This window comes from Providencia sp. PROV197 (assembly GCF_028479625.1).
In the GTDB taxonomy this organism is placed as follows: Bacteria; Pseudomonadota; Gammaproteobacteria; order Enterobacterales; family Enterobacteriaceae; genus Providencia; species Providencia vermicola.
On sequence record NZ_JAMPNZ010000004.1, the window covers coordinates 115344 to 173014 of the forward strand.

The following is a 57671-nucleotide window of genomic DNA, read 5'->3' on the forward strand; positions in this document are numbered from 1 at the left end:
ACTGAAGGCGCAATTTCACTGGCTTGTAAATCGCGAACATTACCAAATAACACAAACTGACTTTTCAGCGGGATAAATCGCAGTAAGTCCCTTAACCAACGTGGATTTTGAAAATCAGTATGCATGGCTTCCCCTCATTATTTCATTTTTTGCAGTTTACCTGAATAAAACAAGGAACGCGCTGGCATATCGCTTTAATAGACAAATATCTGAACATTCTCAATCTGTTCAAAAACAGCTATCTTTAAATTTGTGATAATTTATTTTAATGAATAAAATTCTTAAACGGTTATTTCGTGATAGGTGCTTCTTTTTAAATAATTATCACTGTTAATTCCCAAACTGCCGCTATAGTATTGTGTTAATGAAGACCAAAGCAGAGCGAGGTGAGTCATGTGGCAAGCAATGTGTCGTTTATTAAGTGAACACTTAGGTGAAGCGGAGCTGCGTAACAAAGTCATTCTCTCTGGTGGTGATATTCACCATACGCTAAGAATCGACTATGGCGAACACACAGTATTCGTTAAACAAAATCGACGTGAGTTTCTACCTTTGTTTAAGCAAGAAGCTGAACAGCTTGAAATGCTCGCCAAAAGCCAAACAATCACCGTTCCCAAGGTATATGGCGTGGGGAGTAATAAGCACCATAGTTTTCTTCTTCTTGAATACTTCCCTTTAAAACCGTTTGATACCACCAACGCTTGGCATTTTGGTCAACAGCTTGCCCGTTTACACCAATGGGAAGAACAGCCTAGTTATGGTTTTGATTTTGACACCATGTTAAGTACTATTATTCAACCAAATGGCTGGGAAAAACGCTGGAATTCGTTCTTTGCAGAAAAACGCATTGGCTTACAATTACAATTAGCCTCTGAAAAAGGCATGGTATTTGGTGATATTCAGCGAATTGTCGATATTGTTAAAAATAAATTAACAGGTCACCAACCACAACCCTCTTTATTACATGGTGATTTATGGCCAGCTAACTGTGCCATTACCCATCAAATCGATGGAGTTCTTTATGATCCTGCGTGTTATTGGGGTGATAGAGAATGCGACATTGCGATGTTGCCATTGTATAAAAATATTCCCATTCAAATTATTGATGGTTACCAAAGTGTTTGGCCGCTGCCAAATGGCTTTTTAGATAGGCAACCTATTTACCAATTATATTATTTACTTAATCAAGCCCATATTTTCGGTAATGAGCAAAGCTACCTGCACGCCCAAAAGATAGTTGATTTGTTATTAAAGGAATAAAAAGGAACAATAGGCAAGTGAAGCCAACATCGCTACAGGTCAAAGTATGACCAAAATGTATTTTCTAAATAATTCGGACTGCAGCTAGGCGTCAAACGAAGGCACCCTTAATCACATACATAAGTATGTGACTAAGGTAACTGAGTGCAGACAACAACGCTGCGGTTTGAATAACACGCGGGATCCATCCCCTAAATAGTTCAAGCTGCAGCTAGGCGACAAGTGAATGAGTCGTTAGGAGCATACACAAGTATGTGACTAGCGCGAATGAGCGTAGTCAACAACGCTGCGGTTTGAAATATGACGGGGATGAGGAGCATACACAAGTATGTGACTTAAGATACTGAGTGAGGCCAACACCGCTACAGGTCAAAGTATGACAAAAACGTATTTTCTAAATAATTCGGACTGTAGCTAGGCGGCAAACGAAGATAGCTTGGGGAGCATACACAAGTATGTGACCCAAGTAGCTGAGTGAGGCCAACACCGCTACAGTTCGAAGTATGACGAAAATTACCAGTTAAGTAATTTAAGGATAAAATACAGCCCTATTAAAAGTACAACTGGCCAGAAATAAAGAATAAAAAATTGGGTAAAAATGGTGTGCCTTGGAATGGTGACGTTTGCTTCCAGCTCTGCTTTGGACAGCTCGATACCTTTGGCTTTTTCCAAAATCACATGATCTTCAAGGCTTTCGCGAATAAATTTAATTTGTCGGTACATTCTTAGCCCTGATGCACTGAGAGCCAAACCAACAAAAATAAAGATAAAGATAAGAATAAAGCCAAGGTTGCTACCTGAAAAACCATTGGCAACTTGTGGTACAGGCGAATTATTCCAGAAAAAATTTAAAAATGGTGTGGTTTGCCGTGTCATTTCCGCCATTAGTTTAATAAAATCATTGGCAACAGCGTTGATCCCCTCACCTGTCAGCCCTTTCATCCCCGCGAGTTTAACTAAAGACGCCAACGTCGAAATTAAAGCTACCAGAAAAACAACCCAACCCAGAATACGTTTGCCGATTGCGACATAATTAGCATTGTGGTAATTCATTACTGCTCTTCCTCAGAGTTATTATTCTCGATAAATTTTCATGGTGACTTTTCAGGGATAATAATAGCCGAAATTATTAAATGCCTCCAAATTTACCTTGTAAAATGATGATTGTGTAATAACTTTCAGAACTTTAAACATTTTTAAAAACACATTAGATAAACAACTTTCACCATCTGTGCCTATTCGCTTTAGTGTTGAGTTGTTACAATCACCCATTCAATTAATACGAATATTTGTTCGTTTGCTGATATCATAGTCAGTTAGTAAATAAATACTATTATCGCTGGGTAAGTTCCCTTAATTCCTACTGCCACAAGGGTAAAGCTTATTGGCAATAGGGTTTACATGAATGGAGTTTTAACATGTACCATAACCTTCCCATCCAATCCGTTATTTTTGATATGGATGGTTTATTGATCGATTCGGAACCTTTTTGGGAGCAAGCTGAACTTGAGGTCTTTTCACAGTTAGGCGTTGACCTTGCGATTGCCAACACTCTGCCTGATACTTTGGGTTTACGTATTGACCATGTTGTTGAGCTTTGGTACCAAGCCTCACCTTGGCATGGATGCAGCCAACAAGAAGCCAAACAACGGATTATCGACCGCGTTGTGGGCTTAGTTGAAGAAACCCGCCCTATTTTACCTGGTGTGCAACATGCTATGGAACTGTGTCGTTCAATGGATTTAAAAATTGCACTGGCATCTGCATCACCATTGTATATGCTTGAAAAAGTGTTAAATCTGCTGGATATTCGCGACTATTTTTCTGCTGTCATTTCAGCGGCTGACTTACCATTGAGTAAACCACACCCTGAAGTTTATCTGAAAGCTGCTTCTGCACTATCAACCAAACCAATTCATTGTGCATCTTTAGAAGATTCATTTAATGGTATGATTTCAGCCAAAGCCGCGAGAATGCGCTCTATTGTCGTGCCAGATAGCAAACACTTTAATGATCCACGTTTTGGTTTAGCGGATATTAAATTAAGCTCTCTAAATGAATTAGAATCAAAACATTTACGCTAGTTATAGCCATGTGTGTAATTTATGTTCACCCCTATCTGACTTAGGTAGGGGAATAACCAAAAAATATTAAATCCTTTCCTTATTTGCTAATAAATAAGAGTTTTTTTACCTTGTCTCCTCTATCTTATTCTTTTCAAACACTTTATACTGCCAATTAACTGTATAGATAAACAGATGGTATTTTATCCACCATGACCGCTGAAGGGCATCTGCTTTTTTCCGTCGCCTCTTTGATAATGGCCCATAAACTCCAAGTCACCCCTGAGCTTGCTCAAGGTGATTGGCTGCACTTGGTTCCAGGCGCGTTATTAGGTGCATTATTACCCGATATTGATCATCCATCTTCTCTACCTGGACGGCTACTACGTATTTTTTCACTTCCCATTTCTAAGCTATGTGGTCACCGCGGTTTCACTCATAGCTTACTTGCATGGTTGTTATTAATGCTTTCATGTTATCAGTGGATCCCCCTGCAATGGCCTATTCCTAATGACCTCATTCACGCTTTTTTATTAGGCTATTTGAGCCATTTAGTTGCTGATATGCTAACACCGTCAGGGGTGCCATTTTTATGGCCATTACCTCAACGTTTCTGTTTTCCCATTATCCGTGGCAAAAATAGCAAACGTAGTGAACGTTTTATTGCAATCGTTTTGACGGTTTGTGCCTGCTTATTGCCTACAGGGTATCACTTTGATTTTTATTCTCAGGTAGAAAGTGTAATAAAATATATACAAAATCAGCTAGATATACGCTTCCCTACATAATTTTCAGTTTTGTAATATAATGTAAGCATGAATAATACTATCTTATTACTATTTAGTATAAGAAATGTGTTTTCTCTGTTGATATCATATAACCAGTTGTTAGAAGCAACTAAATCCTTATAACTAATAAGGATTAAAGGGCTAGTCACATACCTTATAAAAAACGATTTGGAGTTCGGAATGAATATTCCTCTAATTATTAATGTGCTCGGCTTTGTAGCACTGCTGATACTGTTGGCAAAACTGGGAGCAAAAGGCTGGAGTCTGTCTAAAAAAGTGTTAGTCGGTCTGGTCTTTGGTGTCGCTTATGGTGTCGTGCTGCATCTCGTTTACGGAAGCGGCCACCAGACAGTAAAAGACTCCATTCTTTGGTTTAATATTGTTGGTAATGGTTATGTGCAGCTATTACAAATGGTGATTATGCCATTGGTATTCGCATCTATCTTAAGTGCTGTTGCAAGACTGCACAAAGCGTCTTCCTTGGGCAAAATTAGTTTCTTAACGATTGGAACATTACTGTTAACGACCGCAATCGCAGCCCTAGTCGGTATTTTGATTGCCAACCTGTTTGGCCTGACTGCAGAAGGCTTAGTACAAGGTCAGTCAGAAACTGCACGTTTAAGCGCCATTGAAACTAACTATATTGGTAAAGTTTCTGATTTAACCGTACCGCAACTGATTTTATCGTTTATTCCAAAAAATCCATTTGCGGATTTAACTGGAGCAAACCCGACATCAATTATTAGTGTGGTTATTTTTGCAGCCTTCTTAGGGGTAGCTGCATTACAACTGTTTAAAGACGATAAAGAGCGCGGTGAAAAAGCGTTAGCGGCAATTGATGTTATGCAAGCTTGGGCAATGAAATTAGTTCGTTTGGTCATGCGTTTAACACCTTACGGTGTCATGGCCCTGATGATCAAAGTAGTCGCAAGCTCGAATCTTCACGATATCATTAACTTAGGCACCTTTGTTATTGCGTCTTACGTCGCTCTCGGCATTATGTTTGTTGTCCACGGTATTTTTGTCGCAACAACTGGCTTAAATCCAATTAAATTCTTTAAGAAAGCTGGCCCTGTTCTGACATTCGCCTTTACCAGCCGTTCAAGTGCTGCAAGTATCCCTTTGAATATTGAAACGCAAACACGCCGTTTCGGTATCCCTGAGTCTATTGCAAGCTTCTCGGCATCTTTTGGTGCAACAATTGGCCAAAACGGTTGTGCAGGTATTTACCCTGCAATGTTAGCGGTCATGGTCGCTCCAACCATGGGAATTAACCCGTTTGACCCACTTTGGATCGCAACGTTAGTCGGTATTGTCACTGTGAGCTCAGCAGGTGTTGCTGGTGTGGGTGGTGGTGCGACGTTTGCTGCATTAATCGTCCTGCCTGCTATGGGCCTACCAGTAACCTTAGTTGCGCTGTTGATTTCCGTTGAACCATTAATTGATATGGGCCGTACAGCCCTTAACGTCAGCGGCTCAATGACAGCAGGAACAGTGACTAGTCAATTAATGGGTGAAACAGATAAAGCGGTGTTTAATCAAGATGATGATGCTGAACTAAAACACGTTTAGTCTCTTAGCTTATTTTTACTGGAAAAACCTGCCGACACGGCAGGTTTGAGGTTGTTGACAAAGCAGGATAAAAGCGTCGTTTTTCCTGCTTTGTGTTATCAGTCGAAAACCAATAAATTGATTTTCCTAATTTATTTTCAAAACCTATCCAACCTGCAGTCAAACCTAATCGGTTTGTCTGCAGTCTGAAACCTGCCGACACGGCAGGTTTTTTTATGACTGTAAATTGCCGTTTAATTTTATTTAAATCAAAAATAACTATCTAACCTAGTCTTTTCCACTAAAAACCATTGCAATTCACTGGATTTACATAAGATAATAAAATTCGAGCAACGTTTTCTTGAGCTTCCTGCTTGTGTTGCGTCAACCCGTATTCTACGGGGATATTATCAACATCAATATCTGGTTTTGTTATGTCAAATATTCATATTCTAAAAACCGACCCTTCAGAGAACCCTTGTATAAGCTGCGGTGCTTGTTGTGCCTATTTTCGTGTCTCTTTTTATTGGGCTGAGGCAGAAAGTGGCGGTGGCGTTGTTCCACAACATTTAACCGAGCAAATCACCCCTTTCATGAGCTGCATGCATGGCACCAATCAAAAGCAAAATACACGCTGTAGCGCGCTACAAGGCACGGTAGGGGAATGTGTGTCTTGCTCCATTTATGCACAACGGCCTACGCCTTGTCGTGAATTTGAGCAATCTTGGCAAGATGGTATCTATAATGAGGCATGCGACCGTGCACGTGCAGCTCATGGGCTACCTCCCCTTGAACCACATCATCCACAAATCGCTTGCTAACCCGTCAATGACCCAGAGTTTTTCTGGGTTATCTCTTGATTCATTTTTAAATCAAACAATTGCTTCCCTGCAAATATCGTCCTTTCAAATAAATTAGATCAATTCATTCATAACTTGCATCGCCAGTTCAAACGAATATAGGCGCGATTGATGATCAAAAATTTGCCCATTCACCATGATTTCATCCGCTTGTGTTTGCCGTAAAATTGTTTCTAAGCCATGTCGAACTTTGGATTTATCCCCAACCAATGACATCCCAAGTGCTTGCTGAACACCATATTCTTCAGCTGGAGACCAAATATTAGCCATGTTTTCAACGGGTGGTGGTAATTGGGAGGTCTGCCCACGACGCAGCATAACAAAAGCTTGCTGCATCGAGGTAAATAAGAATTCGGCCTCACGCTGTGTATCTGCCGCAATGATATTAATACACACCATCGCATAAGGTTTTGCTAGCCTTGCCGATGGCTGGAAATTAGTGCGGTAAACCTCTAATGCTTGCAATAGCAAATCAGGGGCAAAATGGGAGGCAAATGCAAAAGGTAAGCCTAATTTTGCAGCAAGTGTCGCGCTATAAAGGCTTGATCCTAATAACCAAACAGGGATTTTTTCACCAAAACCAGGAACAGGGCGAACTCCTGGGTCAGGATTAGTCGCATCAAACCAATTGACTATCTGGGCAATATCTTGTGGGAAACTGTCAAGATCCGTGCTCATATGGCGGCGCAGAGCCTGCATCGTTTGCTGGTTACTCCCTGGTGCACGCCCTATCCCTAAATCAATACGTTCTGGGTAGAGTGTATTAAGCGTACCAAACTGCTCGGCAATCACTAAAGGTGAATGATTCGGTAGCATGATTCCTCCCGAACCTAACCGTAACAATTGCGTATTCGCAGCTAAATAGCCAATGAGTACCGATGTCGCTGCACTGGCAATCCCAGTCATATTATGGTGCTCAGCAAGCCAATAACGATGATACCCCAGTTTTTCTGCTAATTTAGCAAGGTCAAGAGAATGGGAAAAAGCCTCTTTTGCCGTTGATCCTTCAGTTATTGGAGCAAGATCGAGCAAAGAAAGAGGAATTTTTTTATCTGACATATACGCTCACTTTGTTAGGATTATGGTGATATTGAACCTAACTTACCATCCTAGTCTATTGCGTCCTTAGCCTCCACAATAGAAATCCTCATTAGCACAACTGGAATAAAAATGTAAACTTTAGTCTACTAACCCACTGTTTTTACTAAATTATGAATTAAGCATGCATAAAAAGTGCAGTAATTATGAAGCTTCAGTCAAGGGAGGTAAAAGCGATTGAGCTACGAAAAATTTTCGTGAATGATGGTTTCATCAACCAGATGAGGAAATTGAAATGAAAAAATTAAATGCAGGTTTATTCGCTTTAGCGTTAATGTCAGTGGGTTTTGCAGCAACCGCAGCGAATATGGGCAATGGTGGGAATAACAACATGCAACGCCCACATATGGGTAATCATCATAATATGGTGTACAGCGTAGCTGAACAAACCACGACGCCAAATGAAACAGTGAAAAAATTGGCGAATAATGCGCCTAAAATTGAAGATGGCAAACGCTATGTTGTAAAAGTTACTGTAATGGAAGCCCCTGAATTTACTACGAATAACACACCTGTGCCAAAACCTGCTAACGCCCCCACAGCGCAGTAAAGGGTAATATTGATTAACCTTGTTAATGGTATCGGTAAAACCTTTTTTATTGATAAGCATAACCAAATAGCATAATCAATAAGATACCGATATGCTGAAAGGACAATAAAGAGTTCTATATATCCTACGATTGCCTCTGTTTATCAGGGGCTTTTTTTATAGTTTCTCTTAAATACTGTCCCCTCACTAGTAATAATACCTAACAACAGCTAATCTTATTTTAAGTGGAACGTTTTTTCTGCTTATTTCCTTATTTAGATATTTAGTTTTCCATTTAAACGCAGGAGCTTATCATGGGCTATTATGAATTGAAAAAATCCACGAAAGATGTGGCTCAGCCTTATTACTTTGTATTAAAAGCGGCTAATCATGAAATTATTGCCACCAGTGAGATGTATGCTTCTAAACAATCTGCACTAAAAGGCATCGCCTCCGTGCAAAAAAATGGGTCCTCTGAAACCATTAAAGACCTCACCGTATAATTCGTTTGCCCCTATATACCAATAGGGGCAATTTTTTATTAGATTAAGCGTAATAATGCCGTAACAGCAGCAGCAGACAATACAATAAGAATAAAGGGCTTTTTATACCAAGTAAGTACCCCTGCCACCAAAACACCCAAAACCTTTGGCCAATCTGAAAATGTATCCCCAGCGAATAACGTCGAGGTCACTGCAACAGAAAATAAAATCACAATCGCAGCAGCAGAAAACAACACTTTACTATTTTCTGATAACACCACGCGCCCTTTAAGTAAGGCCCCTGAGGCTCGCATAAGGTATGTGCCAACAGCTAATATCATGATGCCTGTAAAAATTAACCACGGATTACCCATCATGATTATTTCCTTATATAAATAACTAAGCTCAATAGCGCCAATAAAACAGGGATACCAGCAGGTAAATAAGGAGTGGTTGCAACAGCAATCACCGCACCAATAATGGCGGTTAACCTCAATCGTTTATCTTTTAATGCGGGTAATGAAAGTGCTAAAATAATCGCAGGAAACATAGCATCCATACCGAATACGTGGGTATCATCCATAAAACTGCCTAAAACCTCTCCGATAATTACCCCAAGTGGCCAACAAAGTAAAATACCGATACCACACAGCCAAAAAGCAGCACGCTTCTCTTTTTCTGTTTCTTGAGCAAGACCAAAAACCACACTTTCATCGTTCATAATGTGGTAACCCAAAAGTGCCTTCTTTCCCTTCCCTGTTAAATCACCCACTGCAAAACTAAATGGAATATGACGTGAATTAACCAGCAAACCAGCTAAAGCAGCGGAAATAGGGCTTCCCCCCGTAAAGATTACCCCGATAAATAAAAACTCAGATGCTCCCGCAAGCACTAATATTGATAGTGTTAAAGGCACCCAAAAGTCAAACCCTTGAGAATGTGCCAATGCACCGTATGAAATTCCCACAATTAAGTCAGCAAAACACACAAGAGCGATGTTTTTCACTGTGCTATTATTCAGTGTGGAATTGAATGTTGAAGTTAGCATTTCCAATCCGTTCGATATAAAATACATTTGTTCATTATGATGATCATCACGGCGAAGTGCAATCTAAATAGGATATGAAAATTGAATTTACCCACACCACCCATTGACCTTATCGCAAAAGCCCTCGCTCGCGAACGGCAAAAAAGTGGGTTGTCGCTCTCTGAACTGTCACGCAAGGCAGGCATTGCCAAGTCCACCCTGTCACAACTGGAGTCGGGCAGCGGAAACCCAAGTATTGAAACATTGTGGGCACTTTGCGTTGCGTTAGATATCCCTTTTGCACGTTTAATTGAAGAAAAACAAGAGACTGTAACCGTAATACGCCACGGTGAAGCAATTCCTGTCAGCGCAGAACACGCCAATTATTTAGCCTTTTTATTATCATCAGCCCCAGATAACTCTCGTCGCGATATTTACACTGTGATTGCACAACCAGGACGTGACCGTGTGTCAGAACCGCATATGCGAGGTGTTAGTGAGCACATTATTATCACTGCTGGTAGGGCCTTAGTCGGCCCATTAGATAACCCTATTGAGTTAGCTGTTGGGGATTATATTCACTACCCTGGTGATGCCCCCCACATTATGCGCGCATTAGAACCTAATACCATGGCAGTTATGATCATCGATAAACAAAACTAATCGCATAACCATCAATGCTGTTTTGCATTATGATTACACCAAAACAAATACGTTGGAGTTGTAACTATGTCCCACTATGATGAAATTGTTAAAAAAGTGAATTTACTGCTTGATGAAAATTCCGTTCACAATATGAACGAAATGCTTATGCAGCTTTCCCATGATGCAGAACTCAACCAAGAGCAACGCTTTGAGCAGCAACAGCGCTTAAGAGAGGCTATTTTTGTGCATCATGATGTATAAGGATTTCACCCTATACTGAAACTTAATGGCTAATCAGTATAGGATGCCATGCTAATAGCAAAAAACACTATTTACGAGCTTATCGTATTTTTAAAAAGCCGTTTGTTGCAAGTACGCCCATGCATATTGTGCGTGCAACTCAGCACCAGTGACCATTGTGTCTTCATCAATATTAAAGCAACCATGGTGATGTGCCCATTGCGTGTCTTTTTCCGCATTTCCTGTGCCTAACAACGCGAAACAACCTGGAATATTTTCAATATAGAAACTGAAATCTTCCCCACCTGGCGTTGGTCTTTCCGTGATTAAGGATTGCTCACCAAAGGCTTCAGAAATAATAGATTGTGCCAATAACGCACTACGTTCTTCATTGATCACAGGCAACGTTCCATAGATATAATCAACCTGAGCTGTAGCTCCGTAGATGGCGGCTGTATGTTCTGCATAACGGCGAATAGCGGCTTCAATGCGATCGCGTGTCGCGATATCAAAACAGCGAACAGTACCATCCAGTACCGCATTTTCCGCAATCACGTTAAAACGCGTACCGACATCCATTTTGCCAATTGTCACAACCGCAGAATCTAATGAAGATGTTTCACGGGAAACAATAGCTTGCAAATTCATCACAAAGGCCGATGCAACAACCGCCGCGTCAATTGTAGCTTCTGGCATAGAACCATGACCGCCACGGCCTTTGAACGTGACCTTTAATAGATCCGCGGAGGCAAAACTCCCCCCTACATTACAAGAAACCTTACCTGATGGCGTTGTCGTCCAGATGTGCATCCCAAATACGTTATCGACATTTTCAATAGCACCTTGCTTGATCATCGCCAGTGCACCTTGTGCAATCTCTTCCGCAGGTTGAAAAATCAAACGCACATTACCCGCAAGCTCGTCTTTAACCTCAACCAATGCTTTCGCTGCAGTTAATAACATCGCCGTGTGGGCATCATGGCCGCACGCATGCATTTTGCCTTCAATCGTCGACTTATATTCTAAAGAATCATTAAGTTCCAACACTGGCAGTGCATCTATATCCGCACGTAATGCGACGGTTTTACCTGGTTTTCCACCTTTAATTTCAGCAATCAGACCCGTTGGCTCTGTGAGACGATATTCGATACCGATTTTGTCTAGTTCTTCAGCAATTCGCTGTGTTGTACGCACTTCTTCGAATGGCAATTCAGGGTGAGCGTGTAGATCACGACGAAAAGCAATCATCTCTGATGTGTGTTTTTTGATTGCAGCTGTAATAATTGGACTGATCATTTTTCTACCTTTACCCTTTTCAATACTGTACTTTGGTGTTTTTCTTAATTATTAACATTCAATAAGTGACTTCACAGTGGCAAACATCACGTCAACGCCACGTGCAATTTGCGCATAATCTGTCCATTCATCAGGGTGATGGCTTAACCCATTACGACTAGGCACAAAAATCAATCCTGTTTGAGTGATCCCTGCAAAAATCATCGTGTCATGCCCTGCACCACTGACCATAGTTCTAAATTTTAAATTTTGTTCACTTGCATGCTGCTGCATTAGGCCAATGATTTCATTATTTAACTCAGTTGGTTGTACATAAAGTGGTTGAATAATCTCGCTATCAATGCCTGCTGACTCACTGGTTTTTTCTGTCAGTTCAATGATTTTCTCAATGATTTTACGCAAAGCAGTATCATTTTTTGAACGAATATCGACGCTAAATACCACTTCACTTGGGATAACATTCGCGCCATTAGGGAGAACATTGAGCCGGCCAACTGTCGCAACCGTATTGTCCCCTGCGGCTTTTGCCAGTGCTGGGATTTCGCTGATAATCTGACTTGCGCACACTAAAGCATCCGCACGCATATTCATTGGGGTTGTTCCTGCATGGCCAGCTTTGCCAGTCAGCTTAATCTCTAACTGGCTAATACCCACTATGGTCTCTACAATCCCCACATCTTCACCCGCCTGCTCAAGCACAGGGCCTTGTTCAATATGCAGTTCAAGAAATGCTTTAACATTTTTTGGGTCTAATACCGCATCCGCCGCTTTGTCTGCATTAAACCCCGCTGCAGCCATGCGTTCTGCAGCGCTGACGCCTTGCCTATCTTTAAGTTGATAGAGCTCTTTAGTACCGATTAAACCCGTGATCACACTGGATGCCATCAAACCACGGCCGAAGCTGGTGCCTTCTTCTTCCACTAGTGCGATCACTTCGAGTGGGTATTTTGGCGTTAAATTTTGTTCCCGAATACGCGCAACCACATCCAGTCCAGTCACTATCCCCGCAGGGCCATCAAACGCGCCACCATGGGGAACAGAGTCAAAATGTGAGCCAATAATCACCGCAGGCAAATCCGCTTGCAGCCCTTCTAGACGACCATAAATGTTGCCAATTGCATCTTCACGAACTTGTAAACCAAGCGCCACCATTTGCTGTTTTAAATATTGGCGGGCCTGTTTATCTTGCTCACTATAGCTCATACGCGTTGTGCCTTGGCCTGGCGTCGCGGTGTATTCTGCCAATTGTTCTAAATGACGTTGAATTCGAGATGTACTTGTTTCCATAATTATTTACCCTGCAACTGGAACAATGTAAGCGACCATAATACCCGCTAAGACAACAGACACCATGGTGACGGAAATGAAACCACCGACTAACATTGGTCCTAACATATGGCTAGTGAGAATTTGACGCTCTTTTTCGTCTTTTGTTAGTGCGTTAATCGCTTCGTTAGTAATGATGTAATCCGCTGGAAAGCCATACAGGGCAGTTAATGCCACCGCAAAAGCCATCTCTTTAGTGACACCCAACATTTTGCCAACTATCCATGACGCGAGGTACATTCCAATAACGGCGGCACTAATTAACACCACCATTGGATAAACAAGGCGCAATAACATATCTGGTGTTGCATGGTTTAAAGTATCAAAGATAAATAACATCAATGCCATGATAGCAAAACCAAACCCATTGGCTTTTTGCAGAGGTTGCCTTTCTAAGAAACCTAATGAAGATGCAATAACTCCAAATAATAAGCACAGCACGAATGGGCTGATATTCACGTAAGGTGCAGCATAAGATGATGCTAAGTAGGCCAAATACCCTACCGCTGCCAAACGTAAGAATTTGAAATAACTCGTGTTATAGTGATTAGGGATTTTTTTAAACATGCGCGGCATTTCGTCTTCCGATACCACGGTTTTCACTTCGACCTCTTTGGCACCCTCTACAGAAAGTGTTTCTTCCCACTGCCCACTACGGTATTTTTCCAGTACGCGACGCCCTTCTTTTTTCAGCATCACTGCCGTCAGCGGATAACCCGCAAACCCTTGCATAACATAGATTAATATTGCAAAAACGGAGAGATCTACTAGCCCTGCTTCCGCAGCACCTTTTGACATAATCAATGAAGAAACAATACCACCTACCAATGGTGGAACAGCAACTAATACCGTATTCATATCAAACAAGGCAACACCGATAATAAAGGTGAGAAAAATAATGCCTAGAATACCCGCCAATGAAATAAGAATGGTTTTCCATTGGCGTAATAATTCTTTCAGGGACAATAAAGTGCCCATATTGGTAATTAATAAGTACATTAGGGAGACAGCAACAACCTGTGGAATACCCGCAATACTAACGATATCTTTCGGGAAGATTGTCCAATACCCTAATAGAAACAATACTGCGCACACGAAAACGGAAGGGATCCAGGCTTTGGTGCGTACCGCTATCGCATCCCCGATATATAATATTCCGACTATCAAAAACAGAGCTAACATCTGCGACATAACTTTTTCCCCGCGTATATCTTTTTATTTGTTTATTTTTTTAGTATTAGAAGCCATTAATATTAGTTAATTACTAATTTACAGCTTATTTATGAATGATAAACCATCAATATAAAGAGCATTTCGCTGCAAACATACAATTTCGCAACAAAATTCATCATAACATTGAAAATACAGATGTATAGATAACTGAACAAGATTAAATCAGGCAGGAATAATGGCAATAAACTTATTAGACAGTGAATTATTACACTGAAAAGCATTTAGACATAAATATTCTTTTATTACCGAGGCGATTCAGTAGCGTAAAATATCAACACAGACTTAATTGAGAATCAGATTCACTTTCGTTTATTTTTTAGCCTTTTAAATTATATTCTATTGCAAAAGGATCAAATTTCAATAATTCACACAATCCATGGCGGAAAAACAAAATAAACACGACCAATTTTTACATTTAAATAAAATATTATACTTAATTTTATCGTTAACTATTTTCTCTACAATTAGGACAAATAAAGGCAGATAACCCTTTATCAATGTATAGAATTATTGACAGCAAAAATAAAAAACCCATAAATCACAATTTATGGGCCATTATAAAAACAGATTTAGTTATTAGCTTGCTGCTCAGTCATCATTTTAACCGATTTAATTTTACGGTTATTCTCAAAGCCTGGCTGAGGAACTTTTATAAAGAACGTCAGAATTCCTGCAAAGATATACAACCCAGTATATGCCCAAACAACCCCGACAATATCGAAGAAAGGCAATACCAAGCTCGCAATCGCTGGGGCAGCAAAGTTACTTAAACCCGCAGATAAATTATAAATCGAAACGGCTGCGCCCTTATGGTGTGGTTCAATACTTGGGAATACCGCAGTCATTGGCACAAAGGCCGCAACAAAAATACCCAGTAAAATGGCTGGGATCAGGGCAATCGCAAAATTGTGCCCAAAGTAAACAGGTAAATAATAAAACAGCAAGCTTGAAACAGCCATACCTAAACAACCAAACCACCTGACTTGGCGGATCCAGCCGATATGTTCCCCAACAATGCCCCAAAAAATATTGGTAAAAATAGTCACAAAGAAGAACACAGCCCAAATTTGTAGCCACTCAGAAATAGTAAAGCCTAAGCGGTCAACAAATAGCAATGGCATGATAATCGCAAAGCCAAATAACGAAATCGTATTGATGATGCGGATCAAGCTCGCCATAAAAATATTTTTATTGGTAAATAAGATTGTCGCTGCCCGGGATAACTCCGCCATTTTATCTTTCATTGGCAAATCCACTTTCGAGCGGTCAACAGGGATATTACGCAAGCTAAAGTAAGCAATTATACCGCCGATTGCCACCCAACCTATCGCCATCCAAAGTGTACCTGTTTCCCCCATCATCGGGATTGAGAAACTGGGTAAATAGCTGCCGATGACGCCAATTCCCACTGAGTACATCGCCCAGAACCAGCCCGTTGCGGCCGCGAGGTGAGCACGAGGAATAACCTGCACCAACATCATCATAAAGGAATAAATAAACAGCGGGTAAGCCAACCCACGGATGCCATAAAACAGCAACATCATGCTGTAGCTTTTCATACCTAAGCCAAAAGCCATAAACAGTGCATGCATGACAATCCACAAAACAAAACCGATCATCATGGCTTTTAATGGTGTGATAATTTCAGCAACCACACCCGATGCCCATGCGGCTACTGCAGCCATCAAGCCATAAACGGTGAACACCATTGCTGATTGTGTCGGCGTAAAACCTAAGTCAGTAATATGTTTCGATAAAAAAGCCATTTCAAAACCATCACCACTCATAAAAATAGCGATGGCGATAAACCCCCAGAACAAATGCTTAGGTAGACCAAGCCAATACTGCTGTTGTTCCATTGCAGTTTCCTCATTTTATGTTGTTGTTTTAATTAATTGCGAAGCGCGAGCGATAAAAGCGGTAGGTAGGGAATACCGCCTTTTCGGCCTATTGCGGCATGAGTTCTCTTGCTTGTTTTTGTTGCTGATACAATAAACGGAATACCTCAAGCCGTTGATTAAGTACCTGTTGATTAAGAGATTGCGGCAAATAGGTGTTAAGAATGTCAGGTTTTTGACACACCTTATCCACATCGCCCCCGTCAGCTAACCATGCAAGGCGTGCAGCACCTAAAGCCCCTGAAGAACTTGCAGGGTGTGTAACGATAGGCACATTAATCACATCTGCAATGAGTTGTGCCCAAATTGGGCTGCGAGCCCCACCCCCTGTTAAGCTACAACGCGGCATTTTTGTCCCTGTTTGTTGTAATACATCCATGCCATCCGCTAAGGCAAAAGTTACCCCTTCAATCACGGCGTAACCCAACTCTGCTCGTGTTGTTTCATTGCGCAGAGCAAAAAAGGAACCTGTGGCATAAGGGTCATTGTGCGGTGTTCTTTCCCCTGAAAGATAAGGCAAAAATATCGGCGCGCGTTTTTTCTGCTCATCCGTTAATTGACCAACCTCGTCCATCAGTTGGTTTTCCGTCGTTGACAATAACTGGCAGGCCCAACGCAAGCAGTTTGCGGCACTTAACATCACACTCATTTGGTGCCAACGGTTTGGCAAGGCATGGGCAAAGGCGTGAACACCATGTTGAGGGTCGGCTTGTAGCTGGTTATTCACCACAAAAATCACCCCTGAAGTGCCAAGGGAAATCAGAGCATCTCCTTCATTAATCGCCCCGACACCTACCGCAGAAGCCGCATTATCACCACCGCCACCCGCGATAATTACATCTGCACTCAGCCCCCAATGTGAAGCTAAGTCAGCACGCAAGACACCACTTTTTTCAGCCCCTTCGACCAAAGATGGCATCTGTTCACGGGTTAAATTTGTGGCTGCTAACAATTCATCAGACCAATCACGTTTAGCGACATCAAGCCACAGTGTGCCTGACGCATCCGACATTTCACTGAGAAATTGTCCCGTCATCTTCCAGCGCAAGTAGTCCTTCGGTAACAACACTTTGCTAATTTTACTGAAAACCTGAGGCTCATGTCGCGCCACCCACAAGAGCTTCGGCGCAGTAAAACCAGGCATCACCAAGTTCGCCCCAACGGTCAGGAATTCTGGGTGCTGCTCCATCAACCACTCGCACTCTTTGGCACTACGAGTGTCATTCCATAAGATGCAATCACGTAGCACCTTGTTGTGCTTATCCAATAAAACGGCGCCATGCATTTGCCCCGATAAGCCAATCCCTTTGACTGCCGCCCACGCTTCTGGTGCTTTTTGTTTTAACGTTGCCACGACTGCATTTGTTGCCTCCCACCAGCTATCTGGGGATTGCTCCGCCCATTGAGGGTGAGGCCGTTGCACCGTCAGCGCCATATGGCTTGATGCAACAATTTCCCCTTGGCTGTTAATCAAAACCGCTTTGAGCTCAGAGGTGCCAAGGTCAATTCCAAGGTACATTGCCTTTCTCCTTACAGCGATTGCTGCGGTGATTTTAGCCAAGTGTTGATATTGGCGACCGTTTTACGTATGAGTTCATGGAATTCAGGTGAATGCGCAAGGGAACCAAAAAGCATTTCGCTCGAGACAAATTGCGTTAATGCATCTGGTGAGTTCATCATTTTTTGGTAATATTCCTCATCTAACACACCATCTTGGTATTCATAAGGCAACTCACCTTTTGCCCAGCGTTGCAAGTAAACAAAAAAGAGCGCGGGCAATACCGCCGTTGCCGCGGGCACTTGGTTACGTTGGTAACATTCTTGCAGTGTCGGTGTAATGAACCCAGGAATTTTCGATAAGCCATCAGCGGCAACACGTTGATTAGTGTCTTTAATATAAGGATTACTAAAGCGCTCGAGTACCACATCACGGTACTGTTCTAAATCCAGCGGGCTTGGCGTCAATGAAGGGATTACGTCTTGAGTGACGTAATTCCAGGCCATTTGTTTGATTGGCAATTCACGCGTGCTGTCGTCGATAAAATTCAAGCCGATTAGTGTCCCTGCCCAAGCAATACAGCTGTGACTTGCATTCAGGATTCGAATTTTAGCTTCTTCCCACGGCAGTACAGACTCCACCATTTCGACATCCACATTTTCCAATGCAGGCCGTCCGTTAATGAAATCATCTTCAATTACCCACTGAATAAAAGCCTCACCCATGACGGGTGCTTTATCGTCCCAGTTAGTGTGCTGTTTCACGCGTTCTGCCACATCAGGGGTTGGGCGAGGCGTTATTCTATCCACCATGGTATTTGGTGAACGAGTATGGTCTTTCACCCATTGGTAGAGGTCATTTTCGCCTTTTAATTGTAAGAACGATAAAAAACCATGGCGAAAACGTTCACCATTATGACGTAAGTTATCACAGTTTAATAAGGTGACTGGCTCGCCGTGGGCTGTAAGCCGTGCACGCAGGATCTCAGTTAATGCCCCATAAATTGTGATCATTCTTCCCGATAAATCTGCTTGGATATCGGGTTGCTGGACATCTAACACATGTTGAGGGGTTAAATAATAACCTGCTTCGGTTACCGTAAAAGCGATTACGCGAGTGGCTTTATCACGGCCTTGCTCAACAAGTTGGCTTAAATTTTCATCCCAGTGCAAGATTTTGCGCACTGACGTGATTTTTTCGTAGTGGCGCTCACCTTCTGGCGAAACAGTTTCAAGGGTGTATTCGCCATTTTGCTTCGCTAAGTTATCAAGCAATGCATTTGCGTCATTACGAATATTACCTAGCGCAATAGACCAGCTGTCATCGCCCTGTGCAATTAAGCGGTGTAAATACCAAGCTTGGTGAGCACGATGGAATGATCCAGCACCAATGTGCATCCATACGGATTTCTGCTTTAGCATTGTGACTCCTTAACTTAAAAGTAAATATTTGCCATTTTTATGGGCATCTGCCCGTTTGTTATATTTTAGTTTCAATCTACCAAGAATTACTGCGATAATGGTCACAGTAATAACTTTTGCCCTTTTAATAAGCAATTGCCCAGAATTACAATGATGAAAAAAGGCAGGAGAGCGTCCATGCAGAAAGAATTAAAAAAAATGGAACAAGCCGCGAGAGCCGCGTGGCTGTATTTTGTGGCAGGTAAAACGCAACAAGAAATTGCACAGGAATTGGGGCTATCACGCCAAGTCGCTCAGCGACTGATCTCTTTAGCTAAAGAGCAAGGTATGGTGCATGTGCAAATCACCCACCCTGTTACTGAATGCTTACGGCTGGCCAATGAGATACAGCAAAAATACCATCTCACCCATTGTTATGTAGTACCTTCAGGGCAACTTGATACCGATGCCACGTTGGATATGATCGCCGTTGCGGGCGCAGAATTAATGGAACAATTAATTGAGCAGGATAAACCCCAAGTTATCGGTATCGGTTCAGGTAGAACATTACGCAGCATTATAGATGCACTGCCTTACCTTGAGCTGCCTCAACACCAATGCGTCTCATTAATTGGCGCAATTGCCCGCGATAGCTCTGCAACACGTTACGATATTCCCTTACGTTTTGCAGAAAAACTGCAATGTCGCCACTATATTCTCCCCGCGCCGTTGTATGCGGACAGCCCAGAAGACAAGGCCATGTGGTGCCAACACCGCGTCTATAAAGAGGTCACTGAAAAAGGCTTAAATGCTGATATTACCTTTATTGGTATTGGAGAGGTGGGAAAGAATTGCCCACTAAATTCAGAAGGGTTTGTCACTGATGAGCAACTAGAAATGTTACTGGAAAAAGGTGTCGCGGGAGAACTCTTAGGCCACTTTATTAAAGCCAACGGTGAGCGTTTAGCCACCAGCTTAGATGACACACACACGAGTGTGCCACTATTTTCCCCTCCCATACACCCAGTGATTGCTTTTGCTGGAGGATCACATAAAACGCAAGCGATTCAAGCCGTCCTCAATGGCGGTTGGATAACGGGTTTAGTCACTGATGAAGCCACGGCTCAACATTTGTTAGCGAATGATTAGTCCAAATATTCAAGCGGCAATAATGTCGCTTGAATATTTTATTGCTCAAACTTATCCTTGAGCCAGCCAGTTATGGCATAGCATGCCAAGCAAAGTAAAGATCAACGCGCCAATCACATGAATAGCGATAGTGCTAATCGCAAAGTCCAATTTCCCTTCTTGGATGAGCACTAACACTTCTAATGAAAAGGTCGAAAAGGTGGTAAAGGCACCGCAAAAGCCTGTCACAATAAAGAGCTTATACGCGGGACTGATATTAGCACTGGCAAAATAGGAAATGGCAAAGCCGATGACGAAGCCACCAACAAGGTTAACCGCAACGGTACCAAGGGGAATATTCGGATAGAGGTGGTTCATTTTCAGGCTAACAAACCACCGAAGCCAGCCACCAAGAACAGAACCAATCGCAATTGCAAATAAAGAGGCGTACATAGAAACTTCCCATAAAGCGTTAGGAGGGATAAATGAAAGGAAAGTCTCCCTGTTATACTCTAAATAATTCGAGTGGCATGTAGGCGACAAGCAAAGATAGTTCGATGAGCATACACAAGTATGTGACTCGGCTATCGTAGTACAGTCAACACCCATGTAACTTGAAGTATTTCGAGTATCGTTCATTTATGCCCTAAATTCAGGGCACATAAACCTACGTACCCCGTCGAATTAACAGGTTAACGTAGGCATCATTAGCCCAACTGGGCGGTTTCTTAACAGCAGGAGGAATGCCATCTCCCTAAATACTTACCTTAAAATAATAAGGCAACTAATTAGGAGATGTAAACCTATTTTATAATAGATGCTATTAATAAGCCGTTAGGCACATACATCAATATGTGGCTAATGCGAATCTGCGGTTTGAATAACACGCGGGATCCATCCCCTAAATAGTTCAAATTGCAGCTAGGCGTCAAACGAAGATATCCTTAGGAGCATACACCAGTATGTGACTAAGGTACTGACCGCAGTCAACAACGCTGCGGTTTGAAGTATGACGAGCTATTGGGACATTTTTAAAATCGTCCGCACATTACTCGCACTGGTTGCGATAATATCAATCGCCCCTGTGCGCAGTGCGCCCATAATCGCCATAGATTTGGACGATTCAGAGGCAATCGCAATCACACAGGGAATTTTTCTCAGCTCATCAATACTCAAACCTATCACGCGGTCATTCATGACGGTATCCACATGCTGCCCTTGTGCATTGAAAAAATCATATCCTGCAATATCACCGATTACGCCTTGGTTTAAACTTGCATCCACGATTTCGCGGGGCGTAAACCAGCCCAGTTTGACCATATAACTATCTTCATTCATATCGCCTATACCGATTAAGGCAATATCCGCTTTACGAGCACGATCTAGGGTTTCTTTTATGGTGCCATTTTTCATAAAAGCTTGTTTAAGTTCATTATTTTCCACATACGCTGGGGCGTATAATGTTTCACTGGTTCCCCCAAATTTTTTAGCAAGGCGGCGGCTGATATGGTCGGCGTTTATCGAATCGCCAGGACGATGCGTACCGCCAATACCACAAATAAACCGGCAATCTTTTTCAGGTACGGCACCGCCACTATCGGCAACAACCGCCACATTACGCCCTTGTCCCACCGTGACAATCATATTATCTCGCAGTGTGGTTGATAAATAATTCGCAACCAATGTCCCCACCTGATTACGCTGTTGTTCTTCATCTGGGTGATCTAACGCAATCAACGCGCGGGAAATAGGAAAACGAGAGAGTAACTGTTGCTCAAGCTGGGTACTAAAAATTGGGTGATAGCGAACATTAATTTCAACAATCCCCTCTTCTTTTGCACGCTTTAATAAGCGCCCCACCTTAATTCGCGATATTCCAAACTTATTGGCGATCTCTTCCTGTGTAATTTCATCGCGATAATACGCAATCGCAATTTCAGTCAGTAGCTCGATATCGGAAGATGCTTGTGATCTATCCATAAGGTAGTGGTTTCCTCTCAATTGGTGTTAATCGCGACAAGGATAATACGATTTTAGTATAGCGTTTCTAGTGACAATTAATAAGTGAGTTGTCAAAGACAGTGGATATAAAGCAATGTTTTCGACTCTATATCCACTAAAAAAATAGAATAAACTGTTATGCGCTGGCTAAAGTGCCATGTTTTTCAACGCTTTGGGCAAGTTGGCAAAGTAATAAACAGCAAGATGTGGCCCCTGCATCTAATACCCCACGCGAACGTTCCCCTAACCGACTCGCGCGTCCAATTTTTGCCACTAAGTCTAATGTTGAATCACGTCCTGCAATAGCCGCAGTTTGCATTGCATCTAGCGCTTGCTTGAAATCCTTACCTGCATTAGTTGCAGATTCAAACGCATTAATTGCAGGGATCAGTGTATCCATTAAGCATTTATCCCCCACGTTTGCGCTACTAATGTCTTGCAACTCCGATAAGCCGTTTTGTAGCATCGCCAGGAAATCTTGCTGTGAAAGCTCACTTTTACCTGAAATGCTGTCAGACATCCCCATAAAGAAGCTGCCGTACAGTGGCCCCATCGAGCCACCGATACCTTCCATTAGCGCATCCGAGATCTCTTCAAAACCTTCACTGAGGGATAATTCACGGCCTTCAATCGCTTTAGCGCATAGGTTGAAACCTTTCGCCATATTAATACCGTGGTCACCATCGCCAATTGCACCATCGATTTCACTGAGGTATTCACGGTTAGACACAATGATGTGGACTAAATCCAGCGTTATTTCATTACCACGTTCCGTTGAGATAACTTGCATGATGAGCTCCTTTACTTAACCTGTGTTAAACCTAATGAATACGCAGGGACATCCATCAATGTCTTTAATTCTTCATCCACTTTCATTAATGTCAGTGTGACGCCCATCATTTCGAGTGAGGTAAAATAATTGCCCACATAGTTACGCACGATACGAACGCCTTTCTCACGTAATAATTTTTCGACTTCAGCGTAATAGATGTACAACTCCATCACAGGGGTCGCACCTAACCCAGAAACCAATACGACAACCTCATCCCCTTGTTTTGCCTGCATATCGGTTAAAATTGGCGCTAACATCGTTTGTGCCATTTGCGCCGCTGATTGGATTGGCATAATTTCAATGCCTGGTTCGCCATGGTGACCGATGCCAAGCTCCATCATACCATCTTCGATATGGAAATTCGGGTGCCCCACCGCCGGAATTGTGCAAGACGTCAAACCAACACCAATTGAGTGGCAATTATTAATGGCTTTTTGTGCCGCATTAATCACCCCATCAAGATCATAACCTTTACTTGCCGCCGCCGAGCCAACTTTCCACATTAAAATTTCACCCGCAACACCACGGCGCTTCTCTTTTTCACTTGCGGGTGCAGAGGCAACATCGTCAGTCGCAACAACAGTTTTAATCTTCATGCCCGCTTTTTCGGCTTTTTTCATCGCCATTTTCACGTTCATGTTGTCGCCTGCGTAGTTACCATACAAACAGGCAACACCAGCACCACTATCTGCGGCTTTGAACGCATCTAAAAAAGCCCCTGCGGTTGGTGAAGAGAAAATCTCACCGATAGCCACCGCATCTAACATGTTTTCACCCACATAACCTAAAAATGCGGGCTCATGACCTGATCCTCCCCCAGTGACAATCCCCACTTTTCCTTGGATTGGCGCCTTCGGATATTTCAGAACGCGGGCGTTATCGGTCTGCGCAAAATATTCAGGGTGCGCTTTTAAATAGCCTTGAATAGCGTCTTCAACAACTAGGTCAGGTTCATTAATGATTCTGTTCATAATTCCCTCTTTTACTTATTTTCTGGTGTTAGCTGCATTTTTGCTGACTGATCAAGAAGTTCTTGCGGTACGGTGATAAACCTCATCAATATCGCACTGAACAAATAAAGCCCTGAGAAAATCCAAATCACACCAAATGCCCCGACACTGCTAATAAATATCCCAACAAGTGCAGGACCAACGAAGGTACTGAGCCCCGCACCTAAATTCAGTACGGACATCGCAGCGCCTTTATTTTCAGGTGCGAGTGATGGCATGATGGCAGAGAGCGGTACGTAACCTGCAAGGCACGCCCCAAATAACCCAGCCGCTATCATCATCAGGGTATAGTTATGGCCGAAGTAATACGGCACGTAATAGAACATTAGGGTACAAAGCATACAACCGACGCATCCGAACCAAATCACAATATTGCGCCAACCAATACGATCACTGACGACACCGAAAATGAGGTTGAAGGCAATATTCACGGTCCAAAGTGCGGCATAGATATGTAACCATTCTGTGCGGGAAAAGCCAAAATCAGCAAGAAACATTGGCATGAAGATCACAAAACCGTAAGCCGCTGATGTATTTATGGTTCTAACAATTCCCCCTAAGCCAATTTTAGGGTTTTCAAATGCAATGGTGATCCCTTTAAACACATAGTTAAGCGACACTTTTTGTTTTGGTTGTTCGCCGCCCTCATGGTTTCGGTTAAGGGCAATCGCGATAAATGCCCCGATGGTGACAAAAATCAGCCCGCTCCATAACGTTGCCATTTCACCTAAAATCGGTAAGGCATAACTTGAATACATCACACCCAAGACACCTAACCCGCCACTGTAGACGAACCAGAAGATCCCCACGGCGGAACCCAATTTTTTAATAGGCGCTTCATACGCCACCCAAACTAAGAAACCGTATGCAAACATTGGGTAACCGAATCCACGTAATGCATAGGTTGGGATCATGATAGATAAGCTGTTACTTGGCAGGCCAATCGATAAGAAAATGACTGAACCAATCACAAACATCACAAACCCGAAAATCATCACTCGGCGAGCAGTATAAATTTCCGCTAAAACGCCAGACAACCACGCCGCAACCGCAGCAAAAAAACCATATACGCTGAACAGTAATGAAGATTGTTCAATACTCATTCCGCGGCTAATGATAAAAGGTGAAAGCCACCCTTGTTCGAGCCCTTCCCCCATCATGAAGATAAGAACACCAAAATAGCCAAGGAGCAACTTTGGCGAAAACCCCGTTACTTTAGACAGTTTATTGATTATCATATTGTTAACCTCAGTGCGTGTTCGCTGGGCTAGGACCTGAATAACAAGCCTTGGTAGGGTGACATTTATTCAGGTCCAATTTTTCTCATTATTGTTTTATTTGCTTGTGAACCCACGACAGCATTACAGGTTCGGGTCTAAGACCACCTTGATATGCGGGTCGCCCTTCGCCATCATGGAAAAACCTTCCGCAAATTTATCTAACGGTAAAATATCCGTTACCACACCTTTTGTCGGGAAATCACCATTGCCGATACCTTCGATAACCAATGGATAGCAATATGGGCCTAAGTGAGAACCTAATAAATCCAGTTCTTTACGGTCACTGATAATGCTCCAATCAACGGTAACAGGGTCTTTAAAGACAGAGAACTCAACGAATGTACCGAGTTTACGGATCATTTTGAGTCCCTGTTCAACAGATTTCGGTGCACCAGTCGCTTCAATGTAGATGTCGCAACCATACCCTTCCGTCATCCCTTTAATGATTTTGTCCACATCATCACGTTTAGGGTTCAGAACCATATCTGCGCCAAATTCTTTAGCTAGTTCTAATCGCTTATCGAATAAATCCAGTACCACTAATTTGCCTACACCCGATTTTTTGATTGCACCAATCATGCCTAAACCAAGCGTTCCTGCGCCCGAAAGCACCACAACATCGCCCAGTTTCACATTCGCGCGTTGTACTGCATGCAATGAACAGGCATACGGCTCAATCAAAATTGCGTCTTCAATCGGCATATCCACAGGCACATGGTAGTTGATGGCTTCTTTAGTAAATTTCATATACTGAGCCATACCGCCATTGACATTATTCTGGAAACCATACAGGTCGTGTTTTTCACACATCCAATATTCACCCCGTTTACAGAAACGGCATTCCCAGCAAGGAACTATTTGCTCGGAGATTACGCGGTCACCTAATGCAAAACCTTCTACTTTTGAGCCAAAGCCAACAACGTGGCCGATAAATTCGTGCCCTGGGATCATGGGCGCTTTAATATAGGCAGGTTGCTCAGCATCTCCCCAAAAGCTTGGAGCTCCTTCAAACGCTTTCACATCACCAGCACAAATCCCGCACGCTTCGACGCGAACTAATATTTCTTCTTCACCAATTTTTGGAACATCGACAGTTTCTAAACGGTAATCTTTCGGTGCATAAGCCACTACCGCTTTCATTTTTTCTGGAATGCCTTCGCTCATCGTGGCTTTTGGATCACAGTGTTCACACATAGTTTTACCCTCGGCGGTTTGTTAAATGAACATAAGTTCAATGAAGATACAAATTAACCATACCTTCTTTTAATCATCGATGCACATCACCAGATTCTCAAAGTGTGATTCAGAGCAAATATTCCTATAAAATCGACGTAAAATGATGACTTTGAGCTTTTTTAGCAAAAATAAGTGGATTTAAGGCCGTAGATCACAAAATAAAGCTTATTTAAACTAAAAACATATGTTCACCTATTGATTATTTGTTCATAAGATCCTATTTTCTAATCAGTACATTTGAATTGCAAATGAACTTTTGTTCAACCATAAGGATCTCAATCATGCTATCTATTGCCATTGGTGCAGACGACGCCGCATTTGAAATGAAAGATATGATCAAACAACACCTCGCAGCGCTGAATATTCAAGTCACCGATTATTGTTTAAATACAGGGGTTAAGGATGAAATGTACCCAGATGTTGCCCATGCCGTTGCAACGGCTATTGCCCAAGGAAAACATCAGCGTGGGATACTCATTTGTGGAACAGGGATTGGAATGTCTATTGTTGCCAACAAAGTCACTGGCATTCGAGCCGCACTTTGCCACGATACCTACTCCGCAGAACGTGCCCAAAAAAGTAACGATGCGCAAATTATTACCTTTGGTGCTCGTGTCATTGGACCTGAACTCGCAAAAACTATCGTAGATACTTGGTTGGCTTCCCATTATGAAGGTGGTCGCTCTGCCCCAAAAGTGGCTCGCATCAGTGAATATGAAAATGGGGAACGTTAGTTTCACGTAGACAGTTTTTCAGGAGTGTTTTCATGTACACGCAGATACAAAATCCGTTAGCAAATGCCATCCGCTTTCTTTCCATTGATGCTGTGCAAAAGGCCAATTCAGGCCATCCTGGTGCGCCGATGGGAATGGCGGATATCGCCGAAGTGCTCTGGCGGGACTACTTACAGCATAATCCTGCCGACCCAACTTGGCCAAACCGTGACCGTTTTGTCCTATCAAATGGGCATGCTTCGATGCTGCTATATAGCCTTTTACACTTAACAGGCTACGATGTTTCTATTGAAGACTTAAAACAATTTAGACAGTTGCACTCAAAAACCCCCGGCCACCCTGAACTCGGCTATACCCCTGGTGTTGAAACGACGACAGGGCCACTCGGGCAAGGTATTGCCAACGCGGTTGGAATGGCCATTGCAGAAAAAACGCTCAGTGCGACATTTAACCGCTCAGGTTTCCCTGTTGTTGACCACTTTACTTATGTTTTTTTAGGTGATGGCTGTTTAATGGAGGGGATCTCCCACGAAGTGTGCTCTCTTGCTGGCACCTTGAAACTGAATAAACTCATCGCTTTTTATGATGATAACCAAATCTCTATTGATGGAGATACCAAAGGTTGGTTTACGGATAACACCGCTGAACGTTTTGAAGCTTATGGCTGGCATGTTATTCGCCGAATAGATGGCCATTCAAGGCCTGCTATCAAAGCCGCTATTGAGCAAGCTCGCCAACAAACAGATAAGCCGACGCTAATCATTTGCCGTACGACCATCGGTTATGGTTCACCTAATAAAGCGGGAACCGCAAATTCACACGGCGCACCACTTGGTTCGGAAGAAATAGCCCTCACACGTCAACAGCTTGGATGGGAATATCCACCCTTTGAAATTCCTGGCGAAATTTATCAGTCATGGAATGCCATAGAGCGGGGTTCGGAGCAACAATTACAGTGGGAGCAAGCGATTAGAGAGTATGCAAAGCAATATCCAGAACTTGCTGAGCAACTTATTAAACGGTTATCCAACCAAACGCCACACGCGTTCACGTCTGTCATGGCGGATTACATTCAAAAATTGAATGATAACCCTGAAACAATCGCCACTCGTAAAGCATCGCAAAATACCCTCAATGTCATTGGCCCTGTTTTACCCGCATTAATCGGGGGATCTGCAGATTTAGCACCCAGCAATCTAACCTATTGGTCTGGATCAGTGCCGATTAATGAACAACCTGCGGGTAACTATATTCATTATGGTGTCCGGGAATTTGGCATGACCGCCATTGCTAACGGCATCGCATTACACGGCGGTTTTCGCCCTTATACCGCCACATTTTTGATGTTCTGCGAATACGCACAAAATGCCGTGCGAATGGCAGCATTGATGAAGTTACCCCAAGTACTTGTTTATACCCATGATTCTATTGGGCTAGGGGAAGATGGGCCAACACATCAGCCAGTAGAGCAACTCGCCTCTTTACGTGCAACCCCGAATTTGTCGGTCTGGCGCCCTTGCTGCCAAGTGGAAACAGCGGTTGCTTGGCAACAAGCCATCACCAACCAACAAACACCAACTGCTTTGATCCTGTCACGGCAAAATTTACAACAACATTCCCGTACTCCCCAGCAATTAGCCCTTATTCAACGTGGGGGTTATATATTACGCAGTAATTGCCAAACCCCTGAACTGCTGCTTATTGCAACGGGCTCTGAAGTCACCTTAGCGGTTGAAGCTTGGCAATATCTCACCGAGCAAGGCTTCAAAGTGAACGTTATTTCCATGCCATCAACAGATACCTTTGATAAACAGCCCATGGACTATCAACAACATGTATTACCTAATCATGTTCGCAACCGCATTGCTATCGAAGCCAGTATCAGTGATTACTGGAGAAAATATGTCGGCCTTGATGGATTAGTTATGGGAATGAATAGTTTTGGCGAATCCGCACCTGCTGAGCAGTTATTTGATTATTTTGGCTTTACCGTGGAGAAACTTATTCAGCAATCTTTATCATTATTACAGCCTAAAGCGGTAATCAATCGCGACATTATTTAAATCTGTTATCCTACTTTGTAATTTATATTACAGGCCAAATAATAAAATCATTATTTGGCCCTTTTTAATGACTCTTATTAATAAGCGAATAACGTATATTCTCCGCATATTAAATTTAATCACTGAATGCTATACCCACCATCAATCACTAAATTATGCCCAGTGATCATATCGGAAGCATCGCTGGCTAAAAAGAGCGCGCAGGCAGCAATTTCTGACGGTTCCGCAAAACGTCTCGCTGGAATTTTTTCTTTCATTTCATCACCTTTAGGCCCTTCCCACGCTTTTTTTCCCAACTCAGTTAAGACAATAGTCGGTGAAATTGCATTAGTTTGAATACCTTTAGGGCTCCATTCTAATGCCAAAACTTGGGTTAAACCAATAATAGCAGCCTTACTCGCACAGTAGGCTGCATGCTGATCCAACGCAATGACCCCAGCCTGTGATGCCATATTGATTATTTTACCTTTTCCTTGTTTAATCATGATATTACCTGCTGCTTGGCATACAAGGAAAGTACCTTTGAGATTGACATTCATGGTCAAATCCCAGTCCTGCTCACTTAAGCTTTCTGCGGGTGCCAATGCAACAATCCCCGCGCTATTAACCGCAATATCCAATGCACCATAATGCTTTACCACCTGCTCAACCATTTGCGATACAGAATCTGAATTTGTAATATCACATTGAATACCAATAGTATTTTTCATTCCATTAGCAACATCAATGACTTTATCTGACTTATCCACCAAGGCAACTTTAGCACCTTTTTCCACATAGAGTTGTGCAATTGCCAGACCGATCCCCGCAGCACCCCCCGTAATCAATGCAACGTTGCCATCAAGAGAGAATTGGGTATTAAAACCATTAAATTTTTTCATTTTAATTCCTTAACATCATGACGTGATATATAAAACTGGGAAATATAGATATTGAGTCTCTTTCAAAACCCTAATGACCTATAAACGTGTCGTTATTTAATTAAGATAATATATTATTATTTAAATGTTATGGCTATATCCATCATTTAAAATAAAGCGCCACATCCCATTATTTAAATAATAATAAAAGTCATAAGAACATATGTTCAAAATAAAATTTCATTTGATTATTTGTTATCTATTTTAAAATCATCCAATAATTTTTATTGCCTAAAATAACATCATATACACATAATAATCGTATTCAAACTGACCTTAAATAATCTGCCTTTACATAATGCAGTGTAAATTTCACAATAACTAGCGCATACTATTAGTTATATCTAAATTGATATCAGACAAAACTAACATGCTGATATCAGATAAAATGAAGAAATAGCTCTCATTCGCGTTAATCACGTGAATTGATTACATAGGTCATGGAAAAATGGAAAAAAACTGCTCACTACTGCAACTAAAGGATATTAGCTATTCGATTGATGGAAAAACTATTCTTGATAATGTGCAGATTAACCTACGTGCAGGTGAATTTAAATTAATCACGGGGCCATCAGGTTGCGGAAAAAGCACTTTATTAAAAATTGTGGCATCCCTAATTTCTCCAACTCAAGGAAATATCCTCTTTAACGGGCAAGACATTAATGCACTCTCTCCTGAGACCTATCGCCAGCAAGTATCTTATTGCACCCAAACCCCCTCATTATTCGGGGCCACAGTGTATGATAATGTCGTTTTCCCTTACCAAATCAGAAAGCAGCCTTTTGATAAAACAAAAATTATCAGTGACTTACAGTATTTTTCATTACCTGAAACCATCCTTGAAAAAGGAATTAATGAGCTTTCTGGGGGCGAAAAACAGCGCATTTCATTAATTCGAAATTTACAGTTTCTTCCCCAAATTTTATTGTTAGATGAAATTACGAGTGCCCTAGATGAAGAAAATAAAGTGAAGGTGAATGAGTTAATTCACAAACTGGCTATAGAAAAAGGTATTGGAGTTTTATGGGTTACTCACGACCAAGATGAAATTGCCCATGCAAATGAAGTCATCACCCTTCCCGTTTATCTGGCTAAATAATAGGATATCATCGTGCATCAGCCTACCATTTCCAATGAGTCGCTCACTTTTTCTATCATGTTAGTCTTAGTAGCGATTTTTATTAGTCACAAAGAAAAGCTTTCTTTGGAAAAAGATATTATTTGGAGTACTTGTCGCGCTATTGTTCAATTATTGATAGCTGGTTATATTTTAAAATATATTTTTAACGTTGATCATGAACTTCTCACTGTAGCGTTGGTGCTATTTATTTGTGTCAATGCTGCGTGGAATGCCAAAAAACGTAGTAAGTATTTAGATAAAATCTATCTCACAGCCTTCGTTGCTATTACCTCAGGTACTTTCCTCACTCTACTGGTTTTAATTCTCACTAAAGCCATTGCGTTTACACCAATGCAAGTCATACCGATTACAGGGATGATTGCAGGAAATGCGATGATAGCCGTCGGGCTCTGCTTTAATAATTTAGGGCAACGATTTGCCAGCCAACAGCAGCAAATTCAAGAAATGTTAAGCCTTGGAGCAACCCCTAAAGTAGCTTCTGCATCAATCATTCGGGAAAGTATTCGCGCCTCGTTAATCCCCACGGTTGATTCGGCAAAGACTGTTGGTATTGTTAGCCTACCAGGAATGATGTCTGGATTGATTTTTGCAGGGGTCGACCCACTACAAGCCGTAAAATACCAAATTATGGTAACCTTTATGTTATTAGCCACCGCGAGTCTTTCGACAATATTAGCAGGCTATATGACCTATATTAAATTTTATAATCAACGTCATCAGTTATTGGTTGAAACTTTAAATAAATAACCCTCAGAGCCTTGTGTTGCCTGTTTTACCACAGGTAACACTTAATTTATATTCTGCATTTATCCTATACCTACAGGTAATACTTCAATCAATTGTGCCTGACTATTTCCATCATCAATCAATTTGAAAATATGATTGAGCATTGTGGGTACGTCCTGTTTTACCATCTCAATATCATTACCTAGCAACGCGACAAATGGATCCCAGTCAAAGCATCCCAAATTAGGTTGATTTTCACCTGTATACCCTTGTGTTCCTAACCAACGCATTACCCCTTCTAATGAAATAGTGGAGTTAATAAATAGGCCACCTTGGGCTATTTTTTGCAGATTTTCACTGCGTTTCTTAATAAAAGTGGACAATGCTTTTTCTGCTTTTTCAGGCGCATAGCCGCACGCTAAAATATTTTCATTTGGAACCGTAATACCCATTTCATTATGCGCATCAATGAATCCGCGTATACGTTCACGTGTATTATGGTCATGTTCACGCCCACCAATAAAAATTAGCGGCTGGTTTAATACTTGACTACGGCTTTTTTTACTTAAAATACGCTGAGTGAGTTTTTTTGCACCAAGGTAATTATCTGAAATCACTGATGCTGCTAATGTGCCTGGTAGATCTAAATTTAGTGTCGGTACGCCAGAAGATTGACAAATTTGTGTGATTTTATCTGGGTTCGTTGCCCCTGTCGAAATCAGCCAGTCCACCTGATAAGATAACATGGTACGTGCAGCTTCTATCTCCAATTTAGGATCACGGCGCGTACAGGTAATAATCGGAAACAGCCCCCTTTCTCGTGCCATTTCTTCAAAATGTTCCACTATAGAGCCAAAGTACCGGTTATCATATTTTGGCACCAGCATACCAATGATTTTTGATTTATTGCTGCGTAGTAAGCTAGCTTGTTTATTAACTGAGTAATTTTGCTCCTGCGCAATGCGCATCACTTTTTCAGCCAATTGCGCACTAATACGCCTTTTTTGCCAATTTCCATTGAGCACAGCACTCACGGCACTCGCTGAAACACCCGCCAATTCCGCAAGGTCATAGATCGTTGTTTTCTTATTTTGTCTGATCTTTGTCACAGATTCATATCTCCATTTTTTCCTAGCTTGACACCAAAGTAAAAAAGTCGCAATACTGCTCCATCGATTGAGCAATATTGAAATTGATGAAGCATGAGTTGGTATAATGAAAAAGACTTAATATCAATCCATCCTATGCAGCCACCTTAACCATTCCCGTGACTCATTGTCATCTCATTGATTTCATTATTTTTCACTTACTTTTCCGCTAAAATCCGATTGGAGTAAATCATTATGGCTATTTCCATTGAAAACAAAGTCGCAGCAATTACGGGCGCAGCATCTGGCATTGGTCTTGAATGTGCTCGCACGCTGATCAATGCAGGTGTCAAAGTGGTTCTAATTGACCGTGCTGAAGATAGATTAAATCAACTTGTTGCTGAACTAGGCGAAAATGCGATCCCTCTAGTCATTGATTTAATGAACACAAAACAAGTCGATGGCATGCTAGATGCAATCCTCGCTAAAGCAGGCCGTTTAGATATTTTTCATGCAAATGCAGGTGCTTATATTGGTGGCCCTGTGGCAGAAGGCGATCCAGATGTTTGGGATAAAGTTTTAAATCTCAATATTAATGCTGCCTTCCGTAGTGTTCGTGCCGTTTTACCTCATTTTATTGCCCAAAAATCTGGCGATGTATTATTTACCAGCTCAATCGCAGGCGTTGTGCCCGTTATTTGGGAACCCATTTACACCGCGTCTAAATTTGCGGTTCAAGCTTTTGTTCACTCAACTCGCCGCCAAGTTTCAGAACACGGTGTTCGTGTGGGTGCCGTTTTACCAGGCCCTGTAGTCACTGCGTTATTAGATGATTGGCCAAAAGAAAAAATGGAAGAAGCACTGGCAAATGGCAGCTTAATGCAACCTATTGAAGTGGCTGAAGCGGTACTCTTTATGTTAACTCGTCCAAAACATGTCACTGTCCGTGACCTTGTCATTGTGCCAAACAGTGTTGATCTGTAGCGTTTTTCTTAGTTCATAATGATTAATTTTTGGAGGTAAAATGCAACATTCAACCCCTCAAAATGATAAAGTGGTTATAGGCATTGATGTTGGTACAGGCAGTGCACGCGCGGGTGTATTCGACATGACAGGCAAAATGTTAGCATCTGCTAAACACGATATTACACTCTACCGCGACAGTGCTCATTTCGCAGAGCAGTCCAGTAACCAAATTTGGGAGGCAGTTTGTTATTGTGTTAAGCAAGCTGTAGCAACTTCAAATATTTCACCACAACAGGTCGCAGGAATTGGCTTCGATGCAACCTGTTCACTCGTCGTGATTGGCCACGATAAACAGCCTATTTCCGTTAGCCCAAGTGCTGATCCAGACCGTAATATTATTGTCTGGATGGATCACCGCGCCACAGAACAAGCTGAACGTATTAATCAGCTAAAACATCCTGTCTTAAATTATGTGGGGGGTAAGATCTCCCCAGAAATGGAAACGCCAAAGATTTTATGGTTAAAAGAAAACCTGCCTCAATCCTATGAAAAAGCATGGCAGTTTTTTGATTTGGCTGATTTCTTAACATGGAAATCAACTGACTCGTTAGCTCGCTCAACCTGTACAGTCACCTGTAAATGGACTTATCTCGCTCATGAAAAACGTTGGGATACTGATTACTTCCATCAAATTGGTTTATCTGAACTTGCTGATGAAAAATTTGCTCGTATTGGCCAATTGATTGTTGAACCAGGCACTCCTTGCGGTTCTGGCTTAACGAACGATGCAGCAAAACAGATGGGCTTATTAGTCGGTACCCCTGTTGCATCAGGCATGATTGATGCCCATGCAGGGGGGATTGGTACAGTGGGTGTCAATGGTGATGCAACAGCCAACATGGCGTATGTTTTCGGAACCTCATCTTGCACAATGACAACGACTAAAGAGCCTGTTTTCATACCTGGTGTTTGGGGGCCTTATTACAGTGCGATGGTACCAGGTATGTGGTTAAACGAGGGTGGGCAAAGTGCCGCTGGCGCTGCGATTGATCAACTTCTTTCCCTTCACCCTGCTTGCATAAGTGCAAAAATTACCGCAAAAGAGCAAGGAAAACCACTTCCCGTCTATTTAGCTGACCTTGTGTTAGAAAAAACGGTCTCTGCATCTCAGTCTGTTGAACTCGCTGAAAAAATTCACGTTGTCCCTGAGTTTTTAGGTAACCGCGCACCATTCGCTGACCCACATGCAAGGGCGGTAATTGCAGGCCTTACCATGGACAATAGCTTAGAAAATCTGCTGTCATTTTATGTTGCTGGTGTGTGTGGTATTGGTTATGGCTTAAGGCAAATCATTGAAGCACAAGCAAAATCAGGCGCTGCAATTGAAAATATTGTGGTGAGTGGTGGCGCAGGACAGCATCCATTAATTCGCCAGTTATTAGCAGATACATGTGGCGTTCCCGTGATTTCTACACAAGCGAGTGAACCTGTTTTACTTGGTTCAGCCATTTTAGGTGCCGTCGCGGGTAAAATTTGTGATAACGTCGCCCAAGCTATGGATCAATTTAGTGAAATTGATTTAACTTATTATGCAGAGGAAAGCTATCAAACACGTCATGATTTACGTTTCGCTTCCTTCTTACAGCTTCAGCAATGTGCGAGAGAACTAAGAGGATAAACTCACATATCACCCTTTAAAGAAAGCCAATTGGCTTTCTTTATTGAGTGCTTTTCGTACACATAATTAGAAGCAATACTTGTCCCATAACGAATTCATCATTTCCATTGGTAATAAGTCATAATCCCCTTCCACAAGTGGTATGGACATCGTGACTCTTCCATTCTTATCATTATAGGCTTTCACAACAAACTTTTTATAGCCCTCTAACCGCGCATTCTTCACACGAAATACCTCTCCACAGACATAGCCTAAGTCTCCTTTGTTGGCTGTTTGTCGAATGAAATTATATTTCACATTTCGAAAAGAAGCCGATTCAGGATATGACAGATAATCCTCTACATTAGCCTTTGCCATTTTGACCAAATCAGGAGTTGGGGAATAGTTCAGAGTGACCCCCAAAATAAAAGAGCACCCCGTTAACAATAGAATTGTGAGCAATTTGATTATGTTCATATAGTTAAGCTCTCATAAACACAGTAACACATCCAATTGACCAAAATTGTTCACCACACCTTTGCATAAAAGGTATGTAAGTAGATATATTTAGTTAATTGTAAGAAAGTAATAATTATTTTAATAATAGGATTGATAATCCACATAAGAATATCTTATTAGAACGCTACTATCTCTAATATCTATTATAGATAAAAATTATGGTTAGCAAAAAAATCGATTTACTCTAATCAATGCGACCAAACCCGTATTTATACTTCATTTTACCCATTACATGAGTAAGTATACCAGTATTAAACCTTGAATATAAATAGTACCTTAAAGATTAACTGTTGCAATTTGTATTTTTTATACAGCAAAGGTTTCATACTTACAGAACCAGAAACAATAATTCACCTTAACAGTTTAATACTGTTTAATATTACTTATATTGAATATATTATTAAATAATACAATGTACATAATAATGTTGCCAATTGTGAATAAACTCCAATTATGCGTAATAATACCCAGATAATGCGTAAACAAAATATCTAACATATACTCTCTTTTAATCAACTAAAATTAAAACAAGAAGAAAAAAATAGAAAAACACAATAAATTCAAATGGATAAAATTAATTGAATAATTAATTTCTTTATCAGTCAAAATATCTTTTAGGATATTTTTTATTCCTATTATTTTATATTTCTTATTAACAAAACTGCAAAACCCTCAAACCAATAATGCATAACACACTGATTATTATAAATAAAAATAAAAACATTGCAGACTGGGCTTTATTAACAGCTTGAAAAACAAAAATAAATAACAATATATTAACATAACAATCATAAGAATATTTAACTTAATTTTAATTTAAAACACTATTGCATTTTTAATATAAAGTTATTAATCCTTGTCCTGTCATATCATAAATCGCCAAAAATACAGAATATTCTTACAAACTCTAAGTATTTAACGAAAACATAAAATTATCCGACGAATATTGACAAAACAAAATTATAAAATCAGGTAATATTTTCCGCCTATAAAAGGGGATTCCATGACTAACATTCAACTACTATTGCTTGCAACAAACAATCTCACGAATAATACGGAGCTCAGCCATTCACAAGAATCCTATGTCTACCAGTATTACTACACACATGTGGCTAATCAATTTAAAAGCATTGCAGACTTCATGTCTGATTTTGTCTATAAAACGACTGATGCTATAAGTGATAACAGCTTAGTCTCTATACCCCGTGAAAAAATCTATCAAACTATTGAGGAATATCTGCTCATTGTTGAAAAGCGTTATATTGAAAGACAAAGGTTATTGAAAAACTCTATAGAAAAAAAATAAAAAAGACCCCATAAGGGGCCTAGCTTATAAACATCAAGTTTATTTATTGCTCCTGTAATTCCAACTCAGCAATAATTGGAAGATGGTCGCTAACACTCGACCATTGGAACTCTTCACTGTCAGTTGGGATCTGCATATTCTTCACATCCCATACTTGACCTTTAAATGTGAAAATATGGTCAATATCAATCGCTGGGTTTACTGCTGGCCAACTACGATAATCAACCCCTTGCTTCTCGACAGGGTTCCACATATAACGAATTTCCTGAATAGGCTGCTCATTTGCCGTGGAATTAAAGTCCCCTGCTAATATTTTTATTGAAGCCGCGATATTATCAAAACCTGTATCTGTATCACCGATACTCGCATCTAAAATATGACGAACCTGACCGATACGAATGGTCGGATCTTTTTGCCAGTCAAGGTGTGTGCCCATCACAATAATCGGTGCATCAAAACCAGGCTTAGTTATTTGAGAGATTAATACCACACGCTGCTCTGCATCACCTGATGGCAAATTAACAACTTGGGATTTATCTATTTTATATTTTGATAAAATTCCGACCCCATATTCACCACCATCGAAATCCAATGCTTTACCAAAAGCAAAATCCATCTTATTCGCTTTCGCGATTTCTTCTAGCTGATGAACTTTTTTACTGCGCGCAGTTTTATTATCAATCTCCGTTAAAACAATAACATCTGCGTCTATCTTACCAATTGCCTTACTCAAATTATCTAAATTCGCCACATCTTGAGCTAATTCATTTTTACCAATATTGTAAGTTGCGACTTTAATGGTTGGTTTATTTGCTGTGTAGACTTTATTCGGTGTACCGCCATCTTGTACTTTTAAGACTTCAGAACCTGTTGTTGCAGCACTAACACTACAAGAAACTAAAATCGCAGTTGAAATAACAGTTTTAAGAAATTTCATGGTGACTCCCCAGTAATGACTCAATCAATTCATCGAGTAATAGACTTCTAATATGCAGGCAGTTAACCGCCCTCTTTATACATTAGCAGGGAATAAATAGGATACAGTGACCCAGCCGACAATCTTATTTCGAGATACAAAAAAACAATCCTATTTTTCATCAAAAAGTGATTTATACCACTATATCTTGTCGGCTAGAGATTAAATTTCATACTGAAACGTTAATTTAAACTGGAGAGTTATATTTTATGCACTTTGTCTGGCTTCAAACTTATAGGGAAAAATGATTTCATCTTGAGTTTCAGAAAAGTCAGTATCAGGATCGGCTAACCACTTCTGTAATTTTTTAGCCGTTTCTCGCGCCATTTTACTGTAATCAATACGGACAGATGTAAGTGATGGCTGGATATGGTCGCAATTTGATGAGCCTTCTACGCAGGCAAGCGCTAGCATTTTTGGTACTTGTATTAACCGCCTTTGACACTCAAAAAGCACACCAAGTGCTATCATTTCATGACTACAAATAACAGCTTCAAGTTCTGGTTGCCGTGTTAACATTTCACTAATCGCCTGACGGCCAAAGTCCATTGTTGCGACATACGGCGTAGTAATGCTTTGTTCAGCACTTTGGTTATAAGCTAGCATCGCCTTATTCCAACCGCTCAGCTGTTGGCTTTGCATTTTGCTATCCATCTGAGCCCCGATATAGCCTATTTTTTTATAGCCTTTTTGTAGCAAAAAATGGGTTAAAAAATTAACCGCTTCGCCAATGTTACTTTTAATATTCAAAGTAACAGGATGACTGGATTCCCCAGCCACGTTAATAACTGGAATATCTAAATTTTTAAGGTAATTAAAAACGCTTTGTGAATTAACTGCACCAAATATGATCAGCGCCGCAGGGTTACTTTGTAATAAGGTCGATAAAACTTCTGATTCTTTTTTCTGCTGATAATCGTGGCTACCAATCACAACTTGATAAGTGTTTTTGTTAAGCACTTCCTGTAATGCTTGCAAAAAAACTGAACTCGCATTGTCACGCAAAGAAGGAATTAACACGGCAACAGTTCGGCTTTGCCCTGAAGCTAAAATCCCCGCGGCAGAATTTGGAATATAACCAAGCTCCTCAACGGCTGCGTTAATTTTTTCACGCAAATTATCTGATACTAACTCAGGCGTTCGCAAAGCACGAGATACCGTCATAGAGCCAACGCCTGCGTATTTAGCGACATCCTGTAATGTCACTCGCCCTGTATTTTTTCTTTTTCGTGTTTTTTGCATGTAATACTTTTATTTAGCCTAAACTTATTATTCAACAACACTAACTTAGCACAGGTTGAATTTGTTAATCAGCTTACAAGTCTATTCATTTAGCCTTTGTTCGCAATATTTATTCAAAATGATAGCGCTATCACGAAAATGAACAAATCAGCTAGATAGCGCTACCATAGATCACTACTATTCACTCAACCATTAAAAAGATAAAAATTTAACCAACCAGGAGCAACCCGATGCTTACGACTTTACTGACCTCGAACGTTATTCAGGTCGTCGAAAGTGCCACAGATTGGCAAGATGCGATCAAAATCGCCTGTAAACCATTAATTAATAATAAGTTAATCGAACCGCAATATATCGATGCGATTATCAAATCACATGAAAAGATTGGCCCTTATTATGTCTTAGGCCCAGGGATTGCCATGCCTCATGCTCGTCCTGAAGATGGTGTAAACCAGCTATCCCTTGGTTTAACCGTGATTAAACAAGGCGTTGAGTTCGGTTCAGATGGCAACGACCCAATCAAACTGCTTATCGTTCTTGCTGCTACAGATAGCAATAGTCACATCGGGGCTATCGCAAAACTTGCTGAACTTTTTGATAATCAAGAAGATATTGATAGCATCATGCACTCAGAAAACGTCGATGACATTCTTCAAATCATCGCTAAATACGAATAATTACATATTAAGGTAAACATTATGAAAATCACCGTTGTTTGTGGAAATGGCTTAGGCACCAGTTTAATGATGGAAATGAGCATCAAAAATATTTTAAAAGACATGCAAGTCAGTGCTGAAGTTGACCATGTGGATTTAGGCTCAGCAAAAGGCACTGTTAGTGATATTTTTGTTGGTACAAGTGATATTGCAGAGCAGCTTGTTGCTCAACAAGTGGGTGGTGAAATCGTCGCACTGGAAAATATGATTGATAAAGTTGCCATGAAAGAGCGCCTCACTGCTGCATTACAAAAACTTGGTGCGATGTAAACGGAGGCTCTATGTCATTTTTTCGTTTTCTGATGCAGGATGTTTTATCTGAACCTGCTATTTTAGTCGGTCTTATTGCTCTTATCGGTTTGATTGCACAGAAAAAACCAGTAACAGAATGCATTAAAGGTACCATTAAAACCATTATGGGTTTTGTGATCTTAGGTGCTGGTGCAGGTTTAGTGGTTAGCTCATTGGGTGATTTCTCTGCCATCTTCCAACATGCTTTTGGCATCAACGGTGTAGTACCTAACAATGAAGCCATTGTGTCTATTGCACAAAAAAGCTTTGGCCGTGAGATGGCAATGATCATGTTCTTTGCGATGTTAATCAATATCTTGATTGCTCGCTTAACACCATGGAAGTTCATCTTCCTGACAGGTCACCACACATTATTCATGTCGATGATGATCGCCGTTATTCTAGCAACGGCAGGAATGGAAGGAACTATGCTGGTGACTGTTGGCTCTTTAATTGTGGGCTTCTGTATGGTGTTCTTCCCTGCCATCGCACACCCATATATGAAAAAAGTTACAGGCTCTGACGACGTTGCTATTGGGCACTTCTCAACCATTTCTTATGTATTAGCAGGTTTTATTGGGAGCAAATTTGGTAATAAAGAACATTCAACAGAAGATATGAATGTACCAAAAAGCTTGCTATTCCTACGTGATACACCTGTGGCTATTTCATTCACTATGTTCATCATCTTTATCATTACTTGCTTATTTGCGGGCGGTGATTTTGTGCGTGAAGTCAGTGGCGGCAAAAACTGGTTTATGTTCTCATTAATGCAGTCTATTACCTTCGCAGCTGGGGTATACATTATCCTGCAAGGTGTGCGTATGGTCATTGCTGAAATTGTTCCTGCATTTAAAGGAATATCAGACAAACTCGTGCCAAATGCAAAACCTGCATTAGACTGCCCAGTGGTATTCCCTTATGCCCCAAACGCCGTATTAGTCGGTTTCTTAAGTAGCTTTGCAGCGGGCGTCATCGGCATGTTCTTATTATATGCCTTGAATATGACAGTGATTATTCCAGGTGTTGTACCACACTTCTTTGTAGGAGCTGCAGCTGGGGTATTTGGTAACGCAACAGGCGGTCGCCGTGGCGCTATTTTAGGTGCATTTGCGCAAGGCTTACTAATCACCTTCTTACCTGTATTCTTATTACCTGTACTTGGGGATATTGGTATCGCAAATACAACATTCAGTGATGCTGACTTTGGTGCTATCGGAATTTTATTAGGTATTATTGTTCGCTAATCTAATAAGCTCCCCAAGATATCTTACTTGGGGAGCTTTATTTCTATTCTACTTTCCCAACCATGCACCATCCTTAAATAAGAATTCCTGCAATAAAACTAAGTCATCAGGAACAACGTGGATCATCCCCTCTCCTGGCACATCAATTTCAGCAATCATGAATAATGCCAATGTGGTTAATGAGGGTAAAATTAGGATCAGCCAATTTTTCCCCTTAGTACCGCGAATATTGTAGCCAATAAGGACATTGGAACAGACAGCAAAAAAGATGAGGAGAAACCAAGTCGCATTCGGAATTTGATGCCGCCAACTTGCCATTGTTTTTTGCTGAGAAAGATAAAGATCACTAAATGCGCTTAATACGGAGGCAACAACAGGGTTTGGTGATTGATTTGCTTCTTTGACAGCAATTTCCCAAAGCTGGTTTTGTTTCTCTAGCGAGACCATGCGCCATTGGTTATTTTCATCACTGATCCCTGATTTAAAAAACTCAACACGCGCTTCTAAATATTGCTGGATAAGGTGGGATGCTTTATTTCGATCATCAGCATTCAATAGCTGGGCACGTTGATATGCTGTACCAATCGCGATAGCTTCATTTTCTTCTGTCTGTTGGCGGTTATTATAGCCATTAATAGAAATAGAGAGCACAAAGCCAATTAGCAAACCTAACAGTGATAAAATTGCCCCGAGAATAATTTTAGCTTCATCATCAGCAATTTCTTCATGAACTGATTTACGCTTAAAAATATATTTGCCAATGTAAGCAGATAAAATTAACAAAACAAACGTGATTACAAATAAAAGAATCGAATCTATTGGCGAATCATTAATCAACTCAGAGATATTAAACATTATGTTAACTCATCAGATTTATTTTCCGATGATATACCATATCTATAAGATAACTATCTAGCAGACAAACAGATCCACATTATATTCAAACGAAAACACTGATAAGGCATCCAATAATGACCTTAATAATTCTGTGTTAAGCGAAAATAATCCTCACGCTAGCATTATAAAACATGAATTTAACCTAGGTGTAAAAATAAAAGTATTTTAAAGTTCAACCGTATAAATATGCTCTTCATTCACTATTTCACCTGTAAACTTAAAGCCATGATTCATATATACTTTCTTAGCTATATTGTTTTCAACCGCTAAACCCAAAGAAATCCTTTTTATTCCGAGCCGTTTGAGATATTCAACGATCGCAAAAAAGATTGATTGCCTAATCCTTGGCCAATAAATTTGAGGTCTAACATAAAACGACAGATAAAGGCTTCATTCGGTTTATCAGCTAATATTTTGTACATAAAAAAGCCTATCAATACTTCCCCTTGGTAAAGCGCACGCGGCTGATATTCAGGATAGAAGTGAGACTCTGCGATTGAAAAGGCATTGCAACAGATATATTCCTCTAAAACAGTAGCAACTCCATCCGCATTAGAAGTGAGTTCCCCCAACATCCCAAAAATTGAATTTATCGACAGCACGGATTTGTATCATAAATTATCTACCTCCGTTTTTACGTTTTCCTGATCAAATAAAGCATTGACCACTTCAATTAAATTTGGGGAGTTTTCATCCAAAATTTGGATACCATTTTGTCTAAATAAGGCCGCGCACACACCCATACCGTCTTTTAGTGAACCATTAAACTCACCACTATAAATCTGTTGGCTACCACACGATGGACTATTTGCCTTAAGAACAACAAAACGAATATTTAAATCTTGTATTTTTTTTAATGCGATCTTAGCACCTTCAATAAAGACTTCAGTAAGATCAACGCTTTCACTATCAATGACTTTTGCTTGACCTAATAGGACATCATTGCCATTACCACCCATAATTTCAGCGGGTGCTCGTGGTGTGGGTAACCCACCAAACACTTCAGGGCAGATGCTAATCACTTTTCCTGCATCATAAAGTTGTTTTAAAGGTGTATAAAGCTGATGCTTACCATCATACCTTACACAAAATCCTAATAAACATGAACTGACCGCTATCACGTTAACCTCATCATTGGTTATTTCATCTCAGAATTTTTGCATTTAATATCATAATAGTGGCTATTAAACACTGTTTCATACTGGCTCTTCGCGCCAATAATGCTTATTTTAAATAGAAAAAAACCCCAGTAATTGGTTATCCAACTATTTGGGGTCACTTCATAAAAATGGGTTTCTGTTTTTATTTAGCCTTATAAAACTAGCTTATTGATTACTGCGCATATCCATAATCATCTTGCCATCATAATCAGCACCAACAACAATATTAGGCACTTCACCTTTATATTTATGCGCTTTAATCTGTTCAATCTCTAACTGTTTCCAATTGATCATTTCGCGGGTGATTGTGCGCTGTAATATTGCATTAGACTCTGATTCTTTTTGTGCTGCATATAATTTTGCATCCGCCTCTTGGCGCATTGCAAATGCATTTGCTTGCGCATTACGTTCTCTAGCTATAGCTTGTTGCTCCGCAGACTCACGTTCAGCTTCTGCAATGACAACCTTCTTCTGTGCTAACTCACGTTCTTTTTCTGCTTCTGCTTTCGCTTGGTTAATTTGCTCTTGGCGCATTTTAGTATTAACCACTTGCTCTTGAACCACCTCTGGCAAAGTAATATCTTGGATCATAATTTCTTTAATCGTGTAACCATATGGCGATGCATAGCTTTGAATTGCGTCTCTAATAGAGTCTTGTAATTTTCTTTGCGTATCTGCAGTATAAAGATCTTGCGCGTTTGCCACATCTTTACCAAATTCTAAAATTGTCGAGATTAACTTTTGGCGTACATATTTATCCAATGCTTCACTCTCGGTACCACCATTAATACGCAATACAGGGGCTTTTGCACCATCAAATTGCAACATTACGGTAATATCAACAATTGATTTTAATTTATCTTGTGAAGGAACTCGAAGTTCCTTTAACGAAACACGAATATCTTTCGTTGAGTACGTATCGAAAGTTGTAAATGGGTTAATAGGGAAGTGCAGTCCAGCATCATATGCTACAGGATCCACTTTTCCTAAAAATGTTCCAACTTTCACTGACCCATCTTGAACGATAGTATATGAGTTAATCCCAACCAATCCAAGAACAAGCAGCACCGCTGCGCCAATAACCAATTTAACCATCGATTTAAATTGCATGAGTAGATCCCTATCTGACAATAACTAATAATTATAATAAAACGTCTATTGTCGCTACTCTCCCATTAACTACAAGTTAAAAAAGTCCTAAACTTTCAAATAAATTAAAAAAATGTTTTTTTACAACTAAAATATGTCAATGAAACATATAGATCTTCAGTTTATTTATCTGCCCATAAATAAAAAAATTAAATAACACCCACCTATTAAATTTATATTAATTTAATAGTTAAATTTAAAAATCACCCTGATGTTGGCTATACGAAACAATTAAAATAACTATTGATAATTCTCATTTATCATTTCTTTTTCAAATCGTTCATCACCAAAATTATACCAATCAATAGCCTCTTTGATTAAAGCCTCAGTAGCATCAATGAATTCATCGGGTGAGCAATTAACTACCTCATCTAAAATTAAAGGTATCTCTGTACATCCCATAACAAATTTATTTACGCCATCAGACTTTAGCATATTAATATAGGGATAAATTAACTCCTTTGCTTTATCAATATCACCTGCTTTATAGGCAATAATACTTTGCATTATTTTATACTGATTAATCTCATCAGGAACAATGCACTCCACATTATTCAAACTGAGCTTTTCCTGGTATAATTTCGTACGTATTGTTGCTGTCGTTGCTAATAAAGCTACTTTTCTAATTTTATTAGAAATAATATTTTTACATGCTGCATCTATAATGCTAATAAAAGGAATTTTAACTTCCTTCATTAAATCCTCATACCAATAATGCGCGGTATTGCAAGGCATAACAATACAAGAAACCCCTGCATTCTCAAGTAGTTTTAATGAGTTTATCATCGCAGGTAGTGGTGATGGTCCATCATAAATAATATTTTCTGTTCTATCTGGAATATCAGGAATTGAGACAATAATAACAGGTATGTGCTCCTGATCTTTAGATGCTTTAGTATTATTGATTAATTTATAAAATGCATCTGCCGTTGCACCTGGCCCCATTCCCCCGAGTATGCCTAATATTTTTTTCATAATCCGCCCCCATAAAATATAATAATATAATCGCATAATGATCACCTTTCGTAATTGCAGAGTTTCTATAAGTTATGCTAAATTTGCATAGGAAATAAATAACTATAATCAAAAGAGGATACAATGATCAGTAATCTAGAAATTAAATGGTTGCACGATATTGTTGTTCTAGAAGAATGTCGAAGTTTTACTTTAGCGGCAGAGAAAAGAAATATATCGCAATCATCCTTTAGTCGAAGAATTCAATCTATCGAATCCTCTGTTGGTTTTGAAATATTTGATAGAAACACCAATCCATTGCAGCTCACCCCACAAGGAAAAAGCTTCATTGTTTATGCTAGAAACTTACTTGATGATATCTATTTTCAAATAAATAGAATTAAAGGTGTCGATAACGACAAGCAGAAAATTAATATCTCAGCGGCACATTCACTTTCTGTTTTTCTTCTTCCTGATTTTATTTCCCAGTTCTCACAGAATATTGATAAGATTTTTTTTGTTGAATCAATTAATGTTGATGAAGCCGTCCATAAGCTAAAAGAAGGGCAAAGTGATTTTATTCTATCCTTCTATAACGAAGAATTAATGTCATCTCCATTTCTGCATGCGAAAATTCTTGAAAGCCGTTTACATCTCGTTTCATTGTGCGACAGAAACAAGAAACCTCTTTTTAAATTAGATGGTACAACCCTGCCTTTAATGAAATATACCGATGAAAGCTACATGGGGAGACAAGTCAACCAATTAATGGATAAATCTACTGACTTGCCTTTTGAACTATCATTTGTCTCATCTATGAGCGACGTCCTGAAGCGTATGGTGCTTAACGGAAGTGGCGTGGGCTGGTTGCCAGACTATTCAATTAAAAATGAACTTCAAAAAAATGAACTTGCTATCCTAGATAACACGCTTTCCATCACGATGGGAGTATATATTTATCGAACAGAAGCGAGACTCAATATTTCATCAGAACGTTTTTGGCAATTTATGCGTAACCAAACAAGTAAATAATATTCTACTATTCATCTGAATAAAGCAAAAACCCTTCTAAAGTTAACCAACTCAGAAGGGTTTCAATTGCTAAACGCTCTTAAATTTTATGATGTTGATGTCACTTTTTCATTGATAATCACATCTGAGTCTTCTTTGAAACCGCCTTTTCTTTCTTCCAACTTGGAAATAACTGCTGTAGAGATGCTGTTACCAACCACATTCGTTGCAGTTCTTCCCATATCAAGGAATTGATCAATCGCCAGTAACAACAGTATTCCTGCTTCTGGTAAACTAAACATTGGCAATGTTGCAGCAACGACCACGATAGAAGCACGAGCAACCCCTGCCATCCCCTTACTTGTTACCATCAGCGTTAACAAAATGAGAATTTGTTCAGTAATACTCAAATCAATACCGTACGCATTAGCAATAAATAACACTGCAAATGACTGGTACATCATCGAGCCATCTAGGTTAAAGGAATAACCCAGCGGTAAAACAAAGCTAGTCACTTTTTTCGGAACACCATATTGATTCAGAGCTTCCATTGTTTTTGGATAAGCAGATTCACTACTTGCGGTGGCAAAAGCCAGCGCAACAGGCTCACGAATTAATTTTCCTAAACTAAATACAGATTTACCTAGGAACACATAACCTGCAAAGAACAGTACGCCCCATAATACGGCTAACGCAACATAAAAAAGACCAATTAATTTTCCATAGTCGTACAACAACCCTAGACCTTCAACTGTTACCGCAGATGCAATCGCAGCAAACACGGCAATTGGTGCAAAGCTCATTACATAGTCTGTAATACGGAACATGATACGCGACAAGTCTTCGATTAATGTCACAATCGGACTTTTTTTATCTTTGCAGATAAACGCAAGGCCTGATCCAAAAAAGATAGAGAATACTAATATTTGTAGAATTTCATTGTTTGCCATCGCTTCAGCAAAACTTTTTGGAAAAATGTGAGTAATAAACGCTTTTAATGTAAAGCCAGAGGTATTTAACCCACTATCAACAGCAACGGCTGGAACTGTTAAATTTAATCCCACACCTAATTGGAAAACATTAACAAAAACCATTCCAATTAATAATGAAATAACAGCGGCTGAAATAAACCATACCATAGCTTTGATGGTAATACTCCCAACAGAAGATGAACCTCCCATGGAAACAATACCAGAAACAATCGTAGCAAAAACCAGTGGTGCGATAATCATTTTTATTAATCTTAAAAATACATCAGTAATAATATTGAGATAAGATGCAATATCTTTTGCTTCTTCCACTGATGCAGCATAATTATGACATCCCCAGCCTAATATAATACCAAGCACAATCGCTATCATAATTTGTTTCATGAGTTTATGTCTGTTCATTCGTACCCCTATTTTATTTATGTAAAATTATAGTTGGAGCTATAACCTTTTATCGGATGCGACTCTTGAGCCTGATTTGGATAGTTACATTTTTTTAACTTAAAGAGAAATGCAAATGGACTTAATCTTATGCAAAAATTGCATACCTAGAAAAACCAAATCAACCTATTGATTTAGTTTATAAAAATAAATTTATTTTGTTATTGAAGTTTAATTACAAAGCTTAAAATTAAGTTTTAAATTTAAATCAAACAATAAAAAACCACCTATAAATACAACTTAAGCTAAATAAATCACATTTAAATAAATCAAATTTTCTTTATTTAGATCTTCCTGATGATAACAACTTCAGGTTAATTTCCTTTAATTTTTGACACAATATCAATGCTTCCTGCTTATCTTTTATATTGGTAAAACCCAATAATAAAAAAGCACTTTCTTTTTTATTTATCAACCAGTCATCTAAAGCTTCAACTTTTAATCCATGATATGCGGCTGATTGGGAAAATTGAATTGCCGATATTCCATTGATAATTTTGACAACAAGATGCATGCCACCAGCCTGTAATTCTATGTCAAAAACATCACTCAATTTTATTTTTATCGCCTCTATTAAAAAAGATCTTCTTTGGTGATAGAGATGGCGCATTTTACGTAAATGACGGGAAAAGTGACCTTCTTGAATAAATACGCTGGTAATTTCCTGCTGCCAACTTGGGCATTGATTCCCCATTATCATAGCCGTGGAATGGAAATGATCATGGTAGCTAGAAGGAACGACAATATAAGATAGGCGTAATGCAGGGTACAATACTTTGCTAAACGTCCCACAGTAAATAACACGTTCTTGGCTATCCAAACTTTTCAATGCAGGTAACGGGCGGCCTTGATAGTGAAATTCACCATCATAATCGTCTTCAATTATCCAACTACCTTGTTGGTTTGCCCATTCAAGTAATGCTAATCTGCGTTCTAAAGTTAATGTTGCGTTTGTTGGACTTTGATGTGTTGGTGTGACGAGCGCAAATTTAGCTACTGGTGCCACTTCAACACCTTGCGTAACATTAATCCCTTGGTCGTCCACGCTTATAGGCATTAGTTTTAATCCTATTTGCTGTAAAAAATCACGCGCAATATGGTAGCCAGGCTCCTCAAACCACCCCGTATCTCCTGCTGTAAATAAGCTTTGAGCAATTAATTGTAAACTTGCACGATGACCAAAACTAATAAATATTTGTTCTGGGGAGCAGTCAATTCCTCGTGATATCATTAAATAACGAGCTAAACCTTCTCTTAACTGTTTTAGCCCTTGAACATCAGGGTAACTTAGCAAATTAAAATGGCTATCACGTAATATTTTTGCAGAAATTCTAGCCCATAATTTATGTGGAAAAGCATCTAACGCTGGAATACCTAATTGAAATGCTAAAACTGTATAATCACTAAAATTCCGCTTTGAACGATTATTTACCAGCACGGCCTTATTCGAAACTTTCTCTTCAAGATACAAGTCTTCTGGATCTTTGAATTTATTTATTGGAAGGTTTTTTATCGTTTGGGAAATAAAGGTTCCTTTCGCACCTTTAGTTTCAAGTAGCCCTTCACTAACTAATAACTGATATGCCAATTCAATCGTACCTCGAGCAACATTGAGTTCACTCGCTAATACTCTTACTGCAGGCAAACGCTGCCCAGCTTTTAGTTGGCCACTTTTAATTCCCTCATTAATTCTCTGGTAAATTTGCAGGTAAATTGGTGTATTAATATTGCTATCAATTTTTAAAAACATACGCTCCCCCAATGACATTCACCTGAAACTTGTCCTAGTAAATTCAGTCATTCTTGTCCCTTTAAACTAGGCCAAGATAACCTTAAAATGAGCCCATAACAATCGCTATTACTGTACTTTGCATTTTATCTACTGATTAAATATATGAGGAAACACCATGAGCGCACTTAGATTAGCGTATAACACATTATCTCCTGAAGCCTATAAAGGACTCATTGATTGTAAAAACGCCCTCGATAAAAGTGGATTAGGTAAAGAACTAGTTGAACTGGTTTATTTAAGAGTGTCACAAATAAATGGCTGTGCATTTTGCCTTGATATGCATGCGAACTCCTTACGCAATGCTGGCCTAAGCAATAAAAAAATTGATACCCTTGCAGGGTGGCAAGTAAGTCATCATTTTAGTGTTCAAGAACGTGCCGTATTAGCATGGACTGAAGCGGTTGTTAATATTGTCGAAAGTGGCACTCCTGATAACTTATTTGATGAGCTAAAACGCCATTTTAGTGATGTACAGATTTCTGATTTAACAATAGCCATTGGGTTAATGAGTGCATTTAATCGCATTGCGATTGCATTAAGACAATAGTTAAGACTTACTGCAAACAAAATGAGTTTGCTACCCTTTTGGCTAACAAACTCATTATAATAAGACTTAAAAACTATTTTTCTTCATCACGCAAAGTTAATACTTCATATCCTTCTTTCGTCACTAAAATGGTATGTTCAGATTGTGCTGACAGTTTTTTATCTCTTGTAACTACCGTCCAACCATCTTTTTTCGTTTTAATTTTCATACCCCCTTGGTTAATCATGGGTTCAATAGTAAATGTCATACCTTCTTTTAACTCTATGCCTTTACCTTTAACACCATAATGCAGTACTTGTGGATCTTCATGCATTTCGCGACCAATACCATGCCCACAGTATTCACGAACAACACTATAACCTTTTGATTCTGCATAATGTTGAATAGCAGAGCCAATGTCTCCTAATGTTGCACCAGGCTTAACTTGCTTAATACCTTCCCACATTGCAAAATAGGTGTCTTTAACAAGCTTACGTGCTAGTGGCGATGCATCTGGCATGACATACATTTTACTTGAGTCGGCAATAAAACCATTTTTTTCCAAGGTAATATCAACATTAATGATATCTTTATTTTTTAAGATTTCATCTGTCTTAGGTATGCCATGGCATACTACTTCATTTAATGAGGTATTTAACACATACTGGTAACCATATTGCCCTTTACTCGCAGGGCGTGCTTGTAATTCTTCAATAATATAACGTTCTACTTTGTCGTTAATTTCCATGGTCGAAATGCCTGGTACAATAACTGAATCAAGCATTTTAAATACACGCGCCAATAGTTTCCCTGACTCACGCATCAGTTCAATTTCTTCTGCTGTTTTTATTGTAATATTATTCATGAACTTTCCCTTTTACCTCAGATAACTCTTTTTCTAGCATCTCATTGATTAACATTGTAAATGTCTTATCTGGATTTAACTCCGCTTGCATACCTATTTTTATCCAAAACTCAGCTTGAGAGTTTATAGAGCGTGACATCACCTGGCTTGCATGACGCAAATAATCATGCAGTTCATCTGAAATTTTTACGATCCCCAAAATGCCCTCGACTCGACAATACAAAATATATATAAATTATAATAAATCATATACCAATGACATCGCAATGCAAAGCTAAGGCGATTGAAATAGCACAAGTAGCATGAAAAATAGCAGGTGTTTTTCTATTAACTTGCTTAAGATGAATCCGCCGTCAAAGTATTTATATTGTTAATCGGCTATGATCAATTTGCGAAATTTTGGTTGACTCGCTTGCTAGCCTTTTCGCGTTTCATTTAGCAAAAGGCTAATATAAATTAGCATCTATTTATAATTCTAAATTCGATTACAGCATGGACTCATTAAATGAAAGCTGGAGAAAAACATGTATAATAAAATCTTAGTACCTATTGATATTACAGAGAAAAGTTTAGCTCATCTGGTCATGTCACATATTCAATATTTGGCTGAATATGAAAATGCACATATCCATTTTTTAGCCATCATTCCGACTGTTCCTTTTTATACTACTATGGGTTTTGGCTTTGCTGAAAAAGCAGATAGTGAACAAGAAAATGTAACTAAACAGCTTGCTGAAATCATCAAAGAATTTAATATTTCCACGAATAAATATAGCGCTCAAGTATTAATGGGCACACCAAGAGATGAAATATTACGCGTTGCTGAAGAAATTTCAGCCGATTTGATCGTAATTGGCTCAAGAAGACCAGGGATGTCGACCTATTTCCTCGGTTCAACGGCGTCGATGGTTATTCAAAACTCAAAAATCTCTGTTTTAACCGTCCGCTAGATTATCACTGATACTTATTCGTAAGGTAGCTCATTGATTAGAGCTATCTTAATTTTCATGTTATTCCTAGAGACAAAAATGTACAACAGAATTACCTTGTTTTTATACTCAATTTTTCAATCAAGGAATGTAATGAAAAAGTATTTTCTCGGAATTAGTATTAGCATTAATATTATTTTACTCGTGGCACTGATTATTGCTATGATCATGTTTTTCAATATGAAAAATAAGGTGTTAACCTTAGTTGAACAGGTTAAATCTGGGGAATATATTGAGCTTATTAAACAAAATTCAGAGCAATTAATACCAAATACCTTAAAGGACTTACAAGCGATAGAAATAAGTGATAACCCTTGCGAATATTTTTATCAAAAAGTCGACACTGCTGTTGAATACTTAAACAAAAATCCCGATATTATCGGTGCAGAAGCATACGCAAGCCAATTGTCTACACTTAAAAGTACTATTGATAAAACACCCTCACTTTTAAAAGATAAAGCCTGCAAAAAAGGGATCTCAAGCTTTAACTATATTATTGAAGCAGTACAACCTAACGAAAAATAGTCGTTCAGAATTTCGTTATATGATCTCTTTCATACGAAAGCCAATTCATAAATTCATATAGGTGAAAAGTAAACTGCTGGTCATGAGCAGATGGTTCCCTTGCCTGAGCTAAAAAATATTGTATTGGCCTTTTTTGTTTAGGATAGCGCTGTATTATTTTTTGCACATAATCTTCAAGGCTATCAGGCCAGTCTTTATCTGCTTCTTTGCGTAAAAGATCGGTAGAGCGGATTAACTTCCTAGAAGCAGCTCTTTGCAAAAACTTTCGCTTAGTTAAATCACGACAAGTGTCGATTTGATGTATATAGCCATTTAATACCTCGAGGAAATCACCATTGACTGCATCCACAATTTTCTTTGAAGGCAAAAATGGCATAAACTTTTTGCTCAGATCATCACCATAAAGGCAGCGACAGTGGTGTTTTATCCAATAACCCCAGCTATATAAATTAGTCTTATCCATGACATCTGAATAGGTGCCAATATCAAAATCAACTTTACTAACGACTTGGTAGTCTGAAGCCAAGGTCACTTGCAGTTGCGCTAAATGAGATACTTCGATTTGGTTGACAGGTTGATTAACAATGACACAGAGATCAAGGTCAGATTTATATGGCGTTGCTTGTCCTTTCGCCACGCTACCATAAATATAAATACTGTGAAGGTTCTTGTTTAATAAAGCACTAAGGCAATTGATTGACTCAGTTATTACTTGCTGAAATTCTGATTGATAAGGCTGCTCGCCAAGAACAAGAATACAACCATTTTTATCTAAAGCCACTATTTCACCATTACCATCTAACCGAATTTTTACGACCTTAACACGTTTTAAAGCAAGCACAATTACTGTTCATAACTGATTAAGTGACGCCACCAAGCTGGCGCTAAATCAACAAAAGAATGATATTCTAATGGTAACTCTAACTGCGCAGGATCATCCATCACGCCAGTTAGTAAAGCAACTGTAGGTTCGTCATCAATGGCACCCAGTGAGCTACCACATAGCGAGCAAAACGCCCTACTTGAATGATTAGATGAACGATAGGTTGCAGGTTTTCCACCCTTTCCTACCCATTCAACATTTTCAGCTGCAAATTCAAGCCAGACTAAAGTCTGTGCACCTGTTTGCTTTTGGCAAATATCACATGAACACGAGTGAACATTACGAGGGGCTTTTGCCTGAAAACGAATATCACCACAAAGGCATCCTCCAGAAATCAAGTTGCTCATAAACCACCTTAATTTATTAATAGTTAAGTCCGTATCCACTAATTATCCAAAATAAGTGATTCAGTTTGAACCAACCATTCATAATACCCAATGACTTCACGACCATTTAACCAACGAGAAAGCATATCTAACATAAGCATCACACTGACTTCTTGCTTTTCTTTCTTTGAGTGATTATTGGGTAAATAATGTACCCTTTGTGCATAACACTTTTCAGGGGTAGATAATGCGAAATTTAAAAACTGACCATCAAACTCCCCTATTACCAATCCTATAGAAGCTAATTGAGCTTTAGCGATATTTTTTGCTCGGTCTATTAATGTTGTGAGTGTTTGTTCTGGATCATTCTCAATCACATAGCTCATATTATTCAAAGCTTCTGCTGAACTTAGTGTCCAACTTAATAACCCCGCACTAAACTGCTCACTCACTGCAACTTTTAATTGTCTTTCTTGTAATTGTTTGCTGATTTTCTTAGCAAAACCCTCAGTACCTTCAAAAATCAGGTTATCCCCGACACTTTGCTTAATGCTGTGCCAGTGTTGTTCCATGAGCACTTTTTGAGAAGCTGGCCCAGTCAATTTTAATTCAATTATTGGCATAGAAGAGCGATAACCGAGTACGCATGCATCAGGCAACTCAATATGATCGAATTGTTTTGCTAAACTGCTTTCACTACGTCCAAAACTGGTTAAACGTAAGCAGATGGGCGGCTCAGGTAAGGTAAAACGCGCCCGTAATCGAGGAAGTATTTGGTCATTCACCATGACTTTAAATTCTGACGGTACACCTGGAGTAAAAAATAACAAACAGTCATTAAGCATTATTGAAAACCCACACGCTGTGCCCACTGGATTATCAATTAATTCTGCATTTTCAGGAAGTAATGCTTGTTTACGATTAGTTTCAGGCATAACTCGCCCACGGCTAATAAAATAGCGCTCCATCACTTCAATCCACTGCGTATGCTCAATCAATGGTACACCCGCTGCTTTTGCTGCGGCTAATGCACTGAGGTCATCACTCGTTGGCCCAAGCCCACCGTTCACAATAAGAATATCCGCATGCTGACTACGCTCCAAAAAAGCATTAACTAAGCTTTCTAAATTATCCCCCACCGTCGTTCTTGTACTTAAAGGGATACCTTGCTGGAAAAAACAATCAGCCAACCATGCTGCATTGGTATCAACGATTTGACCATGTAGAACTTCATCACCAGTGCTTAGCATCTCAACAACTAACATTCGCAACTCTCTTTATCACAAAATAATATTCTAACGCTAAATTACCTTATTACCTCAGCGACTAAAATCACTATTTTTAAATTCATAAAAATAGACAATAACAAAATAAATAGTTTAAGAAAATTCTCACCATAATTCGTCATAAAACGTCTATAGCCATATAGCTAATTGAATAAACTAATTTTTCACAGCAATAGATAGGATTAATATGTTAAAAATAAATCAATTAAAATCTGTCGCATTTTTTCTTTTGCACTAATTATTTCTGGCTGCCAAGTTGGGGGATTATCCAGCTCAAGTTCAAAATATGATTCACTTGAAGAACTCCGAAAAATTGAATTTCCTTCAACTGAAGCCCCAGAAGGAATTCATGATGGAGCATTTGAAATCAAATACGATAACGGTAAGCCCGAATTAAAAACGTAGATACATAAAGGATGCCTTGATAAATACCTAAAAAGCTACTATAGAAACGGTAAGATGGAATCTGATATTAGCCTTAAAAACTGCCAAGTTGATGGTTTAGTCCGTACATATCATGATGATGGACGTATTGATATTGAAATGATAGCTTCCAATGGAAAATTATTAGGCCCATTTAAAATTTACCACAATACCCCCTCTAGTAAGCCCCATATCATAGGTACTTTTAATAATGGTGAGCTTACGGATGAAATTACTGAATTCGATGAAAACGGATCTGTGACAACTAAAGGCTATTTTCGTAACGGTAAAGTTTATTTAGACCAATAATTTTTTCCCCGAACTCCGTTCGGGGGAATTTATCTAATTGTTAACCCTATTCCTATCTAACCAATTTACACCCGATACGCTTACCGCTATTATCCCAACAACACCTATTCTCTAACAAAAATAATTAAGATATCCGTTTATGATAAATCCAATTTTGGTTTCACTTAACCGCACTGATTACATAAGGTTTAGTCGTTACTGTTTTAAAAACAAATATTTTTCGAAAAAGAAAACGAGTAGCTTACCCTTTACTCTTTTTATACTTGTTTTTATTGTCGCGTGCGCCTCTGCCTTTCGATATTTTCAAGCAACCTTACCAATCATTTTCATTTCTTTTTTATTGGCTGTATTACTATTTATTACCTTTACACTACGTATAGTACAAAGCTTTAATAAAGCTATTCCTGATGATGATGGATTTCTATTTATTGAACGTGAATATCGGTTTGATGATGAAGGTATGCATGAGACCAGTAATCAAGGTTCTTCATCGATAAAATGGAGTGCAGTGCAGTTTATCCGAACGGATGGTGATTTATTGTATCTATTTTTAGATAGAGTCTATGCAGTGATTATTCCTGCTCGCAGCTTTACATCAGAACAAGAAAGCCAGCAATTTATTTTGTTTGTTAAAAGCAAAATATCCTCACCACTAAATTAGACTATAAAAAACCCGCATGCATATGCGGGTTTTATGTATTAAATGAATGATGAGTAGCTTATTAAACCAGTTCAATCACTTCAAAGTTAACTTCGCCACTTAAGTCTGCATCATAATCGACGCCATTCAAGCCAAAACCAAATAGACGCAGGAATTCAGCTTTATAACCTTGATAATCAGTCAACGCATTGATGTTATTATCATTAAGCTGT

At 39.7% G+C, this 57671-nt stretch carries 62 protein-coding genes and 1 riboswitch (2 of these 63 cut by a window edge); of the genes, 26 read left to right on the plus strand and 36 right to left on the minus strand.

Annotated features, from left to right (window positions below):
* Positions 1-125 carry the 5' portion of an AAA family ATPase gene (locus PR808_RS02375; protein ID WP_272538618.1) on the minus strand. 1714 nt of this gene lie to the left of the window's left edge, so the window shows 125 of its 1839 coding nt (coding positions 1-125); its start codon is at positions 123-125; the stop codon falls past the left edge of the window.
* 268 nt (positions 126-393) lie between these two features.
* Here PR808_RS02375 and PR808_RS02380 point away from each other — a divergent pair, with 268 nt between their 5' ends.
* The gene (locus PR808_RS02380) at positions 394-1260 is read left to right on the plus strand and encodes a fructosamine kinase family protein (protein ID WP_206083993.1); all 867 of its coding nucleotides are present in this window, start codon (positions 394-396) and stop codon (positions 1258-1260) included.
* Between the two features lie 513 nt (positions 1261-1773).
* On the opposite strand, the gene PR808_RS02385 is transcribed toward PR808_RS02380, so the two are convergent.
* Positions 1774-2313 carry a YniB family protein gene (locus PR808_RS02385; protein WP_206083992.1) on the minus strand — a complete coding sequence of 180 codons (540 nt, stop codon included), beginning with the start codon at positions 2311-2313 and terminating at the stop codon, positions 1774-1776.
* 365 nt (positions 2314-2678) lie between these two features.
* Here PR808_RS02385 and hxpB point away from each other — a divergent pair, with 365 nt between their 5' ends.
* The 4 genes from hxpB (at position 2679) to PR808_RS02405 (ending at position 6483) form a co-directional block, all read left to right on the plus strand.
* Complete coding sequence (gene hxpB, locus PR808_RS02390) at positions 2679-3344, plus strand: hexitol phosphatase HxpB (protein ID WP_206083991.1); 666 nt, start codon at positions 2679-2681, stop codon at positions 3342-3344.
* 191 nt (positions 3345-3535) lie between these two features.
* Positions 3536-4111, plus strand: coding sequence for a metal-dependent hydrolase (locus PR808_RS02395; RefSeq protein ID WP_272538619.1), 576 nt, complete (start codon positions 3536-3538; stop codon positions 4109-4111).
* Positions 4112-4291: 180 nt separating this feature from the next.
* On the plus strand, positions 4292-5683 hold the full coding sequence (locus PR808_RS02400; RefSeq protein WP_206083989.1) for an L-cystine transporter: 1392 nt from the start codon (positions 4292-4294) through the stop codon (positions 5681-5683).
* A 413-nt stretch (positions 5684-6096) separates the two neighbouring features.
* Positions 6097-6483, plus strand: a complete 387-nt coding sequence (locus tag PR808_RS02405) for a YkgJ family cysteine cluster protein (RefSeq protein ID WP_206083988.1) — start codon at positions 6097-6099, stop codon at positions 6481-6483.
* 93 nt (positions 6484-6576) lie between these two features.
* Here PR808_RS02405 and PR808_RS02410 read toward each other — a convergent pair whose 3' ends face one another.
* Positions 6577-7581, minus strand: coding sequence for a luciferase-like monooxygenase (locus tag PR808_RS02410; protein ID WP_206083987.1), 1005 nt, complete (start codon positions 7579-7581; stop codon positions 6577-6579).
* 274 nt (positions 7582-7855) lie between these two features.
* Between PR808_RS02410 and PR808_RS02415 the strand changes: the two genes are divergently transcribed.
* Together PR808_RS02415 and PR808_RS02420 are read left to right on the plus strand one after the other, a co-directional pair.
* Positions 7856-8170: a hypothetical protein gene (locus tag PR808_RS02415; protein WP_272538620.1), complete on the plus strand. Its 315-nt coding sequence runs from the start codon at positions 7856-7858 to the stop codon at positions 8168-8170.
* Between the two features lie 293 nt (positions 8171-8463).
* Positions 8464-8652 carry a YegP family protein gene (locus PR808_RS02420; protein ID WP_206083985.1) on the plus strand — a complete coding sequence of 63 codons (189 nt, stop codon included), beginning with the start codon at positions 8464-8466 and terminating at the stop codon, positions 8650-8652.
* A 38-nt stretch (positions 8653-8690) separates the two neighbouring features.
* Here the strand turns inward: PR808_RS02420 and PR808_RS02425 are convergent, their stop codons facing one another.
* Together PR808_RS02425 and PR808_RS02430 are read right to left on the minus strand one after the other, a co-directional pair.
* Positions 8691-9008: an AzlD domain-containing protein gene (locus PR808_RS02425; protein WP_272538621.1), complete on the minus strand. Its 318-nt coding sequence runs from the start codon at positions 9006-9008 to the stop codon at positions 8691-8693.
* A 2-nt stretch (positions 9009-9010) separates the two neighbouring features.
* Positions 9011-9679, minus strand: a complete 669-nt coding sequence (locus PR808_RS02430) for an AzlC family ABC transporter permease (protein WP_206083983.1) — start codon at positions 9677-9679, stop codon at positions 9011-9013.
* Positions 9680-9760: 81 nt separating this feature from the next.
* On the opposite strand from PR808_RS02430, the gene PR808_RS02435 reads away from it, so the two are divergent.
* Together PR808_RS02435 and PR808_RS02440 are read left to right on the plus strand one after the other, a co-directional pair.
* Positions 9761-10321: a helix-turn-helix domain-containing protein gene (locus tag PR808_RS02435; protein WP_272538622.1), complete on the plus strand. Its 561-nt coding sequence runs from the start codon at positions 9761-9763 to the stop codon at positions 10319-10321.
* A 66-nt stretch (positions 10322-10387) separates the two neighbouring features.
* On the plus strand, positions 10388-10564 hold the full coding sequence (locus tag PR808_RS02440; protein ID WP_206083981.1) for a DUF2526 family protein: 177 nt from the start codon (positions 10388-10390) through the stop codon (positions 10562-10564).
* 90 nt (positions 10565-10654) lie between these two features.
* On the opposite strand, the gene PR808_RS02445 is transcribed toward PR808_RS02440, so the two are convergent.
* The 6 genes from PR808_RS02445 to dalD all read right to left on the minus strand — a co-directional run bounded on the left by PR808_RS02445 (position 10655) and on the right by dalD (position 19215).
* Positions 10655-11839: an amidohydrolase gene (locus tag PR808_RS02445; protein ID WP_272538623.1), complete on the minus strand. Its 1185-nt coding sequence runs from the start codon at positions 11837-11839 to the stop codon at positions 10655-10657.
* A 51-nt stretch (positions 11840-11890) separates the two neighbouring features.
* Positions 11891-13126: a Zn-dependent hydrolase gene (locus PR808_RS02450; protein ID WP_206083979.1), complete on the minus strand. Its 1236-nt coding sequence runs from the start codon at positions 13124-13126 to the stop codon at positions 11891-11893.
* 6 nt (positions 13127-13132) lie between these two features.
* On the minus strand, positions 13133-14356 hold the full coding sequence (locus tag PR808_RS02455) for a hypothetical protein (RefSeq protein ID WP_206083978.1): 1224 nt from the start codon (positions 14354-14356) through the stop codon (positions 13133-13135).
* Between the two features lie 611 nt (positions 14357-14967).
* Positions 14968-16257, minus strand: coding sequence for an MFS transporter (locus PR808_RS02460; protein WP_206083977.1), 1290 nt, complete (start codon positions 16255-16257; stop codon positions 14968-14970).
* An 88-nt stretch (positions 16258-16345) separates the two neighbouring features.
* Positions 16346-17815, minus strand: a complete 1470-nt coding sequence (gene xylB / locus PR808_RS02465; RefSeq protein WP_206083976.1) for a xylulokinase — start codon at positions 17813-17815, stop codon at positions 16346-16348.
* An 11-nt stretch (positions 17816-17826) separates the two neighbouring features.
* The gene (dalD, locus tag PR808_RS02470; RefSeq protein ID WP_272538624.1) at positions 17827-19215 is read right to left on the minus strand and encodes a D-arabinitol 4-dehydrogenase; all 1389 of its coding nucleotides are present in this window, start codon (positions 19213-19215) and stop codon (positions 17827-17829) included.
* A 177-nt stretch (positions 19216-19392) separates the two neighbouring features.
* Here dalD and PR808_RS02475 point away from each other — a divergent pair, with 177 nt between their 5' ends.
* Positions 19393-20343 carry a sugar-binding transcriptional regulator gene (locus PR808_RS02475; RefSeq protein WP_272538625.1) on the plus strand — a complete coding sequence of 317 codons (951 nt, stop codon included), beginning with the start codon at positions 19393-19395 and terminating at the stop codon, positions 20341-20343.
* 51 nt (positions 20344-20394) lie between these two features.
* On the opposite strand, the gene crcB is transcribed toward PR808_RS02475, so the two are convergent.
* From crcB to PR808_RS02505, 6 genes are all read right to left on the minus strand, one after another.
* The gene (gene crcB / locus PR808_RS02480) at positions 20395-20775 is read right to left on the minus strand and encodes a fluoride efflux transporter CrcB (protein ID WP_272538626.1); all 381 of its coding nucleotides are present in this window, start codon (positions 20773-20775) and stop codon (positions 20395-20397) included.
* Positions 20776-21013: 238 nt separating this feature from the next.
* A riboswitch (Fluoride riboswitch) is annotated at positions 21014-21085 on the minus strand.
* Between the two features lie 254 nt (positions 21086-21339).
* Positions 21340-22302 (minus strand): sugar-binding transcriptional regulator, encoded by a 963-nt coding sequence (locus PR808_RS02485; RefSeq protein ID WP_206083972.1) that lies wholly within the window; start codon positions 22300-22302, stop codon positions 21340-21342.
* 157 nt (positions 22303-22459) lie between these two features.
* The gene (dhaL, locus tag PR808_RS02490) at positions 22460-23113 is read right to left on the minus strand and encodes a dihydroxyacetone kinase subunit DhaL (protein ID WP_272538627.1); all 654 of its coding nucleotides are present in this window, start codon (positions 23111-23113) and stop codon (positions 22460-22462) included.
* Between the two features lie 11 nt (positions 23114-23124).
* The gene (locus PR808_RS02495) at positions 23125-24126 is read right to left on the minus strand and encodes a dihydroxyacetone kinase subunit DhaK (RefSeq protein ID WP_206083970.1); all 1002 of its coding nucleotides are present in this window, start codon (positions 24124-24126) and stop codon (positions 23125-23127) included.
* A gap of 11 nt (positions 24127-24137) precedes the next feature.
* Positions 24138-25403 carry an MFS transporter gene (locus PR808_RS02500; protein WP_225818175.1) on the minus strand — a complete coding sequence of 422 codons (1266 nt, stop codon included), beginning with the start codon at positions 25401-25403 and terminating at the stop codon, positions 24138-24140.
* Positions 25404-25526: 123 nt separating this feature from the next.
* Positions 25527-26639, minus strand: coding sequence for an MDR/zinc-dependent alcohol dehydrogenase-like family protein (locus PR808_RS02505; RefSeq protein WP_272538628.1), 1113 nt, complete (start codon positions 26637-26639; stop codon positions 25527-25529).
* A gap of 323 nt (positions 26640-26962) precedes the next feature.
* Here PR808_RS02505 and rpiB point away from each other — a divergent pair, with 323 nt between their 5' ends.
* Positions 26963-27415, plus strand: a complete 453-nt coding sequence (gene rpiB, locus PR808_RS02510; protein WP_272538629.1) for a ribose 5-phosphate isomerase B — start codon at positions 26963-26965, stop codon at positions 27413-27415.
* A 32-nt stretch (positions 27416-27447) separates the two neighbouring features.
* Positions 27448-29478, plus strand: a complete 2031-nt coding sequence (gene tkt, locus PR808_RS02515; RefSeq protein ID WP_272538630.1) for a transketolase — start codon at positions 27448-27450, stop codon at positions 29476-29478.
* Positions 29479-29597: 119 nt separating this feature from the next.
* Here the strand turns inward: tkt and PR808_RS02520 are convergent, their stop codons facing one another.
* Positions 29598-30359, minus strand: a complete 762-nt coding sequence (locus tag PR808_RS02520) for an SDR family oxidoreductase (protein WP_272538631.1) — start codon at positions 30357-30359, stop codon at positions 29598-29600.
* 487 nt (positions 30360-30846) lie between these two features.
* Between PR808_RS02520 and fetA the strand changes: the two genes are divergently transcribed.
* On the plus strand, positions 30847-31497 hold the full coding sequence (gene fetA, locus PR808_RS02525; protein WP_206083965.1) for an iron efflux ABC transporter ATP-binding subunit FetA: 651 nt from the start codon (positions 30847-30849) through the stop codon (positions 31495-31497).
* 12 nt (positions 31498-31509) lie between these two features.
* Positions 31510-32286, plus strand: a complete 777-nt coding sequence (fetB, locus tag PR808_RS02530; protein ID WP_206083964.1) for an iron efflux ABC transporter permease subunit FetB — start codon at positions 31510-31512, stop codon at positions 32284-32286.
* Between the two features lie 59 nt (positions 32287-32345).
* Here the strand turns inward: fetB and PR808_RS02535 are convergent, their stop codons facing one another.
* On the minus strand, positions 32346-33374 hold the full coding sequence (locus PR808_RS02535) for a LacI family DNA-binding transcriptional regulator (RefSeq protein WP_272538632.1): 1029 nt from the start codon (positions 33372-33374) through the stop codon (positions 32346-32348).
* Between the two features lie 234 nt (positions 33375-33608).
* On the opposite strand from PR808_RS02535, the gene PR808_RS02540 reads away from it, so the two are divergent.
* Together PR808_RS02540 and PR808_RS02545 are read left to right on the plus strand one after the other, a co-directional pair.
* Positions 33609-34337 carry an SDR family oxidoreductase gene (locus tag PR808_RS02540; protein WP_206083962.1) on the plus strand — a complete coding sequence of 243 codons (729 nt, stop codon included), beginning with the start codon at positions 33609-33611 and terminating at the stop codon, positions 34335-34337.
* Between the two features lie 40 nt (positions 34338-34377).
* The gene (locus PR808_RS02545; RefSeq protein WP_272538633.1) at positions 34378-35997 is read left to right on the plus strand and encodes an FGGY-family carbohydrate kinase; all 1620 of its coding nucleotides are present in this window, start codon (positions 34378-34380) and stop codon (positions 35995-35997) included.
* Positions 35998-36063: 66 nt separating this feature from the next.
* On the opposite strand, the gene PR808_RS02550 is transcribed toward PR808_RS02545, so the two are convergent.
* On the minus strand, positions 36064-36222 hold the full coding sequence (locus PR808_RS02550) for a hypothetical protein (protein ID WP_272538634.1): 159 nt from the start codon (positions 36220-36222) through the stop codon (positions 36064-36066).
* Positions 36223-37498: 1276 nt separating this feature from the next.
* Between PR808_RS02550 and PR808_RS02555 the strand changes: the two genes are divergently transcribed.
* On the plus strand, positions 37499-37801 hold the full coding sequence (locus PR808_RS02555; protein ID WP_206083959.1) for a hypothetical protein: 303 nt from the start codon (positions 37499-37501) through the stop codon (positions 37799-37801).
* Between the two features lie 43 nt (positions 37802-37844).
* Here PR808_RS02555 and PR808_RS02560 read toward each other — a convergent pair whose 3' ends face one another.
* Complete coding sequence (locus tag PR808_RS02560) at positions 37845-38738, minus strand: endonuclease/exonuclease/phosphatase family protein (RefSeq protein WP_272516242.1); 894 nt, start codon at positions 38736-38738, stop codon at positions 37845-37847.
* 246 nt (positions 38739-38984) lie between these two features.
* On the minus strand, positions 38985-40019 hold the full coding sequence (locus PR808_RS02565; protein WP_206083958.1) for a LacI family DNA-binding transcriptional regulator: 1035 nt from the start codon (positions 40017-40019) through the stop codon (positions 38985-38987).
* Positions 40020-40249: 230 nt separating this feature from the next.
* Between PR808_RS02565 and PR808_RS02570 the strand changes: the two genes are divergently transcribed.
* From PR808_RS02570 to PR808_RS02580, 3 genes are read left to right on the plus strand one after another with little or no spacing between them, the layout of a single operon-like run.
* On the plus strand, positions 40250-40696 hold the full coding sequence (locus tag PR808_RS02570; protein ID WP_206083957.1) for a PTS sugar transporter subunit IIA: 447 nt from the start codon (positions 40250-40252) through the stop codon (positions 40694-40696).
* Between the two features lie 21 nt (positions 40697-40717).
* A complete protein-coding gene (locus tag PR808_RS02575; RefSeq protein ID WP_206083956.1) occupies positions 40718-41005 on the plus strand; it encodes a PTS sugar transporter subunit IIB in 288 nt (95 codons plus the stop codon).
* A gap of 11 nt (positions 41006-41016) precedes the next feature.
* The gene (locus PR808_RS02580; protein ID WP_272516241.1) at positions 41017-42273 is read left to right on the plus strand and encodes a PTS ascorbate transporter subunit IIC; all 1257 of its coding nucleotides are present in this window, start codon (positions 41017-41019) and stop codon (positions 42271-42273) included.
* Positions 42274-42321: 48 nt separating this feature from the next.
* Here PR808_RS02580 and PR808_RS02585 read toward each other — a convergent pair whose 3' ends face one another.
* The 6 genes from PR808_RS02585 to PR808_RS02605 form a co-directional block, all read right to left on the minus strand.
* Entirely contained in the window at positions 42322-43128 is an 807-nt protein-coding gene (locus PR808_RS02585) for a bestrophin-like domain (protein ID WP_206083954.1), read from the minus strand.
* A gap of 207 nt (positions 43129-43335) precedes the next feature.
* Positions 43336-43551 carry a GNAT family N-acetyltransferase gene (locus tag PR808_RS20660; RefSeq protein WP_404462974.1) on the minus strand — a complete coding sequence of 72 codons (216 nt, stop codon included), beginning with the start codon at positions 43549-43551 and terminating at the stop codon, positions 43336-43338.
* Entirely contained in the window at positions 43458-43772 is a 315-nt protein-coding gene (locus PR808_RS02590; protein ID WP_272538635.1) for a hypothetical protein, read from the minus strand. Before PR808_RS02590 ends, PR808_RS20660 begins: the two co-directional genes overlap by 94 nt.
* A 9-nt stretch (positions 43773-43781) precedes the next feature.
* Positions 43782-44291, minus strand: coding sequence for a DUF523 domain-containing protein (locus tag PR808_RS02595; protein ID WP_272538636.1), 510 nt, complete (start codon positions 44289-44291; stop codon positions 43782-43784).
* 204 nt (positions 44292-44495) lie between these two features.
* Complete coding sequence (locus PR808_RS02600; protein WP_206083951.1) at positions 44496-45440, minus strand: SPFH domain-containing protein; 945 nt, start codon at positions 45438-45440, stop codon at positions 44496-44498.
* Between the two features lie 279 nt (positions 45441-45719).
* Entirely contained in the window at positions 45720-46454 is a 735-nt protein-coding gene (locus PR808_RS02605) for an aspartate/glutamate racemase family protein (protein ID WP_272538637.1), read from the minus strand.
* 123 nt (positions 46455-46577) lie between these two features.
* Here PR808_RS02605 and PR808_RS02610 point away from each other — a divergent pair, with 123 nt between their 5' ends.
* On the plus strand, positions 46578-47465 hold the full coding sequence (locus PR808_RS02610; protein WP_272516240.1) for a LysR substrate-binding domain-containing protein: 888 nt from the start codon (positions 46578-46580) through the stop codon (positions 47463-47465).
* Between the two features lie 86 nt (positions 47466-47551).
* Here the strand turns inward: PR808_RS02610 and PR808_RS02615 are convergent, their stop codons facing one another.
* Positions 47552-48835 carry a dicarboxylate/amino acid:cation symporter gene (locus PR808_RS02615; protein ID WP_206083949.1) on the minus strand — a complete coding sequence of 428 codons (1284 nt, stop codon included), beginning with the start codon at positions 48833-48835 and terminating at the stop codon, positions 47552-47554.
* A gap of 319 nt (positions 48836-49154) precedes the next feature.
* A complete protein-coding gene (gene pdxR, locus PR808_RS02620; protein ID WP_272538638.1) occupies positions 49155-50624 on the minus strand; it encodes a MocR-like pyridoxine biosynthesis transcription factor PdxR in 1470 nt (489 codons plus the stop codon).
* Between the two features lie 157 nt (positions 50625-50781).
* Between pdxR and PR808_RS02625 the strand changes: the two genes are divergently transcribed.
* Complete coding sequence (locus PR808_RS02625; RefSeq protein ID WP_206083947.1) at positions 50782-51213, plus strand: carboxymuconolactone decarboxylase family protein; 432 nt, start codon at positions 50782-50784, stop codon at positions 51211-51213.
* Positions 51214-51286: 73 nt separating this feature from the next.
* On the opposite strand, the gene map is transcribed toward PR808_RS02625, so the two are convergent.
* On the minus strand, positions 51287-52057 hold the full coding sequence (map, locus tag PR808_RS02630) for a type I methionyl aminopeptidase (protein ID WP_206083946.1): 771 nt from the start codon (positions 52055-52057) through the stop codon (positions 51287-51289).
* Entirely contained in the window at positions 52050-52256 is a 207-nt protein-coding gene (locus tag PR808_RS02635; RefSeq protein WP_206083945.1) for a ParD-like family protein, read from the minus strand. The genes map and PR808_RS02635 overlap by 8 nt, the downstream gene beginning before the upstream one ends.
* Positions 52257-52581: 325 nt before the next feature.
* Between PR808_RS02635 and PR808_RS02640 the strand changes: the two genes are divergently transcribed.
* Both PR808_RS02640 and PR808_RS02645 read left to right on the plus strand, forming a co-directional pair.
* Positions 52582-53007, plus strand: a complete 426-nt coding sequence (locus tag PR808_RS02640) for a universal stress protein (protein WP_206083944.1) — start codon at positions 52582-52584, stop codon at positions 53005-53007.
* Between the two features lie 132 nt (positions 53008-53139).
* Positions 53140-53571 carry a hypothetical protein gene (locus PR808_RS02645; protein ID WP_272538639.1) on the plus strand — a complete coding sequence of 144 codons (432 nt, stop codon included), beginning with the start codon at positions 53140-53142 and terminating at the stop codon, positions 53569-53571.
* Positions 53572-53575: 4 nt separating this feature from the next.
* On the opposite strand, the gene PR808_RS02650 is transcribed toward PR808_RS02645, so the two are convergent.
* The 3 genes from PR808_RS02650 to PR808_RS02660 all read right to left on the minus strand — a co-directional run bounded on the left by PR808_RS02650 (position 53576) and on the right by PR808_RS02660 (position 56045).
* Positions 53576-54352, minus strand: a complete 777-nt coding sequence (locus PR808_RS02650; protein ID WP_206083942.1) for a nucleotidyltransferase domain-containing protein — start codon at positions 54350-54352, stop codon at positions 53576-53578.
* Positions 54353-54414: 62 nt separating this feature from the next.
* The gene (locus PR808_RS02655; protein WP_206083941.1) at positions 54415-54801 is read right to left on the minus strand and encodes a GFA family protein; all 387 of its coding nucleotides are present in this window, start codon (positions 54799-54801) and stop codon (positions 54415-54417) included.
* 38 nt (positions 54802-54839) lie between these two features.
* Positions 54840-56045: a nicotinamide mononucleotide deamidase-related protein YfaY gene (locus PR808_RS02660; protein ID WP_272538640.1), complete on the minus strand. Its 1206-nt coding sequence runs from the start codon at positions 56043-56045 to the stop codon at positions 54840-54842.
* 480 nt (positions 56046-56525) lie between these two features.
* On the opposite strand from PR808_RS02660, the gene PR808_RS02665 reads away from it, so the two are divergent.
* Both PR808_RS02665 and PR808_RS02670 read left to right on the plus strand, forming a co-directional pair.
* Positions 56526-56798 carry a toxin-antitoxin system YwqK family antitoxin gene (locus PR808_RS02665; protein ID WP_272538641.1) on the plus strand — a complete coding sequence of 91 codons (273 nt, stop codon included), beginning with the start codon at positions 56526-56528 and terminating at the stop codon, positions 56796-56798.
* 139 nt (positions 56799-56937) lie between these two features.
* A complete protein-coding gene (locus PR808_RS02670; protein ID WP_206083939.1) occupies positions 56938-57459 on the plus strand; it encodes a YcxB family protein in 522 nt (173 codons plus the stop codon).
* A gap of 61 nt (positions 57460-57520) precedes the next feature.
* Here the strand turns inward: PR808_RS02670 and fabV are convergent, their stop codons facing one another.
* Positions 57521-57671, minus strand: the final stretch of a protein-coding gene (fabV, locus tag PR808_RS02675; RefSeq protein WP_272538642.1) for an enoyl-ACP reductase FabV. The gene runs 1049 nt beyond the window's last position; 151 of the gene's 1200 nt are visible here — the last part of the coding sequence; its start codon lies beyond the right edge, outside the window; the stop codon is at positions 57521-57523.

Excerpts from the sequence above, each read along its gene's own strand:
- PR808_RS02380 (WP_206083993.1), top strand. The coding sequence starts at position 394 with ATGTGGCAAGCAATGTGTCGTTTATTAAGTGAACACTTAGGTGAAGCG.
- PR808_RS02385 (WP_206083992.1), bottom strand. The coding sequence starts at position 2,313 with ATGAATTACCACAATGCTAATTATGTCGCAATCGGCAAACGTATTCTG.
- hxpB (WP_206083991.1), top strand. The coding sequence starts at position 2,679 with ATGTACCATAACCTTCCCATCCAATCCGTTATTTTTGATATGGATGGT.
- PR808_RS02395 (WP_272538619.1), top strand. The coding sequence starts at position 3,536 with ATGACCGCTGAAGGGCATCTGCTTTTTTCCGTCGCCTCTTTGATAATG.
- PR808_RS02400 (WP_206083989.1), top strand. The coding sequence starts at position 4,292 with ATGAATATTCCTCTAATTATTAATGTGCTCGGCTTTGTAGCACTGCTG.
- PR808_RS02405 (WP_206083988.1), top strand. The coding sequence starts at position 6,097 with ATGTCAAATATTCATATTCTAAAAACCGACCCTTCAGAGAACCCTTGT.
- PR808_RS02410 (WP_206083987.1), bottom strand. The coding sequence starts at position 7,581 with ATGTCAGATAAAAAAATTCCTCTTTCTTTGCTCGATCTTGCTCCAATA.
- PR808_RS02415 (WP_272538620.1), top strand. The coding sequence starts at position 7,856 with ATGAAAAAATTAAATGCAGGTTTATTCGCTTTAGCGTTAATGTCAGTG.
- PR808_RS02420 (WP_206083985.1), top strand. The coding sequence starts at position 8,464 with ATGGGCTATTATGAATTGAAAAAATCCACGAAAGATGTGGCTCAGCCT.
- PR808_RS02425 (WP_272538621.1), bottom strand. The coding sequence starts at position 9,008 with ATGATGGGTAATCCGTGGTTAATTTTTACAGGCATCATGATATTAGCT.
- PR808_RS02430 (WP_206083983.1), bottom strand. The coding sequence starts at position 9,679 with ATGCTAACTTCAACATTCAATTCCACACTGAATAATAGCACAGTGAAA.
- PR808_RS02440 (WP_206083981.1), top strand. The coding sequence starts at position 10,388 with ATGTCCCACTATGATGAAATTGTTAAAAAAGTGAATTTACTGCTTGAT.
- PR808_RS02445 (WP_272538623.1), bottom strand. The coding sequence starts at position 11,839 with ATGATCAGTCCAATTATTACAGCTGCAATCAAAAAACACACATCAGAG.
- PR808_RS02450 (WP_206083979.1), bottom strand. The coding sequence starts at position 13,126 with ATGGAAACAAGTACATCTCGAATTCAACGTCATTTAGAACAATTGGCA.
- PR808_RS02455 (WP_206083978.1), bottom strand. The coding sequence starts at position 14,356 with ATGTCGCAGATGTTAGCTCTGTTTTTGATAGTCGGAATATTATATATC.
- PR808_RS02460 (WP_206083977.1), bottom strand. The coding sequence starts at position 16,257 with ATGGAACAACAGCAGTATTGGCTTGGTCTACCTAAGCATTTGTTCTGG.
- xylB (WP_206083976.1), bottom strand. The coding sequence starts at position 17,815 with ATGTACCTTGGAATTGACCTTGGCACCTCTGAGCTCAAAGCGGTTTTG.
- dalD (WP_272538624.1), bottom strand. The coding sequence starts at position 19,215 with ATGCTAAAGCAGAAATCCGTATGGATGCACATTGGTGCTGGATCATTC.
- PR808_RS02475 (WP_272538625.1), top strand. The coding sequence starts at position 19,393 with ATGCAGAAAGAATTAAAAAAAATGGAACAAGCCGCGAGAGCCGCGTGG.
- crcB (WP_272538626.1), bottom strand. The coding sequence starts at position 20,775 with ATGTACGCCTCTTTATTTGCAATTGCGATTGGTTCTGTTCTTGGTGGC.
- PR808_RS02485 (WP_206083972.1), bottom strand. The coding sequence starts at position 22,302 with ATGGATAGATCACAAGCATCTTCCGATATCGAGCTACTGACTGAAATT.
- dhaL (WP_272538627.1), bottom strand. The coding sequence starts at position 23,113 with ATGCAAGTTATCTCAACGGAACGTGGTAATGAAATAACGCTGGATTTA.
- PR808_RS02495 (WP_206083970.1), bottom strand. The coding sequence starts at position 24,126 with ATGAACAGAATCATTAATGAACCTGACCTAGTTGTTGAAGACGCTATT.
- PR808_RS02500 (WP_225818175.1), bottom strand. The coding sequence starts at position 25,403 with ATGATAATCAATAAACTGTCTAAAGTAACGGGGTTTTCGCCAAAGTTG.
- PR808_RS02505 (WP_272538628.1), bottom strand. The coding sequence starts at position 26,639 with ATGTGTGAACACTGTGATCCAAAAGCCACGATGAGCGAAGGCATTCCA.
- rpiB (WP_272538629.1), top strand. The coding sequence starts at position 26,963 with ATGCTATCTATTGCCATTGGTGCAGACGACGCCGCATTTGAAATGAAA.
- tkt (WP_272538630.1), top strand. The coding sequence starts at position 27,448 with ATGTACACGCAGATACAAAATCCGTTAGCAAATGCCATCCGCTTTCTT.
- PR808_RS02520 (WP_272538631.1), bottom strand. The coding sequence starts at position 30,359 with ATGAAAAAATTTAATGGTTTTAATACCCAATTCTCTCTTGATGGCAAC.
- fetA (WP_206083965.1), top strand. The coding sequence starts at position 30,847 with ATGGAAAAAAACTGCTCACTACTGCAACTAAAGGATATTAGCTATTCG.
- PR808_RS02540 (WP_206083962.1), top strand. The coding sequence starts at position 33,609 with ATGGCTATTTCCATTGAAAACAAAGTCGCAGCAATTACGGGCGCAGCA.
- PR808_RS02545 (WP_272538633.1), top strand. The coding sequence starts at position 34,378 with ATGCAACATTCAACCCCTCAAAATGATAAAGTGGTTATAGGCATTGAT.
- PR808_RS02555 (WP_206083959.1), top strand. The coding sequence starts at position 37,499 with ATGACTAACATTCAACTACTATTGCTTGCAACAAACAATCTCACGAAT.
- PR808_RS02560 (WP_272516242.1), bottom strand. The coding sequence starts at position 38,738 with ATGAAATTTCTTAAAACTGTTATTTCAACTGCGATTTTAGTTTCTTGT.
- PR808_RS02565 (WP_206083958.1), bottom strand. The coding sequence starts at position 40,019 with ATGCAAAAAACACGAAAAAGAAAAAATACAGGGCGAGTGACATTACAG.
- PR808_RS02570 (WP_206083957.1), top strand. The coding sequence starts at position 40,250 with ATGCTTACGACTTTACTGACCTCGAACGTTATTCAGGTCGTCGAAAGT.
- PR808_RS02575 (WP_206083956.1), top strand. The coding sequence starts at position 40,718 with ATGAAAATCACCGTTGTTTGTGGAAATGGCTTAGGCACCAGTTTAATG.
- PR808_RS02580 (WP_272516241.1), top strand. The coding sequence starts at position 41,017 with ATGTCATTTTTTCGTTTTCTGATGCAGGATGTTTTATCTGAACCTGCT.
- PR808_RS02585 (WP_206083954.1), bottom strand. The coding sequence starts at position 43,128 with ATGTTTAATATCTCTGAGTTGATTAATGATTCGCCAATAGATTCGATT.
- PR808_RS02600 (WP_206083951.1), bottom strand. The coding sequence starts at position 45,440 with ATGCAATTTAAATCGATGGTTAAATTGGTTATTGGCGCAGCGGTGCTG.
- PR808_RS02605 (WP_272538637.1), bottom strand. The coding sequence starts at position 46,454 with ATGAAAAAAATATTAGGCATACTCGGGGGAATGGGGCCAGGTGCAACG.
- PR808_RS02610 (WP_272516240.1), top strand. The coding sequence starts at position 46,578 with ATGATCAGTAATCTAGAAATTAAATGGTTGCACGATATTGTTGTTCTA.
- PR808_RS02615 (WP_206083949.1), bottom strand. The coding sequence starts at position 48,835 with ATGAACAGACATAAACTCATGAAACAAATTATGATAGCGATTGTGCTT.
- pdxR (WP_272538638.1), bottom strand. The coding sequence starts at position 50,624 with ATGTTTTTAAAAATTGATAGCAATATTAATACACCAATTTACCTGCAA.
- PR808_RS02625 (WP_206083947.1), top strand. The coding sequence starts at position 50,782 with ATGAGCGCACTTAGATTAGCGTATAACACATTATCTCCTGAAGCCTAT.
- map (WP_206083946.1), bottom strand. The coding sequence starts at position 52,057 with ATGAATAATATTACAATAAAAACAGCAGAAGAAATTGAACTGATGCGT.
- PR808_RS02640 (WP_206083944.1), top strand. The coding sequence starts at position 52,582 with ATGTATAATAAAATCTTAGTACCTATTGATATTACAGAGAAAAGTTTA.
- PR808_RS02645 (WP_272538639.1), top strand. The coding sequence starts at position 53,140 with ATGAAAAAGTATTTTCTCGGAATTAGTATTAGCATTAATATTATTTTA.
- PR808_RS02655 (WP_206083941.1), bottom strand. The coding sequence starts at position 54,801 with ATGAGCAACTTGATTTCTGGAGGATGCCTTTGTGGTGATATTCGTTTT.
- PR808_RS02660 (WP_272538640.1), bottom strand. The coding sequence starts at position 56,045 with ATGTTAGTTGTTGAGATGCTAAGCACTGGTGATGAAGTTCTACATGGT.
- PR808_RS02665 (WP_272538641.1), top strand. The coding sequence starts at position 56,526 with ATGGAATCTGATATTAGCCTTAAAAACTGCCAAGTTGATGGTTTAGTC.
- PR808_RS02670 (WP_206083939.1), top strand. The coding sequence starts at position 56,938 with ATGATAAATCCAATTTTGGTTTCACTTAACCGCACTGATTACATAAGG.